The 57,671-nt window shown below is 40.9% G+C and carries 52 protein-coding genes and 3 tRNA genes (1 of these 55 running past the window's edge); 24 read left to right on the top strand and 31 right to left on the bottom strand.

The features are described from left to right. The 3 genes from J7338_RS15625 to J7338_RS15615 all read right to left on the bottom strand — a co-directional run. On the bottom strand, positions 1-629 hold the beginning of the coding sequence (locus tag J7338_RS15625) for a surface lipoprotein assembly modifier (protein ID WP_210797912.1). 868 nt of this gene lie to the left of the window's left edge; 629 of the gene's 1,497 nt are visible here — the first part of the coding sequence; it begins with the start codon at positions 627-629; the stop codon falls past the left edge of the window. Positions 630-690: 61 nt separating this feature from the next. After that, positions 691-1,401 (bottom strand): Slam-dependent surface lipoprotein, encoded by a 711-nt coding sequence (locus tag J7338_RS15620; RefSeq protein WP_210797911.1) that lies wholly within the window; start codon positions 1,399-1,401, stop codon positions 691-693. 161 nt (positions 1,402-1,562) lie between these two features. Then, complete coding sequence (locus tag J7338_RS15615) at positions 1,563-4,562, bottom strand: TonB-dependent receptor (protein ID WP_210797910.1); 3,000 nt, start codon at positions 4,560-4,562, stop codon at positions 1,563-1,565. Positions 4,563-4,812: 250 nt separating this feature from the next. Here J7338_RS15615 and J7338_RS15610 point away from each other — a divergent pair, with 250 nt between their 5' ends. Next, complete coding sequence (locus J7338_RS15610; protein ID WP_210797909.1) at positions 4,813-5,490, top strand: nitroreductase family protein; 678 nt, start codon at positions 4,813-4,815, stop codon at positions 5,488-5,490. On the opposite strand, the gene J7338_RS15605 is transcribed toward J7338_RS15610, so the two are convergent. Continuing rightward, complete coding sequence (locus tag J7338_RS15605; RefSeq protein ID WP_210797929.1) at positions 5,483-5,791, bottom strand: ArsR/SmtB family transcription factor; 309 nt, start codon at positions 5,789-5,791, stop codon at positions 5,483-5,485. The genes J7338_RS15610 and J7338_RS15605 overlap by 8 nt on opposite strands. A gap of 63 nt (positions 5,792-5,854) precedes the next feature. Here J7338_RS15605 and J7338_RS21055 point away from each other — a divergent pair, with 63 nt between their 5' ends. The 3 genes from J7338_RS21055 (at position 5,855) to J7338_RS15590 (ending at position 8,149) form a co-directional block, all read left to right on the top strand. Then, complete coding sequence (locus tag J7338_RS21055) at positions 5,855-5,950, top strand: YgaP-like transmembrane domain (protein WP_338052503.1); 96 nt, start codon at positions 5,855-5,857, stop codon at positions 5,948-5,950. Then, entirely contained in the window at positions 5,950-6,294 is a 345-nt protein-coding gene (locus J7338_RS15595) for a rhodanese-like domain-containing protein (protein ID WP_210797908.1), read from the top strand. The genes J7338_RS21055 and J7338_RS15595 overlap by 1 nt, the downstream gene beginning before the upstream one ends. Positions 6,295-6,373: 79 nt before the next feature. Further along, the gene (locus J7338_RS15590; protein WP_210797907.1) at positions 6,374-8,149 is read left to right on the top strand and encodes an alkaline phosphatase D family protein; all 1,776 of its coding nucleotides are present in this window, start codon (positions 6,374-6,376) and stop codon (positions 8,147-8,149) included. Between the two features lie 87 nt (positions 8,150-8,236). Here the strand turns inward: J7338_RS15590 and J7338_RS15585 are convergent, their stop codons facing one another. The 5 genes from J7338_RS15585 to J7338_RS15570 form a co-directional block, all read right to left on the bottom strand. Then, positions 8,237-9,151, bottom strand: coding sequence for a DMT family transporter (locus J7338_RS15585; RefSeq protein WP_210797906.1), 915 nt, complete (start codon positions 9,149-9,151; stop codon positions 8,237-8,239). A gap of 318 nt (positions 9,152-9,469) precedes the next feature. Beyond that, positions 9,470-10,012 carry a PH domain-containing protein gene (locus tag J7338_RS15580; RefSeq protein ID WP_210797905.1) on the bottom strand — a complete coding sequence of 181 codons (543 nt, stop codon included), beginning with the start codon at positions 10,010-10,012 and terminating at the stop codon, positions 9,470-9,472. A 123-nt stretch (positions 10,013-10,135) separates the two neighbouring features. Further along, positions 10,136-10,264: a hypothetical protein gene (locus J7338_RS20960; protein ID WP_267459591.1), complete on the bottom strand. Its 129-nt coding sequence runs from the start codon at positions 10,262-10,264 to the stop codon at positions 10,136-10,138. 410 nt (positions 10,265-10,674) lie between these two features. Beyond that, positions 10,675-11,292, bottom strand: a complete 618-nt coding sequence (locus J7338_RS15575; RefSeq protein ID WP_210797904.1) for a LysE family translocator — start codon at positions 11,290-11,292, stop codon at positions 10,675-10,677. Further along, complete coding sequence (locus J7338_RS15570; RefSeq protein WP_210797903.1) at positions 11,293-11,691, bottom strand: DUF3224 domain-containing protein; 399 nt, start codon at positions 11,689-11,691, stop codon at positions 11,293-11,295. 89 nt (positions 11,692-11,780) lie between these two features. On the opposite strand from J7338_RS15570, the gene J7338_RS15565 reads away from it, so the two are divergent. Next, entirely contained in the window at positions 11,781-13,562 is a 1,782-nt protein-coding gene (locus tag J7338_RS15565) for an ABC transporter transmembrane domain-containing protein (RefSeq protein WP_210797902.1), read from the top strand. Positions 13,563-13,616: 54 nt separating this feature from the next. Here J7338_RS15565 and J7338_RS15560 read toward each other — a convergent pair whose 3' ends face one another. Both J7338_RS15560 and J7338_RS15555 read right to left on the bottom strand, forming a co-directional pair. Further along, entirely contained in the window at positions 13,617-14,249 is a 633-nt protein-coding gene (locus J7338_RS15560) for a YiaD family glycine zipper/OmpA-like lipoprotein (protein ID WP_210797901.1), read from the bottom strand. A gap of 77 nt (positions 14,250-14,326) precedes the next feature. Continuing rightward, on the bottom strand, positions 14,327-15,121 hold the full coding sequence (locus J7338_RS15555; RefSeq protein WP_210797900.1) for a substrate-binding periplasmic protein: 795 nt from the start codon (positions 15,119-15,121) through the stop codon (positions 14,327-14,329). A 122-nt stretch (positions 15,122-15,243) separates the two neighbouring features. On the opposite strand from J7338_RS15555, the gene chrA reads away from it, so the two are divergent. Next, a complete protein-coding gene (chrA, locus tag J7338_RS15550) occupies positions 15,244-16,392 on the top strand; it encodes a chromate efflux transporter (RefSeq protein WP_210797899.1) in 1,149 nt (382 codons plus the stop codon). Here chrA and J7338_RS15545 read toward each other — a convergent pair. The 3 genes from J7338_RS15545 to speA form a co-directional block, all read right to left on the bottom strand. Continuing rightward, on the bottom strand, positions 16,355-17,614 hold the full coding sequence (locus tag J7338_RS15545) for a mechanosensitive ion channel family protein (protein WP_210797898.1): 1,260 nt from the start codon (positions 17,612-17,614) through the stop codon (positions 16,355-16,357). The two genes, chrA and J7338_RS15545, sit on opposite strands and share 38 nt — an antisense overlap. 113 nt (positions 17,615-17,727) lie before the next feature. Then, entirely contained in the window at positions 17,728-18,609 is an 882-nt protein-coding gene (locus J7338_RS15540; RefSeq protein WP_210797897.1) for an acyltransferase, read from the bottom strand. A 58-nt stretch (positions 18,610-18,667) separates the two neighbouring features. After that, positions 18,668-20,545 (bottom strand): biosynthetic arginine decarboxylase, encoded by a 1,878-nt coding sequence (speA, locus tag J7338_RS15535; RefSeq protein ID WP_210797896.1) that lies wholly within the window; start codon positions 20,543-20,545, stop codon positions 18,668-18,670. A gap of 201 nt (positions 20,546-20,746) precedes the next feature. Between speA and speE the strand changes: the two genes are divergently transcribed. Continuing rightward, entirely contained in the window at positions 20,747-21,610 is an 864-nt protein-coding gene (gene speE / locus J7338_RS15530; RefSeq protein WP_210797895.1) for a polyamine aminopropyltransferase, read from the top strand. A gap of 130 nt (positions 21,611-21,740) precedes the next feature. Here speE and J7338_RS15525 read toward each other — a convergent pair whose 3' ends face one another. Continuing rightward, positions 21,741-22,970, bottom strand: coding sequence for a hypothetical protein (locus J7338_RS15525; RefSeq protein WP_210797894.1), 1,230 nt, complete (start codon positions 22,968-22,970; stop codon positions 21,741-21,743). Further along, positions 22,957-23,580 (bottom strand): methylamine utilization protein, encoded by a 624-nt coding sequence (locus tag J7338_RS15520; protein WP_210797893.1) that lies wholly within the window; start codon positions 23,578-23,580, stop codon positions 22,957-22,959. Before J7338_RS15520 ends, J7338_RS15525 begins: the two co-directional genes overlap by 14 nt. A gap of 178 nt (positions 23,581-23,758) precedes the next feature. Between J7338_RS15520 and J7338_RS15515 the strand changes: the two genes are divergently transcribed. The 4 genes from J7338_RS15515 to J7338_RS15500 all read left to right on the top strand — a co-directional run bounded on the left by J7338_RS15515 (position 23,759) and on the right by J7338_RS15500 (position 31,779). After that, positions 23,759-25,801, top strand: a complete 2,043-nt coding sequence (locus J7338_RS15515) for a glycoside hydrolase family 97 protein (protein WP_210797892.1) — start codon at positions 23,759-23,761, stop codon at positions 25,799-25,801. 333 nt (positions 25,802-26,134) lie between these two features. After that, positions 26,135-27,535 carry a hypothetical protein gene (locus tag J7338_RS15510; RefSeq protein ID WP_210797891.1) on the top strand — a complete coding sequence of 467 codons (1,401 nt, stop codon included), beginning with the start codon at positions 26,135-26,137 and terminating at the stop codon, positions 27,533-27,535. 73 nt (positions 27,536-27,608) lie between these two features. Continuing rightward, on the top strand, positions 27,609-30,617 hold the full coding sequence (locus tag J7338_RS15505) for a LodA/GoxA family CTQ-dependent oxidase (protein WP_210797890.1): 3,009 nt from the start codon (positions 27,609-27,611) through the stop codon (positions 30,615-30,617). A gap of 4 nt (positions 30,618-30,621) precedes the next feature. Next, the gene (locus tag J7338_RS15500; protein ID WP_210797889.1) at positions 30,622-31,779 is read left to right on the top strand and encodes a tryptophan 7-halogenase; all 1,158 of its coding nucleotides are present in this window, start codon (positions 30,622-30,624) and stop codon (positions 31,777-31,779) included. Positions 31,780-31,799: 20 nt separating this feature from the next. Here J7338_RS15500 and envZ read toward each other — a convergent pair whose 3' ends face one another. Both envZ and ompR read right to left on the bottom strand, forming a co-directional pair. Then, positions 31,800-33,104, bottom strand: a complete 1,305-nt coding sequence (envZ, locus tag J7338_RS15495; protein WP_210797888.1) for a two-component system sensor histidine kinase EnvZ — start codon at positions 33,102-33,104, stop codon at positions 31,800-31,802. Between the two features lie 5 nt (positions 33,105-33,109). Then, entirely contained in the window at positions 33,110-33,829 is a 720-nt protein-coding gene (ompR, locus tag J7338_RS15490) for an osmolarity response regulator transcription factor OmpR (RefSeq protein ID WP_228733006.1), read from the bottom strand. A 196-nt stretch (positions 33,830-34,025) separates the two neighbouring features. On the opposite strand from ompR, the gene greB reads away from it, so the two are divergent. From greB to J7338_RS15470, 4 genes are all read left to right on the top strand, one after another. After that, a complete protein-coding gene (gene greB, locus J7338_RS15485) occupies positions 34,026-34,502 on the top strand; it encodes a transcription elongation factor GreB (protein ID WP_210797886.1) in 477 nt (158 codons plus the stop codon). A 147-nt stretch (positions 34,503-34,649) separates the two neighbouring features. Beyond that, positions 34,650-34,958 (top strand): hypothetical protein, encoded by a 309-nt coding sequence (locus J7338_RS15480; protein WP_210797885.1) that lies wholly within the window; start codon positions 34,650-34,652, stop codon positions 34,956-34,958. Between the two features lie 49 nt (positions 34,959-35,007). After that, positions 35,008-35,589, top strand: coding sequence for a CBS domain-containing protein (locus J7338_RS15475; protein ID WP_210797884.1), 582 nt, complete (start codon positions 35,008-35,010; stop codon positions 35,587-35,589). Positions 35,590-35,752: 163 nt separating this feature from the next. Continuing rightward, positions 35,753-38,086 (top strand): Tex family protein, encoded by a 2,334-nt coding sequence (locus J7338_RS15470; RefSeq protein WP_210797883.1) that lies wholly within the window; start codon positions 35,753-35,755, stop codon positions 38,084-38,086. Between the two features lie 65 nt (positions 38,087-38,151). Here the strand turns inward: J7338_RS15470 and J7338_RS15465 are convergent, their stop codons facing one another. The 4 genes from J7338_RS15465 to bioH form a co-directional block, all read right to left on the bottom strand. After that, positions 38,152-38,928 (bottom strand): outer membrane beta-barrel protein, encoded by a 777-nt coding sequence (locus J7338_RS15465; protein ID WP_210797882.1) that lies wholly within the window; start codon positions 38,926-38,928, stop codon positions 38,152-38,154. A gap of 154 nt (positions 38,929-39,082) precedes the next feature. Next, a complete protein-coding gene (locus J7338_RS15460) occupies positions 39,083-39,949 on the bottom strand; it encodes a putative metalloprotease CJM1_0395 family protein (RefSeq protein ID WP_210797881.1) in 867 nt (288 codons plus the stop codon). A gap of 6 nt (positions 39,950-39,955) precedes the next feature. Next, positions 39,956-40,264, bottom strand: coding sequence for a hypothetical protein (locus tag J7338_RS15455; protein ID WP_145242541.1), 309 nt, complete (start codon positions 40,262-40,264; stop codon positions 39,956-39,958). A 100-nt stretch (positions 40,265-40,364) separates the two neighbouring features. Continuing rightward, entirely contained in the window at positions 40,365-41,102 is a 738-nt protein-coding gene (bioH, locus tag J7338_RS15450; protein ID WP_210797880.1) for a pimeloyl-ACP methyl ester esterase BioH, read from the bottom strand. 58 nt (positions 41,103-41,160) lie between these two features. Between bioH and J7338_RS15445 the strand changes: the two genes are divergently transcribed. Continuing rightward, on the top strand, positions 41,161-41,862 hold the full coding sequence (locus tag J7338_RS15445) for a ComF family protein (RefSeq protein ID WP_210797879.1): 702 nt from the start codon (positions 41,161-41,163) through the stop codon (positions 41,860-41,862). A 12-nt stretch (positions 41,863-41,874) separates the two neighbouring features. On the opposite strand, the gene J7338_RS15440 is transcribed toward J7338_RS15445, so the two are convergent. After that, entirely contained in the window at positions 41,875-44,427 is a 2,553-nt protein-coding gene (locus J7338_RS15440) for a M14 metallopeptidase family protein (RefSeq protein ID WP_210797878.1), read from the bottom strand. Positions 44,428-44,838: 411 nt separating this feature from the next. On the opposite strand from J7338_RS15440, the gene nfuA reads away from it, so the two are divergent. After that, on the top strand, positions 44,839-45,414 hold the full coding sequence (gene nfuA, locus J7338_RS15435; protein WP_145242549.1) for a Fe-S biogenesis protein NfuA: 576 nt from the start codon (positions 44,839-44,841) through the stop codon (positions 45,412-45,414). 12 nt (positions 45,415-45,426) lie between these two features. Then, positions 45,427-45,699 carry a hypothetical protein gene (locus tag J7338_RS15430; RefSeq protein ID WP_145242551.1) on the top strand — a complete coding sequence of 91 codons (273 nt, stop codon included), beginning with the start codon at positions 45,427-45,429 and terminating at the stop codon, positions 45,697-45,699. 492 nt (positions 45,700-46,191) lie between these two features. Here J7338_RS15430 and J7338_RS15425 read toward each other — a convergent pair. From J7338_RS15425 to nudE, 5 genes are all read right to left on the bottom strand, one after another. Next, a tRNA-Met gene (locus J7338_RS15425) sits at positions 46,192-46,268 on the bottom strand. Positions 46,269-46,334: 66 nt separating this feature from the next. Next, positions 46,335-46,411 (bottom strand) — tRNA-Met (locus J7338_RS15420). A 78-nt stretch (positions 46,412-46,489) separates the two neighbouring features. After that, positions 46,490-46,566 (bottom strand) — tRNA-Met (locus J7338_RS15415). Positions 46,567-46,708: 142 nt separating this feature from the next. Next, positions 46,709-47,506 carry a 3'(2'),5'-bisphosphate nucleotidase CysQ gene (cysQ, locus tag J7338_RS15410; RefSeq protein WP_210797877.1) on the bottom strand — a complete coding sequence of 266 codons (798 nt, stop codon included), beginning with the start codon at positions 47,504-47,506 and terminating at the stop codon, positions 46,709-46,711. After that, positions 47,499-48,071 (bottom strand): ADP compounds hydrolase NudE, encoded by a 573-nt coding sequence (nudE, locus tag J7338_RS15405; RefSeq protein WP_179959231.1) that lies wholly within the window; start codon positions 48,069-48,071, stop codon positions 47,499-47,501. Before nudE ends, cysQ begins: the two co-directional genes overlap by 8 nt. Before the next feature lie 61 nt (positions 48,072-48,132). On the opposite strand from nudE, the gene yrfG reads away from it, so the two are divergent. Further along, positions 48,133-48,783: a GMP/IMP nucleotidase gene (yrfG, locus tag J7338_RS15400; RefSeq protein WP_210797876.1), complete on the top strand. Its 651-nt coding sequence runs from the start codon at positions 48,133-48,135 to the stop codon at positions 48,781-48,783. Here the strand turns inward: yrfG and J7338_RS15395 are convergent. Then, a complete protein-coding gene (locus tag J7338_RS15395; RefSeq protein WP_210797875.1) occupies positions 48,780-49,403 on the bottom strand; it encodes a dUTP diphosphatase in 624 nt (207 codons plus the stop codon). The two genes, yrfG and J7338_RS15395, sit on opposite strands and share 4 nt — an antisense overlap. Before the next feature lie 119 nt (positions 49,404-49,522). Between J7338_RS15395 and J7338_RS15390 the strand changes: the two genes are divergently transcribed. Further along, positions 49,523-50,152: a peroxiredoxin-like family protein gene (locus J7338_RS15390; protein ID WP_210797874.1), complete on the top strand. Its 630-nt coding sequence runs from the start codon at positions 49,523-49,525 to the stop codon at positions 50,150-50,152. A 30-nt stretch (positions 50,153-50,182) separates the two neighbouring features. Here the strand turns inward: J7338_RS15390 and J7338_RS15385 are convergent, their stop codons facing one another. Continuing rightward, positions 50,183-50,551 carry a YacL family protein gene (locus J7338_RS15385; protein WP_145242569.1) on the bottom strand — a complete coding sequence of 123 codons (369 nt, stop codon included), beginning with the start codon at positions 50,549-50,551 and terminating at the stop codon, positions 50,183-50,185. 111 nt (positions 50,552-50,662) lie between these two features. After that, positions 50,663-50,887, bottom strand: a complete 225-nt coding sequence (locus J7338_RS15380) for a hypothetical protein (protein ID WP_145242571.1) — start codon at positions 50,885-50,887, stop codon at positions 50,663-50,665. A gap of 327 nt (positions 50,888-51,214) precedes the next feature. On the opposite strand from J7338_RS15380, the gene uvrD reads away from it, so the two are divergent. The 4 genes from uvrD to J7338_RS15360 all read left to right on the top strand — a co-directional run bounded on the left by uvrD (position 51,215) and on the right by J7338_RS15360 (position 57,444). Next, complete coding sequence (uvrD, locus tag J7338_RS15375; RefSeq protein ID WP_210797927.1) at positions 51,215-53,380, top strand: DNA helicase II; 2,166 nt, start codon at positions 51,215-51,217, stop codon at positions 53,378-53,380. Next, positions 53,358-55,451 carry a GNAT family N-acetyltransferase gene (locus tag J7338_RS15370; RefSeq protein WP_210797873.1) on the top strand — a complete coding sequence of 698 codons (2,094 nt, stop codon included), beginning with the start codon at positions 53,358-53,360 and terminating at the stop codon, positions 55,449-55,451. The genes uvrD and J7338_RS15370 overlap by 23 nt, the downstream gene beginning before the upstream one ends. Positions 55,452-55,524: 73 nt before the next feature. Beyond that, complete coding sequence (locus tag J7338_RS15365; protein ID WP_267459590.1) at positions 55,525-56,529, top strand: ABC transporter substrate-binding protein; 1,005 nt, start codon at positions 55,525-55,527, stop codon at positions 56,527-56,529. 66 nt (positions 56,530-56,595) lie between these two features. Then, positions 56,596-57,444: a chemotaxis protein gene (locus tag J7338_RS15360; RefSeq protein WP_210797871.1), complete on the top strand. Its 849-nt coding sequence runs from the start codon at positions 56,596-56,598 to the stop codon at positions 57,442-57,444. The last annotated feature ends 227 nt before the right edge of the window (positions 57,445-57,671 follow it).

Here is a 57,671-nt window from a genome sequence, read left to right as displayed (position 1 = left end):
AAAGACCCCCGCCAAGCTTGACGATAATTAAGCGCATCAATAAAACTATTTACAGTGTGACGCACACCGTCAACCTTAGAATTGTCATTTGGTAACTGCTCAGCAATATGCTCAAACAATATAAGCGCATCAGTATTTTTATTGTTATCAAACAACACCCGCGCCAACTCTAATTGACTAGGTAAAAAGTCTTGTTGCTGAGCCAAAACAGCCAAGTGTTGCTGCTCAGCTTCGTTTAAACGTCCAGCAGATCGAGCAATCGCACCTTGCGCATAATGAGCTAGCATTACATCGTAATTTTTTAGTGCCACATAGCGAGATAACAAATTTTGTGCTGCAGGCCATTGCTTATGTTGAATTAAAAAATAGACTGCTTGGCCTAATTCATGAACATTGTTATTAACTTGGATTTGTTGCCCATTGATTGTAAAAGAGGAAGATTTAGCTGAATCATGCGCCGCATCGGCAACGATTGAATGCTCATTTTGCTTGATATTTTGCTCTATACGTTGCTGTAAATGAAATCGCGTTTCAGTTGATGCAGATAAGAGAGGGGAGTTCAACACTAACATTACTACCCATAATTGCACTGTATTACGGTAATAATGACTTTTATTTTGATGGCTCATAATAATACTCAAAAGCTTCAATTAAAGGGGCTAAATATTAGCCCCAACTAAATAATTGCGATTACTTTTTAGTTCCACCAAACGCAGTATCTAATTGACGGTTTGCAAAAGTAGCAATACCTGCAAGTGACGCAGCATCAGCACCAAAGAAATGGCCTGTAGCTACACCGCGAGAAGTACCATTTGCTAGCGAGGTACCATTAAATGCAGCTGTGGATGATGTTATGTTCGCATTCACTGTTAATGAAAGAGATGAATTAGCTAGACTACCTGTTAACTTCTGCGCACCAAAATCAGCCGTAAAACCGCCTGTAAGTTGATTATTACCACTGAACTTATTTACTCCTTTAACTGCATAACTAGCTATACCACTTACTGGTACTGTCGTGTTGGTATTATTACCAACATAATATACTGCGCGGTCGTTGCCATTACCGTTAAAATCTTGTGACCATTCTCCAAACCAGACATCGCTAGTACCCACTTTTGCAAAATTAAATGTGCCAGTACCACCATGACCCATGCTTAAAGAGTGAATACCGTTAGTTGGTTGGGCATAAGCTGATAACGCCTGAAAATCGATCTTCTGTTGAGTAGAGCCCATTGCCGCAATGCCAATACCAGCTCGCCCTGCTACATGAGGACCACCATTAACCGTAGACTCTCCTACTTCAATATTGGTATTGTCATTTTGAGTACCTGCGTAGTTTGCTTGAGCAGCAAAGCTAAAAGTGGTTGTAAGTACTACGAGTGTTGCGAATAACTTGTTCATTTTTCAGTTCCTTTTAAATAAAAAATCAATGAAATAAAAAGCACAACTAAGGTGCTTTCATTAACTACACCGAACGAAAAACAAAAACCCGCAAAAAAAATAATCACTATTTAGTTTGTGGGTTTATTTTTTAAGCTAATTAACTACGTTAATTCAATAAATTAAAAATTCATTTGTAGTTTTAACTTCACAGTTCTACCAGGAGCTGGAACGCTCGAACGAACCAGTGGGTCAATATAATAAAGATCGGTCAAATTAGTGGCTACTAACTCAACGTTAAGGCGATCACTCCAAATATACTTTGCGTATGCGTCAAAAGTTAGCGCTTTATCTCGCTCAAGATCCTCTTCACTTTTACTGGCTGATAGATAAACACTTCGTAATCCGGTTTCTAAGGAATTTTCGAAATAACGACCACCAAGGCTCAAGTTAACAGAGTCATTAGGAATAGCTTGATCACTTAAATAGCCACCAGCAAAACCAGCATGCACACAATTTGGAACTAAGCCCTCGACAGGGTCCTGAGTAATTGCAAGGCTTTCATCACAGACTTCATTCTTAGTCATATGAGATAAACTTAAATCAGCAAAAAAAGAACCATTGTCATAGCGGCCTTGAAACTCAAATCCTTGCAGCGTTTGCTTATCAATATTATAAAAGCGAAGTAAATTACCTGAGCGTTCTATGACATCTTTTGTTTTATGATGAAAGTAGGTTAATTTAATGTCCCCTTGTTCAAAGTTATGTACAAACGCAGTTTCATAATTATAGGTATGCTCTGGTTTAATATCTGTGTAAGGGTTGTTATTAGCCGAGAAGCCTAAAGTACTTTCGAACATACTCGGGAAGCGGATACCCTCGGTATAACGTATGTACACTCGACTATGTTCATTAAGTAAATAGGTTGCAGCAAATGCTGGAGCCCATTGGCTGCCCTTTTTTTTACCGCCCTCAATTTGCTTATCGTACTCATTAACAGGCCCACCCGTTTGGCGACAACTGCCTTCTATATAATTAGCTACGTTATTCAATTCACCGTTAACACATATATTATTTGCTCTGCGGTATTTACCCTCACCATTATGTGACCAAGGCTCTAAATTGACTTTATTTTTCATTTTTCGGACATCTTCAAGGTAGCTTAAAAAGTCTTCAAGGCCTGCAGCATCGCCTAAGAAAAGATCGCTATACTGTTCTCTCTCTTGCTCCCTTATTTCTTGATGTTCCGCTTCTGTGTAAGCTGTTTTATACTCTAAATATACCCCTTCAGCGGCAGAGTGCTCTTTCGTAAAGCGCTCATCCTCAGCCGCAATTCGGCTTGATAAAAAGTCATCAATCGCCCAATAACTTTTATAACTCGCACCGGCAGTAAAAATTAACGAATCTGTTGGCATCCATTTAAAATTAAACTGCCCTTCGAGCTCTTCTCGTCTGCCCTCACGTGGCCAGTGCTTCCAACCATCGACTGTACCGCGATATTCATCTTCTGAGCGAATTTTATGATATTGATAACGCGCCGACATAGTTAGCTCCAGATCATCTGATAACATCATTTGGTTACTTACATCAAAACCAAAACGGTTCTCACGGTTATTGGCAACTGCTGTATTACGTATTATTGGGCTTGCATCTGGATCCGCTAACTCCCATATTGCATTAGCGTAATTTGGGAACCCACCGGCAGAGTTAGTATTGCTAATGGTATGAGTGCTCCAGAGGTTTGAAGTGACGTTAATAAACTTACTTTTCGGGTTCCACTGATATTTTATGTTATAGGCTTGTGCTTCAACTTTACTAAGAGGCCATTGTGCCATTTCACCATTTTCACCTATGTCACCAGCTCGACTTGCCATAATTTCACCGTATTGCGCATTAGTGATACGTGCACCGAGGTTTAATTGCTGGTTTTCACTAATATTAAATTCACCTTTGAGTAAAAATGATTCCAACTCGCTGGATGTATTTGGCACTTCATAACCTGGTCGTTGACGGTGCGCTAAAGAACGCGGATTCATTTTAGTAATATTAAACTCTTGGTCATTAGGCTGATTGTAAAACTCTGATTTTTTGGTGCCACTAAAATAGTTGCCCTTATTACGATATGCATAGGCGGCGAGTAATTCATAGTTATCTTGGCGCGTAGCTAGCGCTAAACGATAAGCATAGTCTTCACCAGACAAGGGGTTATTTTCTTTATCACCACTCATCTCTTTCCATAAAGAAGGGTCGCCGTAAGCAAAATTAGGTGTCATTTGCGGGAAACCTTCCACCTCCCTGTAATCCTGCCCAGTCAATAAAGTCGGCAGCTTAGGAGCAACGGCATTATTACTACTTTCCATTACAAGACCCCCACCGCTGGTTTCCCCTTCAAGCAGTACGTCGCTAGCACTAATAGTGCTAACTTGTACCCCCCCACCAACTGAAGTATGTGCATTTGGAGTTAGTGAAGGGCCTTTTATTGCTTTAATACTGCCAATTAAATTTGAATCAACATAATTACGATTTGAAACGCCGCGATAGCCGCGCCACACTGTAATTGCTTGCTCAGTACCGTCTATTGATAATGGCACTCGCCCTGGTCCTTGTACCCCGCGAATACTCGGGTCAACACCCCCACCATTTCGTGCATCACCGCTGTAAATATTGAGCATACCTTTAAACAAATCAGCAGCATCTTTACCCTTATATCGCTCTATTTCATCTATTGATGTATATACCGTTGATATATCGTCATCATAAATTGCATGCTTACCAGCTTCATCACGAGTGACACCATAATTATCTCCAGTAGCCACATTGATGGTATCTAATATCATTCTATTTTCGCTAGCTTTAGCTAAAATTCGATACGAGCCATCTGTTTGAACCACACTATAAAGCCCACTATTAGAGAGTAGAATATTCATAGCCTGCTCAGGACTATAACGACCTTGTAATGAAGGGCTTTGGGTTTTTTGCGACAAACTAGCATCTAAATGAAACTCTATACCTGCGGTAATCGCCAGCTGATTTAAACTATCATCAAGCTTGCCTGCGGGAATATTAAAAGTATGAATATGAGGCTTAGCCGCATATGACAGCCCTGGCGCTGCCAAACTAATAATCCCAAGGTGGGCACTGAGCAATAAGGTGAGTAATTTAGGTTTAGGTAAATATTTCATGTCGACTTCCTTTCTTTTCGTTACGTATCAACTAAGCAATACACCGAATGAAAGTGACGATTCCTCAAAAAATAATTTAATTTTTACTCTTCCACTGTCTTTTTTACCCACAAATTAGCCATGGTAATGAAAACCGACAAAGTAATATTGTTATCTGAAAACAGAAAAACGTAAGCAAAATATTACTTGCACCTGATCTCGCTACTAGGTATAAAAATAGTTACCAACATTTAATAAGAAGCAAAAAGCCATGCAGCAACATGATCATCAACCACTTACAGACTTCATTGAATACTCACATGAACAGATGATAGAACGCGCTAATGAGTTTTTAACGACGAGTCAGCGTCGTCATACCATTCGTAGTTTTAGCGACCGCCCTGTACCAAAAGAAATTATCCAAACTTGTATTAAAGCCGCAGCTACAGCGCCAAGTGGGGCAAATCACCAACCATGGCATTTTGTGGCAATTAATAGCAGTGATATTAAAAAGCAAATTCGTGAAGCGGCTGAAAAGTTAGAGCATTCATTTTATGAAGGCCGCGCAGGAGCAGAATGGCTAGATGCGTTAAAACCACTAGGCACTGATGCCAGCAAACCTTATTTAGAGCATGCGCCTTGGCTAATTGCCATATTCAGTCAAAAAAAAGGGGGTATAAGCACAGATGATAAAAATACCAACTACTATGTGCATGAGTCAGTCGGCATTGCCACCGGTTTTTTAATTCAAGCATTACATCGCGCAGGGCTTGCAACACTGACTCACACACCAAAACCAATGAGCTTTTTAACTGATATTTGTGGCCGCGATAAAGACAACGAACGCCCCTATATGCTGTTAATTGCCGGTTACCCAAGCGATGATGCTACTGTGCCTAATCATGCCTTGGTGAAAAAATCACTCGATGAAGTTGCTACGTTTATTTAGCCTCTTCCGCTTTGCAAAACCATTGATAAAGTATTGTTATGATCGACTCTACTTTTGGGTCGGTCAAATAATAATAGATTGTTTGCCCATCACGGCGTGTAGCCACCATCTCGGCTTTACGTAAACCCGCTAAATGCTGCGACAGAGCAGATTGCGCTAACGGCACACGCTCGTTTAGCTCACCCACGCTTAACTCACCGCTTAGTAAGCTACATAAAATCATCAAGCGGTTTTTATTGGCCATCAGTTTTAAAAACTGTTCGGCCTGCTGTGCATTATTCGCTAATTGCTCAATATTCATCATTAATCCACTAAAACGGTCTAAGCAAAGTATAGACTTTTACATTAGCTAAATCTAATATAAATAACATTATTTGTAGGAGTAAACATGATCAAAACAGCGTTTACTAAATGGTGCCCACTTATAAATTTTTTGCGCAAACAAGGACTTACAGACTAATGCTTACTTCAATCCCAGATCTAATGAAAATAATTACGCCAAATCAACGCCGTATTGGTGCTACACAGGCCAAGCAAGAAATTGCTGACAACAAAGGACTATTAATTGACGTACGTGAACCCGCCGAACATGCGGTAAAAGCAGCGATCGGCGCAATTAATATTCCCCGAGGTTTACTTGAGATGAAGTTAATGGAGATAGAAAAAGACCCAGCTCGGCCAATTTACTTACACTGCGCCAGTGGCGCACGCGCAACATTAAGCGCTGAAGCACTTACCCGCGTTGGTTATGAAAACGTCACCGTTATTACCTGTAATGCAGAACAGGTTTGCCAAGTACTTTAATGCAATTGGCATAACAGCTTCACATAAAAGTCATACTGGTCGGATAAGATCTTTCTTTTAAATTTAGCGGTACAGGGCAATGACGTTTACACGAAGAAATTTTTTAAAAGCCTCGGCGGCAGGATTTGGTGTCGCCGTTTTATCATTAGGATTAACAGCCTGCCGGTTTGACGATGACGACATTCTTGACGTGAGCTTTGCTCATGGTGTTGCCAGTGGTGATCCATTAGCTGACAGCCTAATTCTGTGGACTCGTGTAACCCCTCTAGATCCAACAACCACCAGCATTAAAGTACAATGGCAAGCAGCAACCGACCCTAACTTTGCTAATATCAGCCACAATGGTGAAACACATATAAGTGCAGCTACAGACTTCACCCTAAAAGTCGACTTACAAGGCTTAAATGCCAACACCACTTACTATTATCGCTTTAAATCGAATGGCAAAACCTCACCTATTGGTGTAGGTAAAACACTACCAACAGGCAGTATTGATAAAGTGAAATTTGCTGTTATATCGTGTGCCAACTACCCCGCAGGCTTTTTCCATGTGTATGGTGAAATAGCCAAGCAAACAGACATAGACGCTGTATTGCATTTAGGTGATTACATCTATGAATACGGCAATGATGGCTACGCTACTGAAGATGCTGGTATTTTAGGCCGTTTACTGCCAGAAGATAACAGTGACGAAATAATTAGCTTAGCTGATTACCGTAACCGCTATGCCCACTATCGTACTGATTCAAACTTACAAGCTGCGCATAGTAACTGTGCATTTATTACTGTGTGGGATGACCACGAAATTACCAATGACACATGGCGAAATGGCGCAGAAAACCATAATGAAGGCGAAGGTGAATTTAGCGAACGTAAGCTACATGCCCTACAGGCCTATTTTGAATGGATGCCAATTCGTAATGTAGCAGATAAAGAACGAATTTACCGTCGCTTTGAGTTTGGTAATTTAGTCTCTTTATACATGCTAGACACGCGTGTACTCGCCCGTGATGAACAGCTAAGCTATGCTGATTTTGACCTAACCAGTGCACAAGGACAAAGTGATTTTGCAAACGCACTAAGCTCACCATCGCGCGCATTACTTGGCAATGAGCAGCTAACATGGCTCACTGATGGCATGACAACATCAAACTCAAAATGGCAGGTACTTGGCCAACAAGTACTGATGACCAAAATGCATTTGCCGTTTGAAGTACTGCAACTACTAGTGAGCTTACAAATAAGTCAAGCAAATGGCGGCGACACAAATGCATTATTAGCACAAGCATCGGCATTATTTGCTGAACTTGCACAAATCAAAGGCCGCGTGCTTGCAGGCGATCCAAGTGTTACTGATGCCGAACGCGCTCGAGTTGATACTACTGCACCATACAATTTAGATGCCTGGGATGGTTACGCCTACGAACGTGAAGTGCTGCTTGGTACTGCAATTGCCGCACAAAAGAACTTAGTGGTTTTAGCGGGTGATACTCATAACGGTTGGGCTGGGCAATTAGTTACTGATGCTGCAAACCCAATTGCAGCGTTACAAAATGCCGGTGTAGAATTTGCTACCTCTTCGGTGTCTTCGCCTGGTCTTGAAGAATACCTAGCGCTGAATACGCAAGGACCTGAAGTTACGGCACAAATGGAGCAAGTTATTGCACTATTAGTCAATGATCTTATCTATAACAACTTAGTCGATAGAGGTTACTTAACCGTGACCTTTACCCCAGAGCAAGCCACCGCTAAGTGGAATTACGTGAGCAGCATTAAAACCGCTTCATACGAAATGCAAACCGAGCGCAGTAAAGAACTGCGTATGCTAGCAGGTCAGCCAGTAATACAAGGGTAAAGATTCTAGGTGCTAGGAAAAATGTTTAGATGAAAGATTAAAACAGCCCGGCGATCACTCGATCGCCGGAATTTTTGCGTTACGACTTTAATCATTGGTAATTTCTTTCATATTCTTAGTATGACTATTCCTTTCAAAGTGCATGAATAAAACATGAGCGATACTTGATAGCACGATCAATACAATACCTGCGATACCCAATAAAGTTTGAGTTTGTTGAAGAAAAATATAGCCCAAAATACTAGAAAATAGAATTTGTGCATATTCAAGCGGCATTAGCTTAGATAAATCACTTTTATTAAAAGCAAAAAAACGTGCTGCAAGTTTAGTAATAAGGAGCCCACCATATAGCATAATTAATAGAGTGCTATTTGTATCTAAAGGTTTCCACACAAAAATAGCGACAGGTAATAAGATAATCGCCGAATAGAGGGGAGCAAAAACCATTTGAGGCACAACTTTCTCTGCATTGCCTATTTTCTTTAAATTAATATTATAAATAACTAAAATAGCTACCGCTGACAGTGCAAAGAGCAATCCTAGATAGAGGTTTTGCTGCGTTACTTGGCTCGCCATTAGTTTTGGAGAAAGCAGCATCATCACTCCAGCTAAATTCAAAATAATAGCGATATAGACATAGGCTTTTGGTTTTTCTCTAAAGATAAACACCGACAGAATAGACGTTATAAGTGGCACAAAAAAATTAATCGCGGTCACTTCCGCTAAACTTAAATATTGCAGCGCATAAAACAAACATATTGTTGAACTAACACCAAGCAGTCCTCTGAAAATATGTAGCTTCATTTTTTGGGGTTTGATATTTTCCCATTTACCTTTCGAGAATAATGTAATGGCCGCACAAGCTGCAATTACATTAACCAAAAAGACAACTTGGAATGGGCTGATAGCTTTACCTAAAAAACCACCAATTAGTAACATCACACTTAAGATAAATGAATCTGACAACATCCAAATCACTGCGGTTGACTCTTTAGTAGCCATTTAACTTCTCTCCATGTGTTTGTGTAGCACAAATATATGCTACAAAATTAGAGCCCCATTAGAAATCAACTACTTTGAACCCTAATAAAACTGCATCCTGTTCAGATAAAACCGCTTTAACTTAAACCCTTAAAAGGTACAAAGCAAGGGGTTTAGAAATAATTTGAGTTGATCTGGTAAGACGCACTGTATTAATTTCGTGGATACTCGCACATTGCCATATACCAATTGCCAACTACATGCTCGTACACACCATAATCTTTAGCACCGTGAATAAAACAATGAATCTTAAAACAAAATAAGATTACTCATATTTAACTATTTCCGCTCATCCAATAACGCCACTAACATTTGCTCGATGTTTTTCACACTGTAGGTGAGTGCGCGTATTAGCTCAACTTGGCTTTGTGGTTCATCACTGTTCGCTTTTGTTGGTTGCTGTGCGGTTAGATTATCTTTTTGAGTTAAGATTGCCTCGCGAAACTCACTGGCATCAACTACCCCTAGTAACGATACTAATGCGCCATGACCAGACTGACCTGCGGTTTCAAAACTCAAGCGGTACAAACCAAACAAGCGCATCAACGGGCCTTGGCTTAACCCGACGTCGGTTATTTTTTCAAGTGGGATGGACTTTTCTTCTTTAAAAAATACACCGCGCTTTACTACCAGTTTACGCTCAAGTAATTGAGCCGACATAGCGGCTAATATACTGCCGCTTACAATCCAAACAATAACTACGATTACCGGGATAAGCGGAATAGTCACAACTCCTAAGGTGCTTGCACATACTGCAAAAATTAACCAATAAGGCTTTATTTTGGGATCAAATGCAGCGGTTTTTAAAACAGACTCTGACATCGTAGTTACTTCCTTTTTGTAATTATAAATTGAAGATACGCTAAGTTATTGACCACTGCAATTGACATATAAAAAAGCCGAGCACCCAGGGTGCTCGACTTTTGAATTTACAACTAAGACTGATTAATTTTTACTAATTAGTACCTTGACGTTGTTGCGGTCAGACCCAATCACAGCAAAGGTGTAGTTGCTTTGCTCTGCAATGGCCAGTTTTATATTCGCACCGACGGTTTCACTGACAGTAAAACTCACTACAGATATACTGCTATCGGTGCTGTTTTAAGTATTGGATGTAATTCAAGCCAGCAGCGGTTGGTACTGTATGTGAAAGCGTTTGCTCAGTGGCATCCTTCCCTCTGAGGCTCGGTCGCTGTACATATTGTATAATTGTGTGCTGTTTGTTTTGAAATTGTGGATAAAATAAAACCAATAAAGGGTAACTAAAAAGTAAAACAAGTGTGACAATACGTGTGCAGCAGCAAAGGCAATAGCCAGCAAGGCGAAGAAATTAGTTTCTAAGTGCTGCAATCATGTCGATAACGTGAAATAAGTCGATTAGCTAACGGAATAACTCTGTCATAAGTCACGATTACATATGGGGATGAAGAATTACTAAAAGCAGCTTTCAAGATAAATTGTAAGGATTGGTGAAATTTAATAAACTACACCATTAGCACCACCCTTATTGCTAGACCAATAAAAATCACCGCTAATACTTTATCAAACCATGGGGATGATTTAGTAAAAGCAAAGCGCTTCTTTGAAAGCTCTGTCAATGCTGCAACAATCAAATACCAACCAGTATCAATAGTAAAAACCGTTAAGCACATAATTAAACCGATCTTAAAACTGAGATTGGCAGGATCTATAAACTGTGAAAACAGGGCTAAAAAGAATACCGCTAATTTAGGGTTTAGAAACGCAATAGCAAAGCCGTCTTGCAAGGCTTGTTTCGCACTGCCACTTTGCTGAGCCACTTTTAACCCACTATTACTTGGTTTAGCTAATAAGATTTTAACCCCTAAATATGCCAAGTACGCTGCACCTAAGTAAACTAACACTTGATACACAGTAGGAAATTGCAACATTAGTGCACCGAGGCCAAGTAACGATGCTGCAGCATAAAAACCGACGCCAACACCATGACTCAGCGCGGCCAACATGCCGTTCTTCATACTGCCATGAATGCTGTGTTTTAACACCACAGCCAAACTTGGCCCAGGAGACATTGCACCCATCATACAAATGGCGACTAAGCTTAGCCACAGTGATAGCGTCATTTATAGTTGATACTCAAAATCATAAAAGTGTATACCTGCTTCGATGCGAATTGCCATTTTTCCGCTAAGGCCTACAAGTTCATTACTGCCAGAATCTGGCACCACGTTTAAAATTAATGAATCTTGGCCTTTATCCATAGTGCCAAAATGTTGCAGCACAAAGCTGCCTTGAAGACCTGCAAGTGTGCCAACTACTTGTTCAATTGCCACATAACCGGCACTGCCTTGGGTAGCGGTCATGGCACTGAGCATTTCGCCAGTGCTGGTTGCATCAAGCCCACCTGTAAACGTTTTATCAATCGACATTCGACCTAAGTTTACGCCATCAATACCCTTTGCATAACCTTCAACAGGATTGAGTTTAACGTTAAATTCGCCCGTTACTTTTTCAGTTGCCATGGTTAGTCCCTTAGCTGTTGTTAAGCTGGTTATTGAAATTATGATTTAAGTAACCATATCTATACCCTATTAATCCAAAAGAATCCACTATGAGCAATAGTAAAACCGAGCAAAAAGACAAAGCTGCTTTTAGTAGTTTAATTCCTATTTTTCAGTTTATTAAGCCGTATAAATGGGTGGTTTTTGCAGCCCTTGTAGCATTACTTGTTACTGCCGGGGTTAATTTATCATTGGGCCAAGGCGTTAAATTTGTTATTGATCACGGCTTTATTGCGGGCTCTCAAGAACAATTAAAACAAGCCATAATCGTGCTAATTGGCTTGATCAGCTTATTAGCCATAGGAACATTCAGCCGTTTTTATTTAATGTCATGGATTGGTGAGCGCGTCAGTAATGATATTCGTAAAGCGGTATTTGATCGCATAGTCACCCTGCACCCGAGTTACTTTGAAGAAAACCGCAGTGGCGAATTAATGTCGCGCTTAACAACCGACACCACTTTGTTGCAATCAATCATTGGCTCGTCATTTTCAATGGCACTGCGCAGCGCTCTGATGCTAGTCGGTGGTTTAGCCATGTTGTTATTTACTAACTTAAAACTCACTTTAGTTGTAGTTGCCTGTGTGCCACTAGTGTTAGTACCCATGATGATTTTTGGTAAAAAAGTACGCAAACTTGCCAGCTCCAGCCAAGATGCGATTGCCGATATCAGCACTTATGCGGGAGAAATAATTCAAAATATTAAAGTAGTGCAAAGCTATAGCCACGAACAACGCGAACAACACGCTTTTGCACTAGAGACCGAAAAAGCCTTTAGTGTGGCTAAAAGCCGTATTAAACAGCGCTCATTTTTAATTGCTGCAGTAATATTTTTGACCTTTAGCGCAATTAGCGTGATGCTGTGGGTCGGTGGTAGTGATGTACTGGCGGGCACGATGACTGGCGGTGAGTTAGGTGCATTTGTGTTTTACGCCATTATGGTAGCAATGTCGGTAGCAACCGTTGCTGAGGTATATGGCGAGCTACAACGTGCAGCGGGCGCTGCCGCGCGGTTACTTGAACTGCTCGCGGTTAAAAGTGAGATCACGAACCCTACAGCACCACAAGATCACTTATTACATAACAACTCTAATGCTCCAGCCATTAGTCTTGATAAAGTAACTTTTAATTATCCATCGCGTCCTGATGTGAGCGCCTTAAAAACTATTTCATTAACGATTGAACAAGGCCAAACAGTAGCAATCGTTGGTCCGTCAGGTGCTGGTAAAACCACGTTATTTGAATTACTACAACGCTTTTATGACCCTGCCGGTGGCGACATTAAGTTTCATGATATTAATATCAAAGATCTATCCCTTAATACGCTCAGAAACAGCATGGGCATGGTGGCACAAAACCCGATTTTATTTAGCTCAGATGTAATGCACAACATTCGTTATGGCAACCCAGATGCAAGCGACGAACAAGTATATGCTGTCGCTAAGCATGCTCACGCGGATGAATTTATTGCACAATTACCTAACGGCTACGAGAGCTTTTTAGGCGAGCAAGGGGTGCGCTTATCAGGCGGCCAAAAACAACGAATTGTATTAGCAAGAGCGATATTAAAAGACCCTGAAATACTGTTACTCGATGAAGCTACCAGCGCTTTAGATGCGCAAAGTGAGCATCATGTACAAGCCGCGCTTGAACATTTAATGCAAAACCGTACTACGCTTATCATTGCCCATCGCCTCGCCACAGTAAAACATGCTGATATGATAGTGGTAATGGAGCACGGAGAGATAATAGCAACAGGTACTCATCAACAATTGCTAGCGAGTAATCCACTTTATCAAAAATTATGTGAGCTGCAGTTTAATAGGGATTGAAGCGGTAAATAATCTCAATCATTTACTTAGGTAGCAAATGATTGAGATAAAACATTAACCTTTAGTATTTGGTACAATTTGAATTTCCACGCGGCGGTTTTGCGCTCGACCGTTGGCGCTGTCATTGCTGGCAATTGGGCGATTTTCGCCATAACCACGCGTGCTAATACGCCCAGCTAGTATTTGCTGATTCACTAAGTAACCTTTCACGCTCTGCGCACGCTGCTGTGATAACGTCATGTTGTAGCTATCTTTACCTGTACTATCGGTATGGCCTTCAATACTTAAATAAGTTTTTTCGTACTTACTCATCACTTTAGCAATGGCATCAAGGGTATTATGAAAGCCAGATGAAATATACGATTGATCGGTAGCAAAAGTGATATTAGATGGCATCACTAAACGTAAGTTATCGCCTTCACGCACAACCTCAACACCTGAGCCGGCGAGCTCATCACGAAAAGCCGCTTCTTGTTTATCCATATAGTCACCAACCGCAGCGCCGGCAAGCGCACCTATAGCGGCACCAATCAAGATACGTTTATCATCATGATCTCCCGTTGCCTTACCAAGTACTGCACCTGTAGCTGCACCAATGCCAGCTCCCATACCTGTGTTGGTGGTCTCACAACCCGTTAATAATAATCCAACAATAGTCGCTGTTAGTAATGGTTTGGTTAAAGTCATGGTATTTCCTTGGTTATTAATTCTTTCATTAGCAGCCAGTATGCAAACATTGTAATGAACAAAATATGAAGAAGATGTTAAAAACTCAGCGCTTGCTCGTTAAGCGGAGGAAGTTCATAGGGAGCTATTAATGTATTTAACTGACCAGTGGCAGCCATTGTTTTCATTAGCGCATCAACCTGCTGCGCTAATGAAGTTGCTGAAAACTGCTTACTTAAAGCGAGATAACCATAGATTGTATCATTAAAACGATACTGCATTTTAACTAGTTTATTGGCTGGCTGATTCAGTACACCCATAGCATGATCTGCGGTGTCTTCAACGGCGATAACTAAATCTGCACGTCCTTTCAATAATAGATTAATAGCCGTGCTTTCTGTTAAAACAGGAATTTTAGTCAGTTCATCATCTTCATCAAAACGTTTAAAATGCACAGCACCTCGCATAACCGCAATTTTTTTACCATATAAATCGTCGTATTTTTTGATTTGTAATTGGCTCTCTTGGCGCGCATAAAATACAAATGACGAAGTTAAAACCATATAAGGTGGCGCTACAAACTGCATTACTTGCTGGCGCATCGGAGTGAGGATCAAACCTCCCATCGCATTAACTTCGCCTTGCTCTAACATTCTTACACAGCGTGAAAATGGGCAACCAACCAGCTCTAACTTAAAAGGAAGTTGCTTTTTCATCTCCCGAAAAATATCAACAATCGCGCCTGACACTTCACCATTTTGATTAATTTGGCTATACGGTGGAGCATGATCCACGGCTAACGATATTTTTTTCACAGCCGCATTAGGTACAGTTGCAGCATAGGCGCAGTTTCCAAAGGCAAAAACTATAAAAATATAAACAACAAATCGCATAACTACTTAACTTTAACAAAGCCTTTTTTACATTGTAGACAGGTACAAAGATTAAAAACCATAAAATTGTCACGAAATTTTGTCATACTTAGCTGTTAAGAAAATAAGAAACGAGAAAATTCATGTTACTAGCTATTTTTAAGCAGTTTTTTTTACTTGGTTGCATGAGCTTTGGCGGACCAGCTGCACATTTAGGTTATTTTAAACGTCATTTTGTTGATAACTTGCAATGGCTCAATGCTCAACGTTATGCACAACTAATCAGTCTTAGTCAGGCTCTGCCGGGGCCTGGGTCTAGCCAAGTGGGCTTTGCTATTGGTGTGGAGCGAGCAGGCGTATTAGGCGGTATTGCTGCTTTTGTTGGCTTCACCTTACCTTCCTTTTTGATCATGGCTTTATTAGCGATTAGCGCCCACCAATTTGATGCTATTTACTTTGCAATAGTTGCTGGTTTAAAACTATTTGCCGTAGTAATTGTGGCCGATGCTACGCTGAGTATGGCAAAAAGCTTTTGCACTAGCTGGGTACTCAAAGCACTTGCTGTGTTGAGTACCTTAGTGCTGATCTTATTACCGAGCCTGAGCAGTCAAATATTGGTTCTATTAGCAGCTGCTGCTATTGGCGCAATATGGCCATTGCTTAATCTAGCTCAAAGTAATCAAGCAGCAACTAAGCAGCGCACAGTTAACTGGCCTTCACTCATTCTATTTACACTATTATTACTCGTGAGCTTTGTACCACTTGGTTCTCAATTTGCAGATTTTGCACCCTTTTATCAAGCTGGTGCTATGGTCTTTGGCGGCGGTCATGTCGTATTGCCGATACTTCAAGCTGGCTTACCAAGTTTAAACACTGAGCAATTTTTATCAGCTTACGCCAGCGCACAAGCGGTGCCTGGACCAATGTTCACCATTGCTAGTTATTTAGGTGCCGAACTTAATAGCGAACAGCCGCTTGCTGGCGCGGTGATTGCAACCTTACTGATTTTTACTCCTGGTTTTTTATTAATGTTAGCATTTCAAAAAAGCTGGCTACAATTAGCTGAACGCCCCCGCTTTGCCAGCAGTATTGCCGCGCTTAATGCGGCTGTGGTGGGTTTTTTAGCGGCTGCATTGTATTCACCAATTTGGACATCCGCAGTTCACAACATTTGGCATATTGTGGTTGTTGTTGCAGCTTTCGCATGGCTAAGGTTAGCAAAACCACCGATTTGGTGGCTATTAATCATATTTGTTAATCTTGGCTTGCTTCAGTATTATTTACCACTTTGATGGTAGGCTTGCTAACGGTTGGGGTTATTGCTGTAGGGCTAAATTGCCCCGAGACACTTTGATAAGCGCGTAGGTCAAAAATAGGTAATACCGCAAGTAGATGATCCATGATCTCTGCTTGCAGATGCTCGTACGATATCCAGCGCTTATCTTCACTAAAACAATAAAACTCTATCGGCAAGCCATGATTTAGCGGTTGCAGCTCTCGTACCATCAATGTCAGCGAAGTATTAATTTTACTATGCTGCTTTAAATAGCCTTCAGCATAACGACGAAATAACCCTAAATTTGATACAGGATCAGGTAAAGTATTCATCTTAATATATTCTTTCAATGCGATAGTTTGACCAATGGTTTTAGTAAGCTCATCGTCAGCTAAACGAATACTGTTCATATCTATATTGAGTGAGCGCTTGATCCGACGTCCGCCCGACTCTTGCATACCACGCCAGTTTTTAAATGAACCTGCCACCAGCATATAAGTCGGAATAGTCGTAATGGTGTTATCCCAGTTACGTACTTTTACGGTGTTTAAGCCTAAATCAATCACCTCACCATCTGCGCCGTAATTATCTACCTGGATCCAATCACCGTAGGTTACTAAACGATTTGCTGCAATTTGAATACTGGCTACAAACCCTAATATAGTGTCTTTGAATACTAACAAGGTCACCGCAGCAATTGCCCCGAAGCCCGAAAGAATATAGGTTGGCGATTTTTCTAGTACGATACTGACAATCAAAATCACACAAATCATAAAAGTAATAAGTTTTACGACTTGGATCAACCCTTGAATTGGCACTTCGCGAGCAAACTCTAGTTGGTTATAAATGCCACCCGCAATACTCACTATGCTGCTGATGATAAAGCCAACATGAATAATTAATAAAGTTTGGCCAATCGTCTTCAGCACTTCGGCAACAAATTCAGTAACTGGATAAACACTATCAAACGTTGCTAAAAATAATACACAGCACAACATCCCGGCAAAACGACGGTTAAGTTTTGTTAGCATAGGTGCCAGTGCACCAATACGCTCAGGAGAGAGTTTAGTCACCACCTTTTGAATGCCTGGTAGCATTAAACGGCGAGTAAATAAATACACTATTAGCAGCGAAAACACGCCAATCGCAATGGCTGTAAGAGAGCTAAATAACACTGTGTCAGGCATACCCTGAAACCAAGGCTGTACCAATTGCTGTAAATGAGTTGGAGTCGTCATAGTAATTCCTTGCTGCAAAGGCTTAATAACAGCCTTTGTTGCTTAATATTGTAGCAAATCCAAAACTAATACTAGCTTTACAAAACTGATTTTGGCCGCTGCTTTTAACACGATTATAATTTACGTTTTTGCTCAAACTCGCTAAGCTGCTGCTCCTTCTCTTGCCATAAACGGTTTAATTCTGATTGAAAACGTACTCTAAATTCAGAATCTTCCGTATAATCACCAATCAACTCTTCGCTTACTGGCATCACTGCTATATGAACATTAATTTGCTTTACTCGCCCGCTGGCAAAATCCATAAATGTAGGGATACCCTCAGGGTAGTGAATAGTGATATTCACCACTTTTGAAATTTGTTCACCCATTGCATGCATCACAAATGCCACCCCCCCGGCTTTAGGCTTTAGGAGGTGTGGGAAGGGACTATTTTGACGCGTATGTTTTGGCAACGTAAAACGAGTCCCTTCAACAAAGTTTACAATGCTAACAGGCATTTCTTTGAACTTTTCACAGGCTTTACGGGTTGTTTCTAAATCTTTACCACGTAATTTAGGATTCTTTTTTAATTGGCTTTTGCTAGTACGTGTCATGAATGGGAAGTCGAGTGCCCACCAGCAAAGTCCCAAAATAGGAACATATATTAATTCTTTTTTCAGAAAAAAGTTTAAAAATGGAATTTTGCGGTTAAGCACACGCTGCAACACTAAAATATCCACCCAACTCTGATGATTAGCAATCACTAAATACCAGTCTTTTAGTTTGAGCTCTTCAAGGCCAGTAACACTTAGCTTAGTGGGTGTTAATAACTTTTGATTTAACGTATTAAACGTCACCCAAATAGAGGCGCACTGCTTAGCCACCCAACTCATGAACTTTTGTAACGGTTTGATAGGGATAAGTTTAATTAGGCCACAAATAAAAATGGGAACAAACCAAATTAGTGTATTTATGGTGTAAAAGAAAATACTAAAAATACGACGGATCCAAGACATTACTACTTAATTCCTTTCATTAAAACTGTTCGGCAATTTATAGACAAGAGTATCGCAATTAATCTTCAAAATATGTATACCCTTCAAGACCCGCATTTAGTTCAGCTAAATACTGCTGCTTAATAGAGTCACTAATGTCGAGTTGTTGTACTGTGGTAGCAAAGTTATCCAAGAAAATATCGCTATCATAGTCAACAAACTTTAATACATCCTTAACGCTATCACCCTTGATCGCATTGGTTAGTTGATAACCTTGTTCGGTGAGCTCTACATGGACTGAATCTGTATCACCAAATAAGTTATGTAGATCACCTAAAATCTCTTGGTAAGCTCCCACCATAAACATCGCAATGTGGTATTGTTGTCCAGGTACATATTGTGGAATAGGTAAACTTGTTTCAATACCCGCACCTTCAACATACTCTTTAATTTGACCGTCAGAATCACAGGTAATATCTTGAATGATCGCGCGCTGAGTTAACGGCTTATCGAGGTTTTCAATCGGCATTACCGGGAATAATTGCTGGATCCCCCAGACATCTGGTAATGACTGAAACAATGAAAAATTCACAAATAATTTGTCGGCTAATTTTTCGTTTAAATCATCCAGTACCTCACGGTGAGCACGCGCATTGCTCAATGACGCTCGCACACGGTGTAATATTGTAAAGTAAAGCTGCTCTATTTTCGCCCACTCTAGCATGCTCACTAGACCGTGTACGTACTGATCGTGTGCTTCGCTGAATAAGTGCATTGCATCGTGGTAAATTTCTAGCGCCATACGCGGATTTAAACGCTGTAAACATTGCCACATATCATCTAACACTAACGCACTATTTGGCTCAGGTGCACTTGGGTTGCTGTGATTTGGTGCTTGCTCAACATCAATCACATCGGTGATCAGTACTGCGTGGTGAGCAGTTAACGCACGGCCTGACTCAGTAATAATAGCTGGATGCGATAAGTCATGCTGTTCACACACTTCAGCAAACGCATTCACTACATTACGCGCATATTCTTCTACTGTGTAGTTCATTGAACAGGCACTGCGCGAGCCAGAACCTTCGTAATCAACGCCCAAACCACCACCTACATCGACGGTATTTAATGGCACACCTAATTGGCTTAATTCTGCAAAATGGCGTGAACACTCACGTAAAGCACGGTGAATATCACGAATATTGGCTATTTGTGAGCCAATATGAAAATGCACCATTTGCATTAAGTGCAATTTATTGTGTTTTTTGAGTACTTCGACGGCAGTTAATACTTGCCCTGCTGTTAAGCCAAATTTACCTTTTTCGCCACCGGTATTTTGCCATTTTCCTTTACCCACTGAGTTTAAACGAATGCGAATACCAATTGCAGGCTCGATACCTAGATCTTCAATCTCAGCTAATAAGGTTATTAACTCCGATAGCTTTTCAACTACAATTTTAACTTTGTGGCCCATCGCTTGGCCAATACACGCTAAACGTAAAAACTCACTGTCTTTATAACCATTACAAACGATAGTGATAGGTTGTTTTGCCACACCTAAAATCGCCATTAACTCCGGTTTTGAACCAGCTTCTAAACCGACTAAGCCGCTTGGGTGCGCCAATAACTTACTTACTACTGAACGTTGCTGATTTACTTTAATTGGATATACGCAAGTATATTGACCTTGATAAGATCGGGCATTGCGAGCACCACTAAATGCACTGGTCATGGTATCAACACGATTTTGCAAAATATCAGTAAAACGTACTAATACAGGCAGCGTTAGCCCTTGTTTTTTGAATTGCTCAGTTAACTCGGCTAATGAAATAGCGGCTTTAGTTTGATCGCCATCAGGGAAAGCAACCAGCTCACCTTGGCTATTGATATCAAAGTAACCATCGCTCCAATGTGCGACGTTATACGTAGAGCGTGCTGTATCTAAACCCCAAGTCATGGCAATTTCTTCTTTAGTTAACTATTTAGCGGAATCGGTTATTTTAATACGTCATAACGCCCTAAGCTAACAAAAAATAACCTTTAAGCCAAAGCTAGTATAAAATATTCGCTATACTGATAAAAATTTCATTGAGCAAAGCGCCAAGCACTGGCAGAATTGCCCCTTTTTCATACTCAACTCAAAAGTGTAACTAGCAACATGGCAAATTTAGAGCAAAGTAAATGGTTTACCGAAATCAGTGAACGTGATGGCAGTGCGTTTTCTATGCGCATCAATAAAAAGCTAGAAGAACAGCAATCGCCTTTTCAAAAAGTCGAAATGTACGAAACAACAGACTTCGGTAATCTAATGATTATTGACGGTTGTACTATGGTGACTAGCCGTGAAAACTTTTTTTACCATGAAATGATCAGCCACCCTGCACTACTTGCACACCCGAATCCAAAAAATGTAGTTATTATTGGTGGTGGTGACTGCGGTACTTTACGTGAAGTACTCAAGCACCCAGGCGTTGAGTCTGTTACACAAATCGATATTGATGAAGTAGTGACGCAAATGTCACTTAAATACTTCCCTGAGCTATGCGAAGCAAATCAAGATCCGCGCGCGACAGTGATGTTTGACGACGGTATTAAATACATGCGTGAAGCAGCAGCAGAATCAATCGATATCGTGATTGTTGATGGCACTGATCCAGTCGGTCCAGGTGAAGGTTTGTTTAACCATGCCTTTTACACGAGCTGCTTAAATGCACTACGCCCTGGCGGTATTATGGTACAACAAAGTGAATCACCGCTTATGCATATGCCATTACTGCTTGAAATGCGCGATGCGATGACAGATGTAGGCTTTAACGACTTACAAACATTGCCATTTCCACAACCTATTTACCCAAGTGGTTTATGGTCAGTAACACTTGCTCGAAAAGGTGAAGAATTCGCCGGTTTTAGAGAAGGCGCTGCAGCAGATCTTGCGCAAACTACTGAATATTACAACAACGGTATTCACCATGGCGCACTGGCAACACCAAACTATATGAAACGCGCTTTCGAGAAAAAGTAAATAGCAAAGACCAATAAAGGGTTCTATTGAACCCTTTATTATTTCCATTCCAAATAACACAATTGACCGCGAGCTTTTGACTCAAATACACTGTAACTTTATTTTTCACTTCGACCTAAAAAGTGCAGCATTAATAGCGCCACTGAACATTTAAACTAATTTGTTGCTGGGATATATTTTTGGGGCTATTTATCGCTGCGCGATTATCTGCTTGACTGTGCAATGCCGAGCCTTCAATCCCTAGTTGCCACTGCGGCGTTAATTGATAACGCAACGTCGCGGTTATACCTTCACCTTCGCTGGCATTAGGATCAAATAGCCAATCATCATGATCGGTTACCTCAAAATAATCATAACGTATGGAGATACGATGCTTTGCCATTTTATGACTCACTAAAACAAAGTGGCTATAAAAGCGATTGTTAACACCACGTTTAGTGCCCATCGCGGTACTTCCCGACATCATTTGTGTTATGAAGCGCGTATTCGCGGTAAATTTATATAGCCACGCTGCACTGCTAAAACGAGTATCCCATGCATATTGTCCAGTACTTTTATTTAGTGCTGCAGGGTCGCCATTGTTATCGTAATAATAAAAACGAAATTGTGATTTTTTTAAATAATCCCAATGCACACCCGCATAGTAGCCAAATCGGCCATCTACTTCTTCAAAAGGTAACACTTGATTCGCTTGAAATTGCAGTTGAGGTGTATTTAAAGATGTAACGGGTGCAAATGCGATACTCTCATTAAATGTTGTTTGCCTGTCGTGCATTGCAAAACCACGCCATGCTAATAAGGTCCCTGCAGGATCATTGCCTTTAAATGTTGCACCCACAAATGAAAAACTGTGGGCACTATTAAAACGACGGCCTGGCCGCTTAATAGTCGCTTCTACACCCAGTGTACGAATTTCTTCACCCACCCATGAATTTATCGCAGAATTAGTATAATTATAAGGAGATAGCCAGCCTTTATCTGGGTTCTCAAGAGATAACAAGGGGTAAAACCCCCCCGCTCGAATATGCCATTTGTATTTACTGCTACTAAGTGGCTTATATTGAAAATACGCTTGACTAAAACCTAAGGTCAGCTGCGGATCTTGATAAACATTGACTACCCCATGGGCCGACCAAGCACTATTTAGATCAATGCTAAAATCAAGCACCCCTTGCGAAAGCACAATTCCGTCATTATTACTGTCATACCGATATAGGCCTAGACCACCTTCTTGCCAACTAGGCTGTGAATCTCCTTTTACAGCACTAACCTGTATAAGTCCTTTTACTTGAGCATAGCTATTTATCGCAGCAGTCAGGCAAAAAAAAGTGACTAACCGTATCAAATTATTCATATTCATCAAACTCATCAACAGCGATAGCAATTCGAGGGGTTACTTTTTGTTTTAATTGATAGCTGACATCGTTATTAGCAATCACCAGTGCTTGCGATTCAGTAGAACTAATATCACTAAATCCTTCATGCCATACATTAAGCGTGTAATCTCCTTGTGGAACATCTAATGATAACTGGCCTTGATCGTTAGTAATGCCATAAAAGGGGCTATCCACAACCACAATATAACCAAGCATCCAATCGTGAATATTACAACCAAGCTCAACCACCCCAGTTTTATCAAAAGTAATAGGCGCTTGTGGTTGCTCGCGATAAAGCTTTAATTCAAAAGATTTACTTTTAGAAAACGAATATACATGATGCATAATCGAATCTGCGTTAGGAAATTCAACCTGTGAGTTTTGCTCAACAACTAGAATATGAGGAGTGAACTGTCGATCCTTTTGCGCCATGGTAAATGTTTGCTCGTCAGAGGTAGCATCTAACCTAGTATTTGGTGTTAACCAAACAACAGCATTCGCTTGCCCCTGCTGACTCTGGTCATTAATGGTTATGACCGCTGCATTATTTTCCAATACTATGCACAAAAGTACCATAGCGAATAAAATCTTCATCTTTGAAATCATATTGTGTGGTTTTGTTAAGTATAGACTTTTTCTGTTACTTTATTGATAAGCTATTTAAAATTATTCAGACTAGGTTAACGGTTGAATACGTATGCAGTCACCTCGTAAAAAAACCACTTGCCCTTTATGCTAAGCCATTAACCTAGTTAGCCATAAAGGACACACAATGCGATTACCTTTACTTCTGCTCGTTATACTTTCAGGGAGTTGTTTTGCAAAACAAGCAACTTTAGAATCCCCTAATAAAAAAATTAAAATAACCATTTCAGATCAAAATTCAGCTCCTCATTACGCTATTAGCTTTAATAATAAAAACGTCATCGAGGAGTCATCACTCGGCTTCGAATTTAAACAACAAGCCGCCTTTGCTGAAGGTTTTACAATCACCGACGTTAACAACTCCCAACATAACAGCCAATGGCAGCAACCTTGGGGCGAGCGCCAAACAGTTACTGATCAACACAATGAAGTGGCCGTTACTTTTAGTAAGCCTGCGCCACAAGGCGGTACTTACACAGTTCGCTTTAGAGCTTTCGATAGCGGCGTAGGTTTTCGTTATGAAGTACCTAACCAAGCTGGATTTGAAAACATTGAAATCACTAAAGAGTTAACCGAATTTGCAATTAGTGGTGCGGATAAAGCCACCGCATGGTGGATCCCAGCACGTGGTTGGAACCGTTATGAATATGTTTATAACACCACACCACTACAGCAAGCTGCTCTTGTGCATACGCCATTTACCTTTAAAAACACTGATGGCGTTCACGTTAGTATTCACGAAGCTGCATTAGTTGATTATGCAGGCATGGTGCTTAATCAACGTCGCCCAGGAACATTACAAGCCGATTTAACGCCTTGGTCTGACGGCATTGCAGTGAAAAAACAAGGCGCATTTAATACCCCATGGCGTACTATTCAAATTGGCGAGCAAGCGGTCGATTTGATCAACTCAGATATTATTTTAAACCTCAACGAACCAAATAAACTCGGTGATGTATCGTGGGTTAAACCCGGTAAATACGTGGGTATTTGGTGGGGCATGCATATTAATGAGAATACTTGGGGCAGCGGTGAAAAACACGGTGCGACTACAAAAAACACTAAGTACTATATGGATTTTGCAGCCAAATACGGTTTTGATGGCGTGCTAGTTGAGGGCTGGAATATTGGCTGGGATGGCGACTGGTTCTTCAATGGTGATGTTTTTAGTTTTACCAAACCTTACGCTGACTTTGATATTGCTGAGCTAACTCGCTATGGCAAAGAAAAAGGCGTACAGCTGATTGGCCACCACGAAACGTCTGGCAACGTAACCAACTACCGCAACCAAATGGAAGACGCCTACACACTGTACGAAAAATCTAACGTCAGCCAAGTAAAAACAGGTTACGTAGCAGATGGCGGCAACATCAAACGCATTGATGAAAACGGCATTGCTCGCCATGAGTGGCACGATGGCCAATTTATGGTTAATGAATACCTACACAGCGTGCAACTGGCTGCAAAACATAAAATCAGTATTAACACCCATGAACCGGTAAAAGACACTGGTCTGCGCCGTACCTATCCAAACTGGATAGCCCGCGAAGGTGCTCGCGGCCAAGAGTTTAATGCATGGGGCACACCGCCAAATCCACCAGAGCATATTACAATGCTCGCATTTACCCGTATGTTAGCTGGGCCAATGGACTTTACTCCGGGCATTTTTGATATGAGTTTTAATGGATTAGGTGGTGATACTAATCGTCCACAAACCACACTTGCGAAACAACTCGCGTTATATGTCGTAATGTATAGCCCAATCCAAATGGCCGCTGATCTTCCGCGTAACTATTTAGCCAAACCGGACGCATTTAAGTTTATTCAAGACGTACCAACAGATTGGCAACAAAGTATCGCACTAGCGGGTGAGGTTGGCGATTACGTGGTATTTGCTCGCAAAGAGCGTAAGCGTGATAATTACTCTGGTAACGACTGGTTTTTAGGAGCGGTAACCGATGAGCAAGCTCGAAGCATAGAGATTAAACTCGACTTCTTAGAGCAAGGTAAAAATTTTGAAGCACAAATTTATCGTGATGGTGATAAGGCGCAGTGGAAAAACAACCCATACGATTTAAAAATCGAAAAGCGCACTGTCACAGCTGCTGATAAATTAACACTTAAACTTGCCACCAGCGGCGGCACAGCAATTAGATTTAAAGCTTTATAATAGCGCGAAGTCAATAGAGCAAATAGGAGGCGCGAGTTTCTCTCGCGTCTTATTTTTAACAAACAACCGGCAAATAAAGAGCCTTCAATTAATACAGTTAACGGGTGAGTTAGCCCTTGAAATAATTGTTCAATGCTATAGTTTATTAATTTAATCAAGCTGTTGGCATCACCATTCCTACTACCAAAAACAACTATGCTTACTACTAATGGCTCTGTTGTATCAATCCTATAAATAGCAGGTGAAATACCGTGTAATAGTTTTATTTCCATTATTGCTCTACTTTTATAGATTAAAAATCGTTAGTTAATTAGTAACAGTAGGAACATTATCATGGAACGTTTTAAATCTGTCGCAACCGTCGCTTTAATATTAATAGGTTTAAGCTCAATCACGACTCACGCAGCAGAAAAATCAACAGCTCAATATGCATCATCAACTAACTGTAGCGCTCAAAGCGATTGGTTTAAATCTCCAGTTAAACCGCCGAAAGAAGGTAAAGATAGCCCATTTGCATTTATAAAAGATCAAGACCCATCAACTAACTGTGACTTTCATCAATGGTCTTGGCAAAAGTTTCTGTATTTAACGCAAATAGATAAAAACACCAATCAACTAGTGATGTTTGGCGATGACTACTTGCAGGTAAACAATGAAATGATGCCTTATCTTGAGCCTTGGAATGATTTACTCAACCCCGCAGGTTTTAAATTAAGCCCGAACCTGATTTTAGATGACACCACCCAAGCTGGCAGCCATGGTGAGTTATTTACAAAATACGGTAATCAGCCTGCTTACTATTCAATTCATATAAACCGTGAATTTATCAAATCGGCAGCTAAAACCCCCATTACCAGCAGTGATCAATTTTCCGTAGGTTCAGTTGAAATAAAAGCAGCCTGGTTGGCAACAGACCAGCTACGCGCACTATATTCTGAACAAGAAATAGACGCGCAGTTTTATACTCGTCAAGCACTGATCAAAGCAGATAATAAAACCATCCGTAGCAGTAAGGTCGCATTAATCGGTATGCATGTTGTTGGGGTAGTAGAAAATCACCCTGAATTTATTTGGGCCACCTTTGAACATCAAGCATCAACACCTGATTATTACGGTTCAATGAGTACGTTTAAAAAAGTCACTACAGCATACGATGTAAATAAAGTGGTAAGCGATAGCGATAACTTTATTTTTTATAGAAAAAACACCACTGCTGGCGACGCTAGCCTAAGCTACCCACATGGTGAAACAACCACTAATACATTTAGACTTTATCAATATGGCGTACCCAATGGCGCACCTTATACAACAGTCGCCACTGCCACACAGCAAAACCAAGATGCAGAAAATTTTAATAACATTCAGCAACTCAATCACAGCGTACAACAAGCTTTAGCTGCACAAACATCCCCATGGCAACACTATTTCTACGCAGGTAGCGTTTGGTTAAGCACTCTAGATTATCAATTTAGTAATGGCATTAGCGGCAATATTGTCCCGCCTAATGCTAACGATAAACTTCGTGGTTCGCTGGCTCTAGCCAATATAACGATGGAAACCTACACCCAAACCTATGGCGATCCGAATCAAACAGCTAATTATTCAATTAACAATTGCTTTGCGTGCCACGGCATAACTGCGGGTAAATCAACCATGGCTGTAAGCCATATATTTAATAATTTTGAAAAATTACGCAGCACTAATAAACAACTCAATGTGCAGTTGGCTCAATAAAGGTGAACTTGCGTAAAAGGACTTTTAGAGTTAATACCTCTAGAGTCGCCTCAATACTATAAGGAATATAATAATGGCTAAGAAACCCAAAAATCACAATATTAAAACGCCAGCAACTGCTAACAATGTGCCGTGTTGGTCAAATGACAAAGATGTTGAATTAGCCTGCCAGCGGTTAACTGAAATGTTTGTTGGCCTTGGTCAAGTGCCGCGTATAGACAAAGGTCAACAGCCAGCACAACGAGCTGTATTTAGAAAGCAACATGGCATCGCTTACGGCCACTTTATTATCAATCCAGATATAGACCCACAATTTAAAATTGGCATTTTTGCAGGCAAAGAATACGAATGTGCAGTGCGCTTTTCAAGTGATACGTTGCCATCATCACCAGATTTACACAGTACATTAGGGTTAGCAGTAAAGCTCTTTGGAGTGGATGGGCCAAAGCTGATTGGCGAAGGTGATACCGCAGATTTTATTTTTCAAAATATGGATCGATTTTTCACCAAAAATGCGCAACAGATGTGCCAATTCACCACAGCAGGTGTGATCGATAAAAACTATGATGCCTATTTAAATAACCCAAAAAACAAACAAACATCTGATATTTTACAAGCAATGCAAAAAGTTGAAGCTAGCTGTTTAAGCGCCAATTATTGGGCAATATTACCGTTCAAATTAGGCGAACAACAAGTTGTAAAATATCGTTTAGTACCTGAAAAAATTGAACTTGGTGCACCAAGTGTCGATAATAATTACCTCGCTTTGGATTTGCAGCGACGTTTACGTCAAAGCAGTGCAACATTTCGCTTTGAAGTACAATTAAGAACAAACCCCAAAACAATGCCACTTGATGATGCGCAAGCCGTGTGGAGCTGTGAAAAAAGCCCCTATGTATGTATTGCGCGGCTGCATTTAGCACAACAAAATATTACCGCGATTGGTCAAGCTGAGCTTGGTAATAACTTAGCGTTTAATATTTGGCGTACTTTAGCCGCCCATGAGCCTCTAGGCAGTATTGCATTAGCTCGAAAGTCAGCCTATGCGGCCAGTGCTCACGCCCGACATACAGCCAACGGTCAGCAGCTACAAGAGCCTAAACAGTTAAGTGAATTTAAGCCACAGCAAGATCAAGATACTGACTCTGAGTGTATTGTTTATGCCGGTATTTATCCGCCTATTGGTGTAATGCGCGTGGGTAATAGTAAAAAAGGCTACTTTATTGGCCCGCAACAACCGCAGCCCATAGCTCATACTGATGAATACAGTTACCGAGATAAAACAGGTGCATTAAAGCGCCAAGCAGCTGAGTTTAGAATTTACGGGTTTAATGCCGCTGGTAAAGCGATAAAAGAACTAACCCTCGATAATGCAAGCATTACTTGGCATGCTGAATTAGCAAATCAAAAAGCCTCTTGGTACGAATTTCAAATTGCGTTAGATATTCCAGAAGCCGCAGATGCGCCGCCATCGTTACTGCGTAATAACAATGTAGCTGATCGTAGCAAGCTGTTAATCAAAGGAGGCAAACACAGTATAAGCGGCAAAAACGTAAAATCTAAGCATGAGTTTATTGGTCAATTTATGGATCAAGATGTGTACTTAGGCGAAATGCGCAGTGATCAACATGGTCGCTTACTAATGCTCGGTGGTCATGGCGTATCATGCAACGTAAACGGCGATATAGCCATTACCTTTGCAAATAATGAAGGTTGGTATGACGACACTTCAGATGGCCCAATTACCGCAGAGGTTGTATATCAGGGGGTATCGCTAAGAGTAGAGCCCGCTTGGGTTATTTGCGCGCCACCGGATTATGCACCAATGCAAAAATCAGTACGCACTATGTGGGATTTAATGCGCGACGTTGCTGTAGATGCTGGTATGCTGGCAAGACCACAGCGACCTTCCTTTAGTAACGACATTCTACCCATATTTGCCCGAATGACGGATTTACAATGGGTTAATGACGGATTTGCTGGCGCATTTGGCTGGGGTGGTCAGTTTAATTACACCACCAATGAATGGCTAGAAAAGCTTAGCGATCCCTCTCCTGCCTATCAGGAGTTACGCCGCACACTGTCTAATAACTTTCGTCGTTTTGATGTTCCCGGTGCGCAAGCTCCACAACTATGGCCTTGGCTGTATGGCGATGCAATTAGCATTCCTCCCACGGGCTCAGTGCGCCAGCATGCAACGCTATCAAATTTGCAGTTGAGCTTTTTAGAGCAATGGGTGAAAGGTGATTTTATTAATGATTACACCCCTCAATCAGCTTGTCCGGCACATGCAAATGTAACCGCGTTAGATGATTATCCAATTGCTGAGCAGCCAGAACTACTTACTCGCGGCGCGATGGAGTTTTGCCTTGCTGATGCATTTCACCCGGGCTGTGAAATGACTTGGCCAATGCGAACTGCAGGCATGTATATGTCGGCATTTCGACTCAAACACGCCCAAGCGGACTTACAAAGTGACCGTTACTATTATGGCCCGGTGATGAATAGCGACGTTTATACCCTCGCGCAAGGACCTTTATTTGGTGGGCAAGTAGCTGGTGGGGTAACACGCTGGATGGCTATTCCTTGGCAAACTGATACCGCGAGCTGTAGAGATGGCTACAGCTCTGAGTACGATCCATTTTTACCGACATTTTGGCCAGCTCGAGTGCCAAATCAAATAATGAATCAGTTCCGCTATCAGCAAGTTCTTGATATCTCATTGTCTGACAGCACCCGTCAACAGGCTTTTGCTTATCGTACTGATTGGCTTGATGATTTACCTCTGCACGGTAACCCTGCCACTTATACAAACCAAATCAACAGTATGATAGACAACTTTGCTGAACTTGCGATTGTACAACCTCATATAGGCGTAATAGGCGATGCACAATTTCCTAGCGCTATGCAGGTTGGTATATTGCCCAACAATCCACAAGGTGAGGCACAAGTTAACTTAGCAAGCAAAGCGATACAGCATACAAAAGCGACTCTCTCAGCTGAGCATACTGCACATCGTAGTCAAACCAACTTAGGTGTTACTGAAAAAGCGAGCCGTTTTCATCGCAACAAAGGACGCTAAAGCAATGCTTAAAGAGACCGAATTACAAACGGATGTTGTGATCATTGGTGCAGGTGTGGCAGGTTGTATCGCTGCACTTGCTTTATGTGATTCATATCAAGTTACTTTGATTGATAAGTCTGAGATGCCCGAAGAGCGAATTGGTGAATGCTTAGCACCTGCCGCACGGCGTATTTTACAACAGTTAGATTTGTTAACTGAATTTGAACACCAACTCGCAACCAGCACACCAATCCCGCTGCATTTACATAACACAGGATTGCAGATAAGTTGGGGCCAATCAACACCCTATGTTACTGATAATCTCAATAACCCGGATGGTTTTGGTTGGCGTTTGGATCGCCAAGTATTTGAGATTTTTTTACGCGAAAAAGCGCTGCAACGGGGTATACACTGTATTTGGCCTGCCAAATTAGTACACAGTGAATATCAAGGACAGCACTGGCAAATAACACTAGCACAATTGCAACACGAGCAAACAACCAACATTGCGAGTCAGTTTGTAATTGATGCCACTGGCCGAGAGGCTCATTTTGCAAAAAAATACACCGCTCGCAAACAACATGACCGTCTAATATCTTGCTGGGCAACCGTGGCTAATACTATTGAAAATCAACTAGGCAGCATTTGTGCCACGCAAAACGGCTGGTGGTACAGTGCACCATTACCAAACCAACGTCGTGTTTTAGCATTTCAAACTGATCCGGATTTACTCACCAAAGACTTACATCGTGATGCAAAGTTATTTACTCAACATGCGCAATGTTATGCCAATCAAGCAAAGATTCTCGATGTATGCCAACAGCCAATAACACTACATGGTATCGTCAGCGCTAACTCCACTCGCTTGGAATGTTTTGCAGGCCAACAATGGGCAGCTCTAGGTGATGCAGCACTAAGCTTTGACCCAATCTCATCACAAGGAATTTTTAATGCGATGGCAAGTGCCATGCAACTTGCCGATCTGATGAAAAAACTCGATATAGTCAATAAAATAGAACACGATAGCCAGCTACAATTTAAAAAACTATATCAGCAACAAATAGAACAGATTTGGCATCGTTATTTAGATCACAAACGCTATTTTTACGCTCAAGAGCAACGCTGGTCAAACAGCCCTTTTTGGCAGCGCAGACAGCAGCCGAGTAGTATAGTAGTATAGTAGTATAAAAGTATATACAGCTAACTAACTTTGACTGGTAAATAAACCTCTGCATTTAAACCGCCTTCAGGGCGATTAACCAGTTTTACTTTACCACCATGCATATCAACTATGCGCTTAATGATCGCAAGCCCTAACCCACTACCTTCACTGCCTCGCGCAGCATCGCCTTGTTTAAAAGGTTCAAATACCGTTTCAAGTTCACTTTCAGGAATACCTGGACCATGATCTTTTACAATCACCATAGCGTATTTTTTATCACGACTTAGCGCAGTTTCAACAGCAATATCACCATCCGAATAACGGATCGCATTTTCAATCATGTTGGTAATAACTCGCTTGATTGCCACCATACTTAAAGGAATATTACTAATACTAGGATTTTCGCTAAAAGTGATAGTGCGTTGATGTTTTTGTTCTGAATGCACCACTTCTGACACTATCGCGTTGAGATCTTCAAGCGCTAACTCCTCACGTTTGTGATGACGCAAATACTCAATAAACTGATCAATAATGGCATTCATGTCTTCAATATCGTAGATGATCCCTTCACGCAGATAATCTTCTTCATCCGACATCATTTCGGTAGCAAGGCGAATCCGCGTTAGCGGCGTACGTAAATCATGAGACACCCCAGCCATAAGTAAACGGCGGTCATTCTCAAGCGCTGCAATACCCCGTGACATTTGATTAAACGCACGAGTTACTTCGATGACTTCAGTTGAGCCGTGCTCCTCTAATTTTGTAGAAAAATCTCCGACCCCTACTTTTACCGCCGCTTGTTGTAGCGCTTTTAAAGGTCGATTCAAATGACGTGCGAACAACCAACCACCGAGTACACTTAAAAAGCCGATACTAGATAAATAGAAGGTTAGAAATTCGAGATTGTTTTCTTTAAAACCAGTGAGCGGTACTTTAACCCAGTAACCCGGTGCTTGCGGCGCTTCTACCCAATAAACAAGCGGATCTGTTTGGCTAATACGCACTCGGGCTGAACCATTTAGTTGCTCAGACATACTTCGCGACAACATCGAATATTCACGAGTTTGCGCCAAACCTTCGCTCATCGCTTGGCGCTGGGTCATGACTTCGATACCGGTTATTTCAAAAAACTTTTCAGATACATCATCGCTTATTTCAACGCCATCTTCCCAATCTATAAACACAGTTTTGATTTGTTTTGCAAGAATAAGGTTAACTTGCTCAATAGTAGGCTTAACGACGTAAAGGCTAACCGTGATGTAAGACACTACTTGGTTGATCAACAACAGTGCCGCCACTAAAAACACCGTTTGTCCAAATGCACTTTTGGGAAACATACTCATTATGGCTATTTTTCACCATCTGGAACAAATACATAACCTAAGCCCCATACAGTTTGAATATAACGTGGATTAGCGGCATCGACTTCGATCATGCGCCGCAAACGTGAGACTTGTACATCGATACTACGCTCTAATGCACTGTAATCTCGACCACGCGCTAAGTTCATTAACTTATCACGGCTAAGCGGCTCTCGTGGATGTGTAACAAGCGCTTTCAATACCGCAAACTCACCACTGGTCAACGACATGGTTTTGTCGCCTTGGCTCATTTCACGGGTGGCTAAATTAAGTGAAAACTCACCAAATTTGATTTCGTTTTCTTCTGCTGCGGGCGCACCAGGCACTTCTTTTGAACGACGACGCAAAATAGCTTTAATACGCGCTAATAATTCACGCGGGTTAAATGGTTTGGGGATGTAATCATCAGCACCAAGCTCTAAACCGATAATACGATCAACCTCATCACCTTTAGCCGTTAACATGACAATTGGAATTTCATTTTCTTTTTGGCGCAACCGCTGACAGATAGATAAGCCATCTTCACCGGGTAACATTAAATCAAGTACCATCAAGTGAAAGTTTTCACGTTCTAACAGCCGATCCATTTGTTCCGAATTAGCAGCTGTACGCACAATAAATCCTTGTTCTACCAAGTAGCGCTCTAACAAGCTGCGTAAACGCATATCATCATCAACGACTAATACTTTTGTGGTTTCATGTCCCATTACTTTCATTCTTATTTTTCTGTACTGTTGTGATTAATATAAATGAAAAACATGATAATAAAAAACTAATTAGGCCACTAGATTGTTACTGAACATTTCAAGCCCACAAAAATGCTGGCGAGAACAAAAATCAGCTCGACAAGCCAACAAGATTTTTATACCTTGCCTAGGTGTTTCTCAAGGTAATAATTTAAACGTGAAAACTAATTTAATCACCCGCGAAGGGTATTTACAGCTGCAACAAGAACACGACCACTTATGGAATGTTAAACGCCCTGAAGTCACCAAAATAGTGAGCTGGGCTGCTAGCCTTGGTGACCGTTCAGAAAATGCTGATTATCAGTACAATAAACGCTTGTTAAGACAAATAGATCGTCGCGTGCGGTATTTGCGCAAACGCATGCCGGATCTAAAAATAATTGATTACTCGCCGCAGCAAGCAGGTAAAGTGTTTTTTGGTGCATGGGTCGAAATAGAAAATGAACAAGGTGAAGTGCTGAAGTTTCGCATTGTAGGCCCTGATGAGATTTATGACCGCAAAGATTATATCTCGATTGATTCACCGATGGCGCGCGCACTATTGAAAAAACAAGTGGATGATGAGTTTTATGTTACAACTCCGCAGGGCAAAAAAGAGTGGTACGTTAACAGTATTAGTTACCCTGGTGCTTGATAAATCCTCAGTAAAACGATAGATCCTCGCTTCTCATTATTCAGATAAGGTTAATTATTGATTGTCTAAAGTGAATTTGTAGACTATAAATAAAAGTACTCCAGTAAAGCATTTCGCGCTTGAGTTGAATATTAGAAGGTAGTAATTATGTCAAACGTAATACATCGCATAGTAAGTCATGCCATGTTATTTACACTCTTAATGAGTGTGAGTTTGACTGTACTTGCTCAAGGTTTTGACGACCACGATCATTTATCCCCAACCATAAACTATATTGCTTGTGACATTCCTGACCAAGCTAATTTTGACGTTGACTTAGACACACACGTTAACGGGATCTCTATCAGGGCGCTTCAACCACTCCCTGAAAACATTTTATCACTTTATGTGAGTACCACTTTCGTACAACCTTTTAGCTATGCGTACCAGCGTGGACCACCGACTTATTTCATTTAATTTATCGCTTAAAACTTGATTAGATTTAATAACACAATTGGTGGTTACTATGGCTAACTTTAAAGAACTTCGTACTCAAGATATTTCTAAAGGCGTTTTATCCCACACTTACCGTGACACTCAGCCGTTAATTGATTTAACGTCTCCTGCTTTGAAAATGGTCAATAATTTTACTCAAAAAGATCCGCTACGTGCTCATTTCGAAACCAGCGTTGTTGATGCATTAAAACAGATCACTAGCCAACATACAGACTTTATTTTAGTACTAGATGATAAAGAGAAATTACTTGGTATAGCATCTAGTGCTGATCTACAAAGCTCAAAAATTATGATTTTAGCGCAGCGTTTAAATGTATCTCGCAATGAAGTTAACTTACTTCATGTAATGACACCTCTTAGCCACTTAACTGGCGTAAGCATGCAAAGCTTAAGTTATGCTTGTATTGGTGATGCACTACAAACAATGGAACAAAACGGTATTATGTTTTTACTGGTTACTACCGCGCATAATGAAATTTGTGGTTTAATTTCAGCTCGAGAAATTGCTAAAACATTACAAATTCCGTTACATATCACTCCTATCGCGCACAGTTTTAGTGAAGTAATGCAACATATTGAACACCCTCATTAAGCACTGATACATGTTTAATTGAACCATCTATTTAAAAGGCCTTAAAGTATATAAATAGCATACTTTAAGGCCTTTTTATTAAGCCCTGCTGTGATATTATTCAAGCAATTAATTCTGCCAAAACTATCGTTCTGGTCTTCAAATTGTTTAATAAGGTTTTTGCATGAGCAATATCTCTGCACGTTTAGCCACTGAGCTGAATGCTCAAGAGCAACAAGTTATAGCTGCTACAAAATTACTCGATGAAGGTTCAACTGTGCCTTTTATTGCCCGCTATCGTAAAGAAGTAACGGGTGGTTTAGACGATACCCAATTACGATTGTTAGAGCAGCGTTTATCGTATTTAAGAGAGCTGGAAGAACGTAGAGCCTTCATTCTTTCGACGATTAAAGCGCAAGATAAACTCACCTCCAGCTTAGCTGCCGATATTAATAATGCGGACAGCAAGACTGAACTTGAAGATTTATATTTACCTTACAAAGCTAAGCGCCGCACTAAGGGGCAAATTGCTATTGAAGCTGGTCTTGAGCCGTTAGCGAATGCTTTATTTAATGATGCTTCTTTAGATCCTGAGCAACAAGCTGCTGGCTACCTAAATGTAGAAGCAGGCTTTGCTGATGAAAAAGCAGTTCTGGATGGCGCTAAATTTATTTTAATGGAACGCTTTGCTGAAGATGCCAAGCTGCTCGCCAAATTTCGTAGTCATATCAGTCAGCATGGTCAAATCGAAGCAAGCTTAATCAAAGGCCAAGAACAAGCTGGCGCTAAATACCGCGATTATTTTGAGCATCAAGAAGCGCTTAAAAAAGTGCCTTCGCACCGCGCTTTAGCTATGTTGCGCGCGCGCAACGAGGGTATTCTACAGTTAACAATCAACCCTGAGCCAAGTTCAGAAAACCCGGCCCATATGTGTGCCGTGATGATTGCCGATCATTACCGCCTTGATATTAACAACCAAGTAGCCAGCCAGTGGTTACTCACTGTCGTGCAGTGGGCCTGGAAAATTAAACTAGGCTTGCATTTAGAAAACGAATTTTTAGCAGCCATGCGTGAAAAAGCCGAAACAGGCGCTATCGATGTGTTCGCTAAAAACTTAAAAGACTTACTTATGGCTGCCCCTGCTGGGCCTCGCATAACATTGGGCCTCGATCCAGGTCTGCGCACTGGCTGTAAAATTGCCGTTGTTGATAGCACTGGTAAGTTATTAGCCACACAAACTATCTTCCCACATGCACCACAAAACCACTGGGATAAGTCATTACGAACACTTGAGCAATTATGTCGTCAACATAAGGTTGAGCTAATCGCCATTGGCAACGGTACAGCATCTCGCGAATCAGACAAGCTTGTTGGCGAGTTAATAAAAGCAAACACCGAGCTCAAGCTGAATAAGATCATGGTGAGCGAAGCTGGGGCATCAGTTTATTCAGCCTCTGAATTTGCGGCGAATGAATTCCCTGATCTCGATGTGTCTATTCGTGGCGCCGTGTCTATCGCGCGTCGTTTACAAGACCCTCTGGCAGAGCTGGTAAAAATAGAGCCTAAATCAATTGGTGTTGGCCAATATCAACACGATGTTTCACAAAGTCAATTAGGTCAAACGCTAACGGCCGTAGTTGAAGACTGTGTAAACACGGTCGGTGTTGATTTAAATATGGCGTCAGTTCCTTTGCTAACCCGTGTTTCAGGTTTAAACAAAACTTTAGCGCAAAATATTGTCAATTACCGCGATAGCAATGGCTCATTCACTAAACGCTCTGAACTTAAAAAAGTAGAGCGCTTGGGACCAAAAGCATTCGAGCAAGCTGCTGGTTTCTTAAAAATTAGCAACGGTAGCGACCCACTTGATAAATCATCGGTTCACCCAGAGGCCTATCCTGTTGTGAAGCGAATTAGTGAGCAAAGTAATCTAGATATAAGCAGCCTTATTGGTAATTCTGAAGTACTCAATAAGCTAGTTGCAAATGATTATATTGATGACAAATTCGGCCTACCAACTGTCACCGATATTATTAGTGAGCTTGATAAACCAGGCCGAGATCCACGCCCTGAATTTAAAACTGCTGAATTTAAAGCCGGTGTTGAAAAAATCAGTGACTTAAAGCCAGGGATGATTTTAGAAGGCGTGGTTTCAAACGTTGCTAACTTTGGTGCTTTTGTTGATGTGGGTGTACACCAAGATGGCCTAGTACACATTTCAGCAATTACTAATAAGTTTATTTCTGATCCGCGTGAAGTTGTTAAGGCCGGCGATATTGTTAAAGTAAAAGTGGTTGAAGTTGACGCTGCCCGTAAACGTATTAGTTTTACCATGCGCTTAGATGATGACATTGACACTAGCAATAAACCTGCTCCATCAATCAGTCAAAAGCCACAAACCAATAATCGTAACAATGCTCAGCAACCTCGCGCTGCAAAACCAAAACGCGATACGGGTAATGCCATGATGGGCAATGCATTTGCAGATGCCTTCGCAAATGCAAAAGTGAAAAAGTAACACGTAAACACAAACACCACAAAGCCTAGTTTGTGGTGTTTGCTATTCTACTATTTAAATTTTCTTTAAAAATAATAACGAAATGCTGCAGCTGCGATGTCAGCGTATTTATCTGCGTAACTGTAAGAAACAGCAAACGTTATTTTATCAGTGACTGCGTAATTTATACCCGCTTTTAATAGGAGGTTATTTTCACTTTCAGCATCATGCAAACGTACATAACCAGCTCCTACACCATGTAAACGCTCATAACCAACGCCTGCATTTACTTCAAATTGTTCGGTCAATAAATGTCGAATTTGTGCAGTTACTTCATAGGAGTCAGCTGTTTCTGATCTTTCATAGTTTGTTTTTAAAACATCAAAAACACTACCATCAGATTCAAGTCTATGTACAAGTGTTTCCTCAGTCTTAATCTTACTTTTCCCATATTTCAGGGCATAGTCAACAGAAGTTTCTCTTGAAAAATGTTGAATGTATCCAAATCCAACATTATAACGAGTTAAACTCATATCTGTTGTTTCATGATAAGAATCTGTCATATTAGACGGATGAGTGCCATCTGGTAGAGGGGAAAACCTAGTAGTGCTAGAATAATCAACACGACTTTGAGAATACGAGCCTGTAACGTACCAATTTTCAGAAAGTTGTTTGCTAAGATTAATAATGTACCCGTCGTAGCCAGAATACATTGGGCTGTCAGGGTCTGTTTTATCATTACTTTTAATGTCAGTTTTTGTATAGCCAACTTCAACATAATCGTAGCTTAAAAGTGATGTTTGATTAGCTCCGGCGGTAATTGAGAAGAGTGATAAGGCCCCTGCTAATACTGCATATTTCATTTAATTGTTTTCCTTAATAAAAATCGCAGGGAAAATAACAATTTGAAATGTTCTTAACAACATTAAATGCAATAATGCAATATAGTGTAAACAAACGTGAAGTTATTTTAATTGAGAGTCTTATTTAATAGGCAAAAGAAATTTACTGCTTATATTAAATAGTAGCCGAAAAGCCTGCTTGCCCATAAGGAGATGTAGCCGCTTGGTAGAATTGAGCAATACGCCCTGCTCGTGCGTCAACATCGGCGTCACGCTTAGCTGTTGCGGTTTCAGGATTTGAAGAAGATACAGCTTGTGCAGTGTCGTCATCTACCTTAAAAGTTGCACTGCTAGCTTCGTCGCTGTCTTGCTCACTTTCAGGAGAGCTTAACTCAGCTTGTGCTGCTGCGAGTTTTTGTGTGGCATCTGCAGCAATAGCTCTGTCAGCACCAGAAGGCTCAGCAGGAGCAAGCGCTGCTGCTCGTACTGTTTGCATTTTTTCGATGGTGGCTTCAGGGTCGCCTTCTATTTCAGCAACATCAATTTGTACTTCGCCACCTACCGCATATTTTTGACCATCAGGCCCTCTTTGGTACTCATAACTAGGTGAACCAGCATATTGCCCACCCACCGAAGCGTGTGCTTGCTCGTGAACACGAACTTCAGTGTCACGCGCTTTTAACTCTTTGACTTGCTCAGCGTCTTGTTGCTCTTGCTGAGCTACTTGCTCTTTTTGCTTTGCTTCTTTCTCTGTATCTTGTTGTTCATTTTGTTCTGGGTTTTTCTCTGCATCTCCCTGCTGACGCTCTTGAATTACTTTTTCGTCGGCAAGTTTACCCTTGACATCGTAAGTACCGGTATCATTTGTGCCGGGTTGTTTGGTTTTTTCATTATCACCGAGCGCTTTGTTTTCAGCATTAGTCGGTTTTGCAGCTGCAGGTGGCGGGATAACTTCCCGAAGCTGGTTGTCACGCCGAGCGGTTTCCGTATAAACATTTGCGGTGTTTATGTTAATGTTTGGAAATGGCGTGACAATGTTCATGGCAAATTAAACACGAATATCAATCAAAGTCCCCAGCACTTCGTCTGCGGTTTGAATCGATTGCGTATTGGCTTTAGCATTAAACTCTTCGACCTTTAAGTTAACCAAGGCTTCATCAATACGTGGGGGTTGCGACACAGGAGCGGTTACCGCTTCTTCCGGACGAGCTGCTTGCAGCTGGCGCTGTTGGGCAAGCTGGGCGTCGTCTTGTTGCTCGATGCTGGCGCGATTTATTTCTGCGCTGGCTTTCTCGATCCCCTGACTGGCACGATTAAAACCTTCAACACCGTTATTAAACACAGATCCGATTGGCATACAACACCTCCACCAATGATATATTGGTTAATTATCGCTCATAAAATAGTCAAAATAAAGTTTTATTGTAGAGTTTTTCAAACCACCGTGAAGTTACTTTTCAAAGCATTGATTTGACGGTAGATAAAAACTCTTTTTTATGGGATATAAAAGGTGCGTGTGACGCTTTATCGATCACTTCATACTCAAAATCGTGTTTTAAAGCTTTCATTTTGGTTACTGCCCGATACGGTACTAATGCATCTAAACGGCCAAATACAGCACGGATCGGCACTGGACAACAGGCAAAAGCATCGCGTAAGTCATCTTGCTTTAAAATATCTAAACCAGCAGTTAATGCGCACTCTTGTGGAGCCGGAAATTCATTGAGTAACTGTTTAAGTTGCTTAATATCATCTCGGGCATTTTCACTGCCCATTGCTTGTATTGCCAAAAAGCGATCGATGGTTTTCTCACGATGAGTGACTAACTGCTCTTTAAATGCAGCTAATACACTTGCTTTAATTCCTGGCCAATCATCGCCTTCAGCAAACAATGGAGTTGCAGCAACTAATATCACTTTCGCGACTTTTTCAGGCCAGTGCTTTGCAATATAAAGAGCAAATAAACCACCTAAAGACCAGCCCATTAAGGTAGTGTTTGGCTGTAATTGATTGCTTAATTGTAATGCAGCGGCATGCAATGTATACGGCTTTGGCGATGTTTGATTATTACCGTAACCGGGTAAATCAACACTGCGTACTGTATCGTTATGCATAAATTGAAGCTCCGGCAAGATCAACTGCCATACGCCTTGATTCATCCCCCAACCATGTAATAACACCAGCTCATTTTGCATTTTTTATAACCTTGCTCCAAACTTAGCGCTCATAATAGCGTTTGAGGGAATGAATGCAATGACTGCTTTTCATCAATGTTTTCAACAGCTGGGCGATTGGTTTTTTCCTTCTTTTTGTGTGCAATGCCAAAGTATTATCCGTACCAAACATAGTTTATGCGAACACTGTTTAGCTGATTTGCCGCTATTAGATATAACCACACATGCTAATTTACTGTATCGCCCAGATGTGGTTGAGTTATTTCCTGATTGCCAATTCGATCATCTGTTCGCTTGCGCGTGGTATCGTCCACCTTTCGATGGTTGGCTCACACAACTTAAATTTAGTAACCAAATTCATTATAAAAACGCATTGTCGTTAATTATTAGCCAACAACTAACTGTTAGTAAAAAAAATAGCGAAATATGGCCAGATTTATTTATTATTTTACCTCTACATCAGCAGCGTTTTTTAAAGCGAGGCTTTAACCAAGTATCACAATGCTGGTTGCCATGTTTAGTAAATGAAAATATTGATTCTCAGAGCTTACAGCGTACAAAGAAGACCCAAGCACAGTCATCACTTAGCAAAGCTAAACGAGTAAAAAACTTACATGGCGCATTTATATGTAATACCGATATGAGCGGAAAAACAGTTGCTATCATTGATGATGTGATGACAACAGGAGCAACTCTTAATGCAGCGACCGTCGCCCTTAAAAAGGCTGGTGCTAAGCAAGTTTGGGCATTTGTAACCTGCTTAACACCATTAGGACATTGATACTTAAGCTAATTAATCGGCATTCGCTCTAAATGTGTGACCAAAAAACAATGCATTGCTCAATAAACGACTGGTGCCGTACCAATAGCCCCTAAATACCGGATCATCTGTCATACCAATCACACTGCCACGACCATACGAATGTGCCACTAAACCAGCCGCTCCCGCTACTTGCTCAACATTCACATCATCGGTAAAGCCCGCTAGTAATGGCTTTTGCGTATACTGCAACACATTTACAAATGGTGCAGCTGACATTTCAAGTAACCAAGTACTATTTTTAAATACTGGTAAGGTGTCACGCTGTAATGAAAAAGTAAGTGGGTGCGTTAAATCGGCTTTAGTATTAAATATCGCTCCAGCAATACGTTGACGCCCAGCTAAATGATCTTTATCACCATAGTTTAAGCCATCCGTTTTGAAGGCGCTGGCAACATCTCGCCGTGATAAATAACTGGTTTTTAATAGTTGTTGATCGACTAAAAACTTAGCCCCACCTTTATGGCCCCAAATAACTCCACCTTTACGTACCCAAGTTTTAATTGCTATTTTGTCAGCATCTGAAAGCTTATTGTAATTTCCATGAGCCAAAACAATGTGGCTGTAATTGCTAAGCTCTAAATTACCAAAACGTTCCATTTCCACAATGGTAGGTGCCACACCAACAAAACGGTCTAAGTAATACCACACTTCACCTACTTCATATTGACTAGTCCCTTGGCCACCAACGAGTAATACTTTCGGCGCTTTAACTACCGCTAACGTCCGCGAGCCTAAATCGACACCCTTTGCCGTTAAGCCAGAAGTAATAGGCGTAATCGCAATACCAAACTCATTTTGTGCACTATTTAATAACGACACCCATTGCGGATTTTTTTGAATCCCTGCAGGAATAATAATACTACCCGCAGCAAATTCCTGTGTACTTGCAAGCGATTTAGCTGATAACGGGCTGAGCGCCACACGAGCTTGCACACCTTGCTGTAATAATTTATTAAGCATTTTCGGAGCTAAATAATTATCCCATTTAAAGCCAAACGCATACTGTGCATCTAACTCAGCAAATTGTGGTTTTTCAGGTTGTTGCCATGCATTCTTACTAACGTCTAAGCCCCAGCCACTTTTGATTGCTGCAAACTCCAAGTTAAAAGCATGGGCTAACGTCCAGCCGGATACATCATAAAAAGTGTTATCAACAAAACGCTTTTGCTCACTAAAAATGGCTTTAACTAAGCGATATTGCGGCTGGGCTAATGGCACAAAATAACTTTTCGCAGAAAAATTCTTACCATCCGCTTTTACTGCTTTATTAAGTGGATAAGCTTTGATCTGATGCTGTTTCAATAAATCTAAAAAAAGTGCGCTACGTGTTGTATCTGCACCGCCTTGCACTACATAACCTTTATAATCTTCATCATTAGCAAGCTCTATAGCATTATTGTAAAAACTAGCTTGGTAATCGAGTAATGCTTGGCGATTATCTATCGCAGCCTGAAATGTAGATAGGCTCGTAAGCAGCTGGTTTTTAATCGTAAATGCAAAACTCAGCGGTCCATTTATGGTTTCTTGCAGATGACCACGAGAACTTGCTTGCTCAAATAAAATACCCACACCACCATTTACATCTGGATAAGTTGAACCTTTGCCATAGTAAAAATCATCAAAGCTTTCTTCGGTAAAATATAACGCGTTGTGTTCATCCAATGTTTTGGCATGATAGTTACCTATTGCCTTAGTAAGGCTAACATTTTCATCAGGGGTGATCGGGTGCTTACGTGATGGAATACCTGGCTGAAAGAAAAAAGTGCTGTTGGGACCCATTTCATGGAAATCAGTAAGGATATTGGGTTTCCAGTAATGAAACTTAGCAATACGAGCACGTGATTCAGGGTGTTGTAGCAGCAACCAATCACGATTTAAATCAAACCAGTAATGGTTAGTACGGCTACTTGGCCAGCTTTCAATATGCTCCCGAGTTTGTGGATCAGACGATAAGTTCATACCGCGATTACTATTCGCCCAATTCGCAAAGCGTGCTAAACCATCGGGGTTTAATGAAGGATCGAGTAAAATAACCGTGTTATTTAATAACGTATCAATTTCTTTACCTTGCGCCGCAGCTAAATAATACGCCACCAGCAAGGCTGAATTACTACCAGAAGATTCATTGCCATGAACGCTATAACCCATCCAAACGACCGCTGGCTGATCGGTTTCTTTGGCTTTTTCTGGATCGGCTAAACGAGCCAAGTGCGCCTTACGTGTTTGCTCCACATTCGCCAACTTATCAGCTGCGGTGATAGTTAGCATAACGAGCGGGCGCTGCTCATGGGTACGACCAATCACTTCAAAATTAATACGGTCACTTTTTTGTGCCAATATTTCCATATAACGAACGAGTTGATCATGACGTACGTGCCACTGCCCGACTTCATAGCCTAAAACCTGCTCAGGAGTGGGAATAGTTGGATCAAATTTCACATCATCATTGAAATAATATGAAAGCGGTTGTGCTAAACAAGAAAAACTTAGCAATAGTGTAAATATTGTTATTATCAAACGCATAGAAAACACTCAGTAAATGATCAATGTTTGCACGCTACCATTGCTTAAAATAGATGCCAAATTTTTACGCTCAACACTGGCGACAACGCGATGAGCGGAGTATGATAACCAGTATCCGAGTAATGAAGAGCGTGTTGACCTTTCAGGATTGGATTTGTTCAACCTAGATGTGTCTTAATCGAAGCGCGAGGACTGTAGCATAGTTTTTCTATGTAAAGTCCGAGCAACAAAGAGTAAGGCATTCCTAGGCCGAACCCTTCGGGCAGCGCGTGTTTGGCTTTTAAACTGCGTTATCACACGATTTACGTAGTGAACTACACTAAACGTGTTCCGCCTTGCCTAAAAACCAAACACACTGCTGCAAAGGCAATCTCGAAAGGCCAGCACGCTCTATACAGTATAGTTGTTTTTATGATTTCTATTTCCGAAACCGCACAATCGCATTTTGCAAAATTATTAGCTGACCAAGCTGAAAAAACAAATATTCGCGTATTTGTTGTTAACCCTGGCACATCACAAGCGGAATGTGGTGTATCTTACTGCCCTGAAGATGCAGTAGAAGCCACCGATATTCGTCTTCCTTTTAACGGCTTTGATGCTGTAGTTGACACAGAAAGCGCGCCATTTTTAGAAGAAGCTGAAATCGATTTCGTTACCGATAAAATGGGCACCCAGTTAACACTTAAAGCCCCTAATGCTAAAGCCCGTAAAATCGGTGATGACGCAGGACTTAACGAACGTATTCAACACATGTTAGAAACAGAGGTTAACCCTCAGCTTGCTAACCATGGCGGCCAAGTAAGCCTTGTAGAAGTAACTGCTGAAGGTATTGCTGTTCTTCAATTTGGCGGTGGCTGTAATGGTTGTTCTATGATCGATGTCACACTAAAAGAAGGCATTGAAAAAGAAATGATTGCTAAGTTCGATGAAATCACCGGTGTTGCTGATATTACTGATCACAAAGCTGGCGATCATTCTTACTATTAATAGTAGGCAGTCATGCTAAAGCCGCTGATATATCGCTTAGGTTCAGAGCCTAAGCTCAGCTTAAAGCGCTTTCTACGCGGCCTAGCACTGTTTGTGCTAGCCGTGATATTAATCACCCTCGGCTATTATAGTCACTACAGCTTACAAATCATCGGCTTAGTAATTTTAGCCATCGCACTATTCTTCGCCGCTTGGGGCTACTTAGGTATCTTTGCTAATCGCTTTTCGCAGGTATTAGACAGAAAAGATTCCCGTCCAGAAGAAGATCCTGATCTTTGGAAATAGCCAAGGTTCTATGTTCTATGTTCTATGTTCTATGTTCTATGTTCTATGTTCTATGTTCTATGTTCTATGTTCTATGTTCTATGTTCTATGTTCTATGTTCTATGTTCTATGTTCTATGTTCTATGTTCTATGTTCTATCAAAATACTGCCATGAAAAAGCACTCATCAACAATACCTATTTAATTTGTCTTACTTTATTTCAGTGGTTGCGGGAGCCGGATTTAAATAGATGGCCTTTGCTGGCTAATGTAGAGCTGAGACCGACGAGCTATTTATTTCACTGAGTTTCAGGCATAAAAAAACACGCTTTAGGCATGTCTGTTTAATCTTACTATTTTTTATTTCAGTGGTTGCGGGAGCCGGATTTAAATAGATGGCCTTTGCTGGCTCATGTAGAGCTGAGACCGACGAGCTATTTATTTCACTGAGTTTCAGGCATAAAAAAACACGCTTTAGGCGTGTCTGTTTAATATTCTACATTGTAATTTCAGTTGGTTGCGGGAGCCGGATTTGAACCGACGACCTTCGGGTTATGAGCCCGACGAGCTACCAGGCTGCTCCATCCCGCGCCTGAAATATTAAGTGTTATTTTACTTCTTACTTAATTAAAGAAGTCAGCCAACTCACTAAAGAATTGGTTGCGGGAGCCGGATTTGAACCGACGACCTTCGGGTTATGAGCCCGACGAGCTACCAGGCTGCTCCATCCCGCGCCTGTATATTTTAAGTCTATCGACTAGTGATTTTTAACTCTCACCAAGAGTTTACAGTAACCGCTTCTTTAAAAGAATTGGTTGCGGGAGCCGGATTTGAACCGACGACCTTCGGGTTATGAGCCCGACGAGCTACCAGGCTGCTCCATCCCGCGCCTGTAATTTCTTTTTCAACTGTTTCGCGTTATTTGCGAGCCTGTTTCGAAGAGAGCGCTATAGTATAGGAATCATATTATAATGCAACAGTTAAACTGCTTAAAGCTGTTCAACCGAACAAAAAGCAAACAAACAGAGTAATTAAAGCGCTCTTTGGTGTGGACTGATCATTTTTTGCCACTCCCAATCAGGGTGACCCATCACTATAAAGTCAGGGTTCTCTGTACTCTCACGCTGATTGTAGGTTAATGGATTAAATTCAGCATCAGTAATACAGCCACCTGCTTCTTCAACAATTATTTGCGATGCTCCCGTATCCCACTCACCTGTTGGCCCTATCCGTAAAAAACAGTCAGCTTTACCCTCTGCAACAATACATGCTTTTAAAGAGCATGAACCTACAGCAACTGTTGTAAACTGCGCGTTCAAGTATTGACTAACAGCTTCAATTTTTTGACGACGACTAACAGCCAAAGTTAAGTTATCTGGAGTGGCAACATTGATCTGCTGCTCTACGCCATCGACACGCTTAAATGCACCATTTTGATAACTGGCAAAATAAGTTGTCTCTTTCGCTGGCCAATAAATCACCCCAAGCACTGGGCGATTGTTTTCAATCAAAGCGATATTTACCGCAAAGTCGCCGCTTTCTAAAATAAACTCACCGGTACCGTCCATTGGATCGAGTAACCAATAGCGCTGCCAATCTTGCCTATCTGCTAAAGCAGGGATTGGTGTTTCTTCTGACATAATAGGAATATCTGGCGCTAGTGCTGTTAATCCAGCAACTAACACATCGTTAGCGGCTAAATCGGCTTTAGTGACAGGTGTGTGATCTGACTTTTCTTGCTGGCCAATATCATCTTTCTTGTAAATAGCCATAATCGCAGCACCAGCGCTTTGCGCAAGCTCAATACATGGCTCAAGTAATTCAATCATTCGCAGCTCCTGATTCTAAATGCTTAGTTAATAATAGCAAAGCTGCAACGCTTCGTGCTTCAGTGAAGTCTGATTGTTGTAATAATGACTGCCAATCGGTTAATGGCCACTTAACAACCACTAATGGTTCTGGCTCGTCCCCAACTAAAGTTTGCGGATAAAGTTGTTGCGCAAACAATATGTGCATAGTCGCATTAAAGTAACTGGGTGCCATTGAAACCACTTTAAGTGGCTGAAGTTGCTCAGCACCAAAGCCAACTTCTTCTTTTAATTCTCGGTTTGCTGCTTGCTCTGGTGTTTCACCAGGATCAATTAAGCCCTTTGGGAAGCCTAGTTGATAATCATTAGTGCCAGCACAATATTCTCGCACTAACAGTAATTCATTATCAGCTGTTAATGGCACTATCATTACAGCCCCTCGGCCACCGCCACGGATCCGTTCGTATTGACGCTGCTCGTCATTTGAAAACTTTAATTCAAGTGATTCCACCGTAAATAATCGGCTTTTAGCAACAACTTCGGTGCGAAGAATTTGTGGTGGTGTTGGGTGCTTTTTCTGTGTCATTGGCATTAATTTGCTATCATGGCAGTTAGTTCAATAATAAACCCTATAAGATGAAATTCCTATGTTAAATTGGTCAAAAATCGATACTGTGCTGCTAGATATGGATGGTACTTTGCTCGATCTCCACTTTGATACTCACTTTTGGCTGACAGTGATCCCTGAGCAACTCGCTATCGCAAAGAATATTAGTTTGGCACAAGCCCAAGCGGATATATTAAAACGCTATCAAGCCGTTAGCGGTCAAATCCAATGGTATTGCTTAGATTACTGGGAACAACAACTTAATTTACCTATTATGGAGCTAAAATATCAGCATCAGCACCTCATTAAAATGCGTGAGGATGTACCAGCATTTTTAACGTCGCTGCGAAAAGCGGATAAAGAGTTGATTTTACTTACCAACGCACATCCGGAAAGTGTCATGCTCAAGTTTGAAAAAACTGATATTGATAACTATTTAGATGGTGTGGTGTCGACTCATCAATATGGTGTGAGTAAAGAGCAGCAAAGCTTGTGGCAGCAAGTACAACTCGATTTAGGTTTTGATAAGCAGCGTACGCTGTTCGTTGACGACAGTTTAGCGGTACTAAACGCCGCAAAAGAATATGGTATTGGCCATTTATTGGCGGTTGCAAACCCAGATAGTAAACAACCGCACAATGAAATCAGTGACTATTTGAGCGTCACTGATTTTCGTACTCTCCTCCCTTAGTTTTTCGGGTAACGAGCCTCTAAGCCTTGATATACAAGCTTTGCGAAATCGGCATGTTCAGTATCAAGGCTTTTAACTACCTCAACTAAATGCTCGTTATCTTCTTTGCCATGCCATTCTTTAATGTAGCTACCATCTTTATAACCATGATCTTGGCGGAAAAAATTAAGCGTGTTTTTACCTACATAGCCTCGATATAAATCATCAATATCCATACCTATTTGCGCCATACAACCAGCGAAGGCTGCGGCGTTAAAGGTTTTCTCAGCGACGGCTGACGCGGCGAGCATTTCTAACGTTTGTTTGAAATCATCAGCTTGTTGCGGTGCACTTAACTGTTGTTCCAACTGCTTAGCAAGATCTAAATAACTGGTCTCTCCATCAATGCGTAACGATAAACCGAAGTGAAAAATATCAACCAATTCTAAAATAACTTGCTCGGTATCTGGAGTTTGCTTTTTCCACCATTTCCAACCGTAATGATCAAGCATTTCAGCGCATTCAACCCAAATAGCGCGATACCATTCAAAGCCTTGGCTAAACCATTGATCATGAACTTTGGTGTTCATGGCATTTTGCATTTCTAGCATCACCACTAGTTTATTTAAATTGGCAGACATATCTCTTCCAGTTACTATTTTAATTGCTGTAATAATACAGGTAAGTGAGATCTAATGAAATTATTTCTCCAGTTAGCCTATCTTATATGTAACGCGTTTAAAAATTATTAGAGACTTACATGTTAAAAGCAATCATACTCGCTTGTTCAATCGCAGTTACTGCATCAGTGACTGCTGCAACAGCCATAAATATTGCAGATCAAGCTGAAAAAGTTAGTCCGTTGTTGCCCGGCTTAACAGTGCCAGCAATCACACTGAAAGATAAAACCGGTAAAAATGTTGTTTTAGCTGAACGTTTTGCTGAAAAAACCACGGTGCTTATCGTATACCGTGGTGGTTGGTGCCCATATTGCTCTAAGCAACTCGCAAACGTACAAAAAATTGAAGCAGAACTAGCTGATTTAGGTGCGCAAATTATCGCGGTTTCACCCGATAGCCCAGAAAAATTAGCTGAAACTAAAATTGATTCACCTAATTATCAGTTACTTTCTGACGATAGCCTATTGCTTAGCCAAGCGCTTGGTTTAGCATTTTACCTTGATGATAAAACCGCGACTATTTATCGTAATAAACTAGGGGTAAATTTTGTTTCTCTTGAAGGTAAAGCGAAGGTAGCCCTACCTGTACCGGCAGTCTTTGTTATTGATAAACAAGGTTTAGTGCATTTTCAATATGCGAACCCTAATTATAAAGTTCGCTTAACCGAAAGCTTACTATTGGCTGCAGTAAAATCTGTATCTGAGCAATAGCGTAATTAGCAGGGGGCTTTAACCCTCTGCTTACCTGCCTGTGGTAAATTCTTGCCATGAATTAATCAGATCAACAAAATCTTCAAAACCACAGCCACTACTTAAACCATTTTCCTCGAGCATAAGCTCATCATCTTGATAAGCAAATAAATCTTCAGAGTCTTGGTGCAAGGCATGGGCTTCAAAAATGGCTTCATCTTTATTTAAGATCAAATCAATTTCTTGGCCCTGTAGCGTTAACGGCTCAAAACTACTTGATACTGAGGCTATTAAAGCCTGTACCATAGCAATTTTGTCTTTGCCAATCTCTTCATTTAACCAACGGCCAATAACCGCATGTTCACTGCTAATTTTAATCCGCAGGCCACTTATTGGATCGCGTATAAATTGGTATTCCATAACTTTACCTAAATACAACTAATGATCGGGATTATACCCTAGTCAGTGCTGAATAAATAAAGCCAGTGACAAAAATAGCGCTAAAAAGCGCTATTCTTTGAAGTGATACAGCTACCGATAAGATCTAAACCGCGCGGCATCAATGATTGCCCAAATATAGACGATCGGCAGTAATATAAAACCAATCGCAACATAAATAAGCGCGCCACTAATAACCCACGCTAGGAAGAAACCAATTGCCGCCATGATCCGGCCTTGAACTAACTGCCCTAAACCTGGGAAAAATATATTACAAATCGCTGCGATAACATTACCGCCTGAACCTTGCTCTGCCATGTTAACCTCAATTATTAATTTAATTTTATTCTTATCTACTTACATTCTTCATGCCAATTATTTAGTTATTAAAAATCAATATTTTAAAATCAACAGTAATACAAAGAACTAGCTAAAATCGTGATTTTTACTAAATATAAGTCAAATTGGCGATATCACTTCACACCATTGATCTAGCTTAGCTAAAAAATGACTATAAATGAATCATTAAGTTTTTAAAGCCTTTAGACTATGTATTAAATTAACTGGTTATAAAAACAGTATTTTATTTAGCCTAACAAAAACACCTGTTATACTGCTTTTAATATTGATTGAAAAGGCGTGATGATGGACGTTTCAGAATTACTCGACGGTTTAAATGATAAACAACGGGATGCAGTTGCAGCCCCACTCCAAAATATGCTGGTGCTTGCTGGCGCAGGCTCTGGGAAAACTCGAGTACTCGTTCATCGTATCGCATGGTTAATGCAGGTTGAGCAAGCCTCCGCTTATAGTATTTTTGCAGTAACCTTTACCAATAAAGCAGCTAAAGAAATGCGCACGCGCGTTGAACAAGCCCTTCAAGCACCAGTAGGTGGTATGTGGATTGGTACTTTCCATGGCTTATCACACCGTATATTGCGCGCCCACCATCGCGAAGCAAACTTACCAGAAGCGTTTCAAATTTTAGACTCTGATGATCAACTTAGAATGATCAAACGCTTATTAAAAGCCATGAATATTGATGACAAAAAATGGCCTGCAAGACAGTTTGGCTGGTATATCAGCGCCAAGAAAGATGAAGGTCTGCGCCCCAAAGATATCCAAGCTTACGACATCAACGAACAAATGATGCTTAAAGTTTACACCGCTTATCAAGAAGCATGTGATCGAGCAGGATTAGTTGATTTTGCCGAAATCTTATTACGTAGTTTTGAAGTACTAAAAAATAATCCAACCTTACTACGTCACTACCAGCAACGTTTTGCCCATATGCTAGTAGACGAGTTTCAAGATACCAACACCATTCAATACGCATGGCTTAAATTATTAGCCGGCGATACCAACAGCATCATGATCGTAGGTGATGATGACCAAAGTATTTACGGTTGGCGTGGTGCTAAAATCGAAAACATCAAGCGCTTTTTGACCGATTTTAAAGCCGAAACTATTCGCCTTGAACAAAACTATCGCTCTACTGCCACAATTCTAAAAGCATCTAATGCACTTATTCAAAATAACTCAGACCGAATGGGTAAAAGCCTCTGGACTGATGGCAATGATGGTGAACCTATTTCTGTTTATGCCGCTTTTAACGAATTAGACGAAGCGCGTTTTGTAAGCAGCAAATTACGCAGCTGGTTAAACGCTGGTAATGCCCTACAAGACGCGGCGATTTTATATCGTAGTAACGCACAATCACGGGTACTTGAAGAAGCCATGCTACAAGAAGGTTTGAAGTACCGCATTTACGGCGGTATGCGTTTCTTTGAACGTCAGGAAATTAAAGATGCACTGGCATATTTACGGCTCGTAGGTAATCGTCAGGATGATGCTGCATTTGAGCGAGTGATTAACACTCCTGCTCGTGGCATTGGCGATAAAACCTTAAGCCATATTCGCGATTGTGCGCGTAGTGAATCATTGCCATTATGGTACGCCGCCAAAGCCATCGTAGAACAACAACATTTATCAGGACGTGCGGCGACGGTTGTTACTAAATTTGTTGAACTGGTCGAACATATTGAAGATAAAATTGGTGATCTCACTTTAGAAGAGCAAGCGAAATACGCTATTCAAACATCTGGTTTAATGGCGATGTATCAAGCAGAAAAAGGCGAAAAGGGCCGCGCTCGGGTAGAAAACTTAGAAGAGCTGATCAGCGCCTGTGGCCAATACGAACCACCGGAAGATGAAGAGTTTAGCTCTCCACTGCAAGGATTCTTGGCTTATACTTCACTGGAATCGGGTGATGGCCAAGCTGAAGAACATGAAGATGCCGTGCAAATGATGACGTTGCACTCAGCCAAAGGCTTAGAGTTTCCACTCGTATTTATGGTTGGTGTTGAAGAAGGCATGTTCCCATCTCAACAAAGTAATGAAGAATCAGGACGGTTAGAAGAAGAGCGTCGTCTTTGCTATGTCGGCATGACTCGCGCCATGGAAAAACTCTATATTAGCCATGCCGAGAGCCGCCGTCTTTATGGTCAAGAAAAGTACCACAGTCCATCACGCTTTTTACGTGAAATGCCTGAAGATTGTATTGAAGAAATTCGTATTAAAACCCAAGTATCGCGCCCCCCATCAGCAGGACGATTTAGCTCATCAGTTAGTCATGCCGTATTTGAAGAAAGTGGCTTTAGCTTAGGACAACACGTATTACATGCAAAATTTGGTATGGGAACAGTTATTAATTATGAAGGAAGTGGCGCTCAATCTCGCGTACAAGTGAATTTTGATGATTTTGGTAGTAAGTGGTTAGTAACTGTTTATGCACGACTACAAGCCATTTAGCTCGTTAATAAGCAATATCCTGCCGCAACTTGCCTATGCAAAACATAGGCAACTGCTACTCATTGCTGGCGAACAAAATTGGTGTTATCAACAAGCTAATGAGTTACTCAAGCAACTGAATCATCCATTTGTTAAGGTGTTATCAACTAGTGACGAGCTCACTGACAGTAGCTGGCCTGAACATATTCATCAAATTCTTGGCCAAGAATTTCAGCATGTCATTTATGACGGTTTTAGTGGCTTAGTACCAGACAAATTTGCCGCTCTTAGTGGCACTGTTCAGGCTGGCGGGTTATTTATTTTATTATTACCAGAGCTGGCTGATTTACAACATTGGTGCGATCCAGCCTTGGAGACCTTTCAATCATTTGCGCAACAACGTCAGCACAGTTACTTTAATCAACGTTTAGCTGGTTTGCTCACCGATAACTCACTACTGCATTTTAGCCAAACTGAAGGTTGGCAGCTGCCTCCTAAAGTAAGTGCTGAAGCTGGTGTACTTTCACTTACAGAGCAACAGTATTGTGTTGAGCAAATAATTAAAACAGCAACGGGAAGAGCGAACCGCCCATTATTGATCAGTGCTGATCGCGGTCGAGGAAAATCTGCGGCATTAGGCCTTGCAGCTGCAAAGCTTAGCGACAAAACCATTATTCTCTGCTCACAACAATTTACAGCTCTACATAGCTGCTTTAAACATTTTGCTGCTGAGCAAGGCTGTCATTATCAAGAACAACAAAAACAGCTCGCTAATTTACGCTACATTGCACCCGATCAATTATTAAGTGAGCTACCTCAGTGCGATGTGCTGCTGGTTGATGAAGCCGCAGCAATCCCTGTGCCCATGCTGATCAAAATACTTACTCATTACCCACGAGTAGTATTTGCTAGCACTATGATTGGCTATGAAGGTAATGGTCGCGGTTATACTTTGCGCTTTAAACGCTATTTAGAACAGCACTTTAAAAATATGCGTAGTGTTAATTTAGAGCTACCAATACGTTTTGCCACAGCCGATCCACTCGAACAGCATATTTGTAGACTCTTAGCCCTAGATGCAGACTATAAAAGCACTGAGTTTAATAATGCAGCACTTCAGTTTACTGAGCTCAAAGCGACTGAATTAGCCAGCGATGAAGCACTACTTCGCCAAGTCATGGGATTGTTGTCGTTAGCGCACTATCAAACTAGCGTGAATGATTTACGCCACCTGCTGGATGGCACAAAACAACGTATTTTTGTCTGCCAACAACGCGATGCGCTTCTTGGGGTATGTTTAATTACTGTTGAAGGCGGTTTAAATACAAAAATCAGTAAACAGATTGCCAGCGGTCAACGCCGACCACAAGGGCATTTAATGGCGCAAACCTTAGCACAGCTAGCCGTTGAGCCAAACATACTCACCTTAAACTGCGCTCGTGTTGTGCGTATTGCTGTTGCGCCATCACACCATAACAACAAGATTGGTTCAAAGTTACTTGCACATTGCGAGCAACAATTAACAGCAAGTTGCCATTGGTTTGGAGCCAGTTTTGGCGCAAATGCCAACTTACTCAAATTTTGGCAAGCGGCGGGGTTTAATTTAGTCAAACTTGGATTCAAACAAGATAAAGCAACCGCAGAGCATGCGGCACTGGTACTAAAAAGCTTAAATCAAGACAGCCCCATAAACAATCAACTAAAAAGCGAATTTCAGTCTGATTTTGCATTGCAATTACTCGATCATTTCAATCAATTAGAGCAGCAATTAGTCGAACAAATACTTACAGCTTTTATACCACAACACCTAGATCGCCACTTAGATAAACGATTAAAATCTTTATTAACAACGAATTATCAATTGCACGCCATAAAACCTTTACTATGGCGGACACTTTGGTGCACACCTCACAGCCTGTTAACCTGTGATGAAAATACCAAATGTCTTTTTATTAGACTAATATTACAAAACTGGTCATCACAAAAAGTACAAATAGTTTTACAGATCCGTGGTAAAAAATCACTCGATAAACTATTCAAACAGGCTGTTACAAATTGGTATGAACAATACTTACTTAAAAAATTACCTTAGCGTTCTTTTCTTTCTTGCATTTATACAAAGCAATTTCGCCCATGCCGAGAACAAGCCTGCAATAAAATTAGGCATGTCTAGCGCGCTAACAGGACCGGCTAAACAAATTGGTGAGCAACTCTATCTGGGTAGTAATATCTATTTTAACAAATTAAATAAAAACGGAGGTATCAATGGTGCTCACGTAGAGTTAATTGTCGTCGACGATGGTTATGAGCCAAAACGCGCAGTAAGCAATACTCGTCGCTTTATTTATCAAGACAAAGTAGATGCGCTGTTCGGTGCAATGGGAACTCCAACGAGCTTTGCTGTTTTGCCGATTCTTGAGCAACTGCAAATTCCATATCTAATGCCTTATAGCGGTGCTAAATTTTTGCATCATCAGCCAACAATTAATATATTCAACATACGAGCTAGTTACGATGATGAAGCTGATGAGCAAATAAAATATCTAGTGGAAGAAAACAATCACACACGTATTGGTTTTTTGATTCAAGCTGATGAATTTGGTCTTGTAGTGGAGTCTGGATTGCGGGAATCGCTCGCCAAACACAATCTAAAGCCCGTAAAAGTAGCGCGCTATCAACGAAACAGTAATGATATTAAGGGTGCCCTCAAAGCACTAAAAGCCAGCGGTGCTACTGCCATTTGCTTAGTCGGCACTTATAAACCATTGGCTGAGTTTATAAATACCGCCTATGAACAAAAGTTTACGCCTGATTATACCAGTATATCTTTTGCATCAAGCCATGACTTATTTTCTCGCCTTAAGTACCCCAGCAAACTTCTGGCGACCGAAGTAGTCCCTAACCCACATAAGTGTGACGCCTATTGGTGCACTCAATTCTTAAAAGATATGGCTGTAGCAAAAATTAGCAAACCTAATCGCCTGCACTTTGAAGGCTACCTCAATGCTATGGTGTTTAGTGCCGCAGCACAACGCTGCCCGCAACCACTGCAACATAATTGTTTAATGCAGCGACTAAACACTATTTTCAGTGAAGATAAACAAATAAACGCGTTATTCGTCAATAAGGCCGATAAAAATAAACCTATAGTCTATCGCTCTGTGTTTTAACAAAATAGCTGCGCTTTCTAAATAATGTTCTATTATTAGGCTATATATTTAGGAGGTGAGGACACTATGGACTTAATTAATTTTAGGGTAGGCCAGAAAACGATTTCATTAAAAATTCTCGACATACTTTTAACTGAACGCTTTGAAGATAATTTAACCTCATTACCTAACGACAATAAAAGTTTTATTGGTGTTAAAGACTATATGGAAACTCCCACTCCAATATTTGATTTAGGTATTATTCTCAACAAACAATCAACTCAAGATACCAACTTATCATTAGTGAATTTATTTAGTGAGTGGGAACAAAAACAACACGAATGGTTTTTCGCACTTGAAAATAGTATTAGCCAAAATCAGTCCTTTAATCACAACACTGACATTCAACAATCTAATTTTGCAAAATGGTACAGCAGCTTTAAAACCGAAAATGAAGATCTTAAAGCGATTATAGAACGATTTAAGATCCCACATGCGCGCTTGTATAGTCGCGCGAATAAGCTAATTGAACTAGTAAAAAAAGGCAATCCAAAACAAGCTCTTATTGACCTAAATATTGAGCGAAACAGCAATTTTATGCAATTAATTAGACTATTCGAATCAGCCAAAGAACAAATTATTTTAGATTATAAACCAATCATCATTTTCACAACTAAAGATGGTAGAAACCCACATATAGGACTACTTGTTGATAAAGTCGAGGATAATATCAGTTATAAAAAAGAAGATATCAAGCCTTTAGATAAGCTAACAGATGTAGGTTTTGACATTGATCCGCAGACCAAAAATATGATGCGAGGATTAATAAAACTTGAGCATAAACATAGCGTACTCATAGATCCCAGTGCAATCTTTAGACCCGATCACTTAATGCATCAACATGCTGAGGAAACAGCAGAATATGGATTGTTTTAGAAATGCATTTCTAGGTAGCAATCTATTTTAAAGGGCGCTAGTTTCTCAAGATTAAAAAATGGCAGTGCCCACAAGAGAGCCATATAGCAAATGCTGCTGTATTGGTCGAATGGGATATTGATGGGTTTTGTTGTGACTTTAGCGTCGGGAGTCGATTCGCCCAACCGACGTGATGGGTTTTGATTAAGTGTGTATGACTTGTCCGTTTATCACTTTTCTGCAGACGT

This window comes from Pseudoalteromonas ostreae, from assembly GCF_018069805.1.
GTDB lineage: Bacteria > Pseudomonadota > Gammaproteobacteria > Enterobacterales > Alteromonadaceae > Pseudoalteromonas > Pseudoalteromonas ostreae.
The sequence above is the reverse complement of the archived record's forward strand: the minus strand, read 5'-3'. Positions and strand labels throughout refer to the sequence as shown.

Coding starts and splice junctions, on each gene's coding strand:
- ompR (WP_228733006.1), bottom strand. CDS start 33,829: ATGGGACATGAAACCACAAAAGTATTAGTCGTTGATGATGATATGCGT.
- J7338_RS15575 (WP_210797904.1), bottom strand. CDS start 11,292: ATGACGCTATCACTGTGGCTAAGCTTAGTCGCCATTTGTATGATGGGT.
- J7338_RS15470 (WP_210797883.1), top strand. CDS start 35,753: ATGAGCAATATCTCTGCACGTTTAGCCACTGAGCTGAATGCTCAAGAG.
- J7338_RS15585 (WP_210797906.1), bottom strand. CDS start 9,151: ATGGCTACTAAAGAGTCAACCGCAGTGATTTGGATGTTGTCAGATTCA.
- J7338_RS15590 (WP_210797907.1), top strand. CDS start 6,374: ATGACGTTTACACGAAGAAATTTTTTAAAAGCCTCGGCGGCAGGATTT.
- yrfG (WP_210797876.1), top strand. CDS start 48,133: ATGTTAAATTGGTCAAAAATCGATACTGTGCTGCTAGATATGGATGGT.
- J7338_RS15505 (WP_210797890.1), top strand. CDS start 27,609: ATGGCTAAGAAACCCAAAAATCACAATATTAAAACGCCAGCAACTGCT.
- J7338_RS15515 (WP_210797892.1), top strand. CDS start 23,759: ATGCGATTACCTTTACTTCTGCTCGTTATACTTTCAGGGAGTTGTTTT.
- J7338_RS15555 (WP_210797900.1), bottom strand. CDS start 15,121: ATGCGATTTGTTGTTTATATTTTTATAGTTTTTGCCTTTGGAAACTGC.
- nudE (WP_179959231.1), bottom strand. CDS start 48,071: ATGACACAGAAAAAGCACCCAACACCACCACAAATTCTTCGCACCGAA.
- J7338_RS15615 (WP_210797910.1), bottom strand. CDS start 4,562: ATGAAATATTTACCTAAACCTAAATTACTCACCTTATTGCTCAGTGCC.
- J7338_RS15465 (WP_210797882.1), bottom strand. CDS start 38,928: ATGAAATATGCAGTATTAGCAGGGGCCTTATCACTCTTCTCAATTACC.
- J7338_RS15565 (WP_210797902.1), top strand. CDS start 11,781: ATGAGCAATAGTAAAACCGAGCAAAAAGACAAAGCTGCTTTTAGTAGT.
- J7338_RS15440 (WP_210797878.1), bottom strand. CDS start 44,427: ATGCGTTTGATAATAACAATATTTACACTATTGCTAAGTTTTTCTTGT.
- bioH (WP_210797880.1), bottom strand. CDS start 41,102: ATGCAAAATGAGCTGGTGTTATTACATGGTTGGGGGATGAATCAAGGC.
- J7338_RS15385 (WP_145242569.1), bottom strand. CDS start 50,551: ATGGAATACCAATTTATACGCGATCCAATAAGTGGCCTGCGGATTAAA.
- chrA (WP_210797899.1), top strand. CDS start 15,244: ATGTTACTAGCTATTTTTAAGCAGTTTTTTTTACTTGGTTGCATGAGC.
- J7338_RS15605 (WP_210797929.1), bottom strand. CDS start 5,791: ATGAATATTGAGCAATTAGCGAATAATGCACAGCAGGCCGAACAGTTT.
- J7338_RS15395 (WP_210797875.1), bottom strand. CDS start 49,403: ATGTCTGCCAATTTAAATAAACTAGTGGTGATGCTAGAAATGCAAAAT.
- J7338_RS15610 (WP_210797909.1), top strand. CDS start 4,813: ATGCAGCAACATGATCATCAACCACTTACAGACTTCATTGAATACTCA.
- J7338_RS15445 (WP_210797879.1), top strand. CDS start 41,161: ATGACTGCTTTTCATCAATGTTTTCAACAGCTGGGCGATTGGTTTTTT.
- J7338_RS15390 (WP_210797874.1), top strand. CDS start 49,523: ATGTTAAAAGCAATCATACTCGCTTGTTCAATCGCAGTTACTGCATCA.
- J7338_RS15480 (WP_210797885.1), top strand. CDS start 34,650: ATGTCAAACGTAATACATCGCATAGTAAGTCATGCCATGTTATTTACA.
- J7338_RS15525 (WP_210797894.1), bottom strand. CDS start 22,970: ATGAATATGAATAATTTGATACGGTTAGTCACTTTTTTTTGCCTGACT.
- J7338_RS15520 (WP_210797893.1), bottom strand. CDS start 23,580: ATGAAGATTTTATTCGCTATGGTACTTTTGTGCATAGTATTGGAAAAT.
- J7338_RS15365 (WP_267459590.1), top strand. CDS start 55,525: ATGTCTAGCGCGCTAACAGGACCGGCTAAACAAATTGGTGAGCAACTC.
- J7338_RS15580 (WP_210797905.1), bottom strand. CDS start 10,012: ATGTCAGAGTCTGTTTTAAAAACCGCTGCATTTGATCCCAAAATAAAG.
- J7338_RS15545 (WP_210797898.1), bottom strand. CDS start 17,614: ATGACGACTCCAACTCATTTACAGCAATTGGTACAGCCTTGGTTTCAG.
- speE (WP_210797895.1), top strand. CDS start 20,747: ATGGCAAATTTAGAGCAAAGTAAATGGTTTACCGAAATCAGTGAACGT.
- J7338_RS15455 (WP_145242541.1), bottom strand. CDS start 40,264: ATGCCAATCGGATCTGTGTTTAATAACGGTGTTGAAGGTTTTAATCGT.
- speA (WP_210797896.1), bottom strand. CDS start 20,545: ATGACTTGGGGTTTAGATACAGCACGCTCTACGTATAACGTCGCACAT.
- uvrD (WP_210797927.1), top strand. CDS start 51,215: ATGGACGTTTCAGAATTACTCGACGGTTTAAATGATAAACAACGGGAT.
- J7338_RS15570 (WP_210797903.1), bottom strand. CDS start 11,691: ATGGCAACTGAAAAAGTAACGGGCGAATTTAACGTTAAACTCAATCCT.
- J7338_RS15460 (WP_210797881.1), bottom strand. CDS start 39,949: ATGAACATTGTCACGCCATTTCCAAACATTAACATAAACACCGCAAAT.
- J7338_RS15380 (WP_145242571.1), bottom strand. CDS start 50,887: ATGGCAGAGCAAGGTTCAGGCGGTAATGTTATCGCAGCGATTTGTAAT.
- J7338_RS15560 (WP_210797901.1), bottom strand. CDS start 14,249: ATGACTTTAACCAAACCATTACTAACAGCGACTATTGTTGGATTATTA.
- J7338_RS15360 (WP_210797871.1), top strand. CDS start 56,596: ATGGACTTAATTAATTTTAGGGTAGGCCAGAAAACGATTTCATTAAAA.
- J7338_RS15540 (WP_210797897.1), bottom strand. CDS start 18,609: ATGTCTTGGATCCGTCGTATTTTTAGTATTTTCTTTTACACCATAAAT.
- envZ (WP_210797888.1), bottom strand. CDS start 33,104: ATGAGTATGTTTCCCAAAAGTGCATTTGGACAAACGGTGTTTTTAGTG.
- J7338_RS15620 (WP_210797911.1), bottom strand. CDS start 1,401: ATGAACAAGTTATTCGCAACACTCGTAGTACTTACAACCACTTTTAGC.
- J7338_RS15500 (WP_210797889.1), top strand. CDS start 30,622: ATGCTTAAAGAGACCGAATTACAAACGGATGTTGTGATCATTGGTGCA.
- J7338_RS15430 (WP_145242551.1), top strand. CDS start 45,427: ATGCTAAAGCCGCTGATATATCGCTTAGGTTCAGAGCCTAAGCTCAGC.
- J7338_RS15595 (WP_210797908.1), top strand. CDS start 5,950: ATGCTTACTTCAATCCCAGATCTAATGAAAATAATTACGCCAAATCAA.
- J7338_RS15475 (WP_210797884.1), top strand. CDS start 35,008: ATGGCTAACTTTAAAGAACTTCGTACTCAAGATATTTCTAAAGGCGTT.
- J7338_RS15370 (WP_210797873.1), top strand. CDS start 53,358: ATGCACGACTACAAGCCATTTAGCTCGTTAATAAGCAATATCCTGCCG.
- cysQ (WP_210797877.1), bottom strand. CDS start 47,506: ATGATTGAATTACTTGAGCCATGTATTGAGCTTGCGCAAAGCGCTGGT.
- J7338_RS15510 (WP_210797891.1), top strand. CDS start 26,135: ATGGAACGTTTTAAATCTGTCGCAACCGTCGCTTTAATATTAATAGGT.
- nfuA (WP_145242549.1), top strand. CDS start 44,839: ATGATTTCTATTTCCGAAACCGCACAATCGCATTTTGCAAAATTATTA.